Annotated in this window: 49 protein-coding genes and 1 tRNA gene (1 of these 50 running past the window's edge); 28 read left to right on the top strand and 22 right to left on the bottom strand. The window is 60.2% G+C overall.

What is annotated here, in order from left to right:
• From OC605_RS25095 to lpxC, 13 genes are all read left to right on the top strand, one after another.
• Window positions 1-1,264, top strand: a 1,264-nt coding sequence (locus OC605_RS25095) for a peptidoglycan D,D-transpeptidase FtsI family protein (RefSeq protein WP_262140154.1), incomplete at its 5' end; no start/stop codon positions are given.
• Window positions 1,264-2,727, top strand: coding sequence for a UDP-N-acetylmuramoyl-L-alanyl-D-glutamate--2,6-diaminopimelate ligase (locus OC605_RS25090; RefSeq protein ID WP_262140152.1), 1,464 nt, complete (start codon window positions 1,264-1,266; stop codon window positions 2,725-2,727). The genes OC605_RS25095 and OC605_RS25090, both read left to right, overlap by 1 nt.
• Window positions 2,720-4,087, top strand: coding sequence for a UDP-N-acetylmuramoyl-tripeptide--D-alanyl-D-alanine ligase (murF, locus tag OC605_RS25085; protein WP_262140149.1), 1,368 nt, complete (start codon window positions 2,720-2,722; stop codon window positions 4,085-4,087). Before OC605_RS25090 ends, murF begins: the two co-directional genes overlap by 8 nt.
• On the top strand, window positions 4,087-5,169 hold the full coding sequence (gene mraY / locus OC605_RS25080; RefSeq protein ID WP_262140147.1) for a phospho-N-acetylmuramoyl-pentapeptide-transferase: 1,083 nt from the start codon (window positions 4,087-4,089) through the stop codon (window positions 5,167-5,169). Before murF ends, mraY begins: the two co-directional genes overlap by 1 nt.
• A 5-nt stretch (window positions 5,170-5,174) precedes the next feature.
• Complete coding sequence (murD, locus tag OC605_RS25075; RefSeq protein WP_262140145.1) at window positions 5,175-6,521, top strand: UDP-N-acetylmuramoyl-L-alanine--D-glutamate ligase; 1,347 nt, start codon at window positions 5,175-5,177, stop codon at window positions 6,519-6,521.
• Window positions 6,518-7,735 carry a putative lipid II flippase FtsW gene (gene ftsW / locus OC605_RS25070; protein WP_016773276.1) on the top strand — a complete coding sequence of 406 codons (1,218 nt, stop codon included), beginning with the start codon at window positions 6,518-6,520 and terminating at the stop codon, window positions 7,733-7,735. The genes murD and ftsW overlap by 4 nt, the downstream gene beginning before the upstream one ends.
• Complete coding sequence (gene murG / locus OC605_RS25065; protein ID WP_262140142.1) at window positions 7,725-8,795, top strand: undecaprenyldiphospho-muramoylpentapeptide beta-N-acetylglucosaminyltransferase; 1,071 nt, start codon at window positions 7,725-7,727, stop codon at window positions 8,793-8,795. Before ftsW ends, murG begins: the two co-directional genes overlap by 11 nt.
• Window positions 8,788-10,248, top strand: coding sequence for a UDP-N-acetylmuramate--L-alanine ligase (gene murC, locus OC605_RS25060; RefSeq protein WP_024014243.1), 1,461 nt, complete (start codon window positions 8,788-8,790; stop codon window positions 10,246-10,248). The genes murG and murC overlap by 8 nt, the downstream gene beginning before the upstream one ends.
• Window positions 10,245-11,219, top strand: coding sequence for a D-alanine--D-alanine ligase (locus OC605_RS25055; RefSeq protein ID WP_016773280.1), 975 nt, complete (start codon window positions 10,245-10,247; stop codon window positions 11,217-11,219). The genes murC and OC605_RS25055 overlap by 4 nt, the downstream gene beginning before the upstream one ends.
• Window positions 11,220-11,223: 4 nt before the next feature.
• Entirely contained in the window at window positions 11,224-12,090 is an 867-nt protein-coding gene (locus OC605_RS25050) for a cell division protein FtsQ/DivIB (protein WP_262140140.1), read from the top strand.
• Window positions 12,091-12,105: 15 nt separating this feature from the next.
• The gene (gene ftsA, locus OC605_RS25045; protein WP_016773282.1) at window positions 12,106-13,365 is read left to right on the top strand and encodes a cell division protein FtsA; all 1,260 of its coding nucleotides are present in this window, start codon (window positions 12,106-12,108) and stop codon (window positions 13,363-13,365) included.
• Between the two features lie 103 nt (window positions 13,366-13,468).
• A complete protein-coding gene (gene ftsZ, locus OC605_RS25040) occupies window positions 13,469-14,665 on the top strand; it encodes a cell division protein FtsZ (RefSeq protein ID WP_016773283.1) in 1,197 nt (398 codons plus the stop codon).
• Between the two features lie 112 nt (window positions 14,666-14,777).
• Window positions 14,778-15,689 carry a UDP-3-O-acyl-N-acetylglucosamine deacetylase gene (gene lpxC, locus OC605_RS25035; protein WP_007916984.1) on the top strand — a complete coding sequence of 304 codons (912 nt, stop codon included), beginning with the start codon at window positions 14,778-14,780 and terminating at the stop codon, window positions 15,687-15,689.
• A gap of 179 nt (window positions 15,690-15,868) precedes the next feature.
• On the opposite strand, the gene OC605_RS25030 is transcribed toward lpxC, so the two are convergent.
• From OC605_RS25030 to OC605_RS25000, 7 genes are all read right to left on the bottom strand, one after another.
• On the bottom strand, window positions 15,869-17,377 hold the full coding sequence (locus OC605_RS25030; protein ID WP_262140137.1) for a sensor domain-containing diguanylate cyclase: 1,509 nt from the start codon (window positions 17,375-17,377) through the stop codon (window positions 15,869-15,871).
• Between the two features lie 185 nt (window positions 17,378-17,562).
• Window positions 17,563-18,921: an OprD family porin gene (locus tag OC605_RS25025; RefSeq protein WP_410056024.1), complete on the bottom strand. Its 1,359-nt coding sequence runs from the start codon at window positions 18,919-18,921 to the stop codon at window positions 17,563-17,565.
• A gap of 152 nt (window positions 18,922-19,073) precedes the next feature.
• Complete coding sequence (locus OC605_RS25020) at window positions 19,074-19,295, bottom strand: hypothetical protein (protein ID WP_186569188.1); 222 nt, start codon at window positions 19,293-19,295, stop codon at window positions 19,074-19,076.
• A 299-nt stretch (window positions 19,296-19,594) separates the two neighbouring features.
• Window positions 19,595-20,959 carry a heavy metal sensor histidine kinase gene (locus tag OC605_RS25015; protein WP_262140132.1) on the bottom strand — a complete coding sequence of 455 codons (1,365 nt, stop codon included), beginning with the start codon at window positions 20,957-20,959 and terminating at the stop codon, window positions 19,595-19,597.
• The gene (locus OC605_RS25010; RefSeq protein ID WP_133338353.1) at window positions 20,949-21,626 is read right to left on the bottom strand and encodes a heavy metal response regulator transcription factor; all 678 of its coding nucleotides are present in this window, start codon (window positions 21,624-21,626) and stop codon (window positions 20,949-20,951) included. Before OC605_RS25010 ends, OC605_RS25015 begins: the two co-directional genes overlap by 11 nt.
• A 7-nt stretch (window positions 21,627-21,633) precedes the next feature.
• A complete protein-coding gene (locus OC605_RS25005; protein ID WP_262140130.1) occupies window positions 21,634-24,747 on the bottom strand; it encodes a multidrug efflux RND transporter permease subunit in 3,114 nt (1,037 codons plus the stop codon).
• Window positions 24,744-25,904, bottom strand: a complete 1,161-nt coding sequence (locus OC605_RS25000) for an efflux RND transporter periplasmic adaptor subunit (RefSeq protein ID WP_262140128.1) — start codon at window positions 25,902-25,904, stop codon at window positions 24,744-24,746. The genes OC605_RS25005 and OC605_RS25000 overlap by 4 nt, the downstream gene beginning before the upstream one ends.
• Before the next feature lie 190 nt (window positions 25,905-26,094).
• Between OC605_RS25000 and OC605_RS24995 the strand changes: the two genes are divergently transcribed.
• From OC605_RS24995 to OC605_RS24985, 3 genes are all read left to right on the top strand, one after another.
• Window positions 26,095-26,724 carry a nucleotidyltransferase domain-containing protein gene (locus tag OC605_RS24995; RefSeq protein WP_262140126.1) on the top strand — a complete coding sequence of 210 codons (630 nt, stop codon included), beginning with the start codon at window positions 26,095-26,097 and terminating at the stop codon, window positions 26,722-26,724.
• Window positions 26,687-27,106, top strand: a complete 420-nt coding sequence (locus OC605_RS24990) for a hypothetical protein (RefSeq protein WP_262140124.1) — start codon at window positions 26,687-26,689, stop codon at window positions 27,104-27,106. The genes OC605_RS24995 and OC605_RS24990 overlap by 38 nt, the downstream gene beginning before the upstream one ends.
• Before the next feature lie 139 nt (window positions 27,107-27,245).
• Window positions 27,246-27,485, top strand: coding sequence for a hypothetical protein (locus OC605_RS24985; RefSeq protein WP_016773292.1), 240 nt, complete (start codon window positions 27,246-27,248; stop codon window positions 27,483-27,485).
• 134 nt (window positions 27,486-27,619) lie between these two features.
• Here the strand turns inward: OC605_RS24985 and OC605_RS24980 are convergent, their stop codons facing one another.
• The 5 genes from OC605_RS24980 to norR all read right to left on the bottom strand — a co-directional run bounded on the left by OC605_RS24980 (window position 27,620) and on the right by norR (window position 32,196).
• Entirely contained in the window at window positions 27,620-28,369 is a 750-nt protein-coding gene (locus OC605_RS24980; protein ID WP_186569193.1) for a YkgJ family cysteine cluster protein, read from the bottom strand.
• A gap of 83 nt (window positions 28,370-28,452) precedes the next feature.
• Window positions 28,453-28,779 carry a hypothetical protein gene (locus OC605_RS24975; protein ID WP_016773294.1) on the bottom strand — a complete coding sequence of 109 codons (327 nt, stop codon included), beginning with the start codon at window positions 28,777-28,779 and terminating at the stop codon, window positions 28,453-28,455.
• A gap of 149 nt (window positions 28,780-28,928) precedes the next feature.
• Window positions 28,929-29,411: a GNAT family N-acetyltransferase gene (locus OC605_RS24970; protein ID WP_186569195.1), complete on the bottom strand. Its 483-nt coding sequence runs from the start codon at window positions 29,409-29,411 to the stop codon at window positions 28,929-28,931.
• A gap of 3 nt (window positions 29,412-29,414) precedes the next feature.
• Window positions 29,415-30,317, bottom strand: a complete 903-nt coding sequence (locus tag OC605_RS24965) for a chemotaxis protein CheV (RefSeq protein ID WP_262140121.1) — start codon at window positions 30,315-30,317, stop codon at window positions 29,415-29,417.
• 316 nt (window positions 30,318-30,633) lie between these two features.
• A complete protein-coding gene (norR, locus tag OC605_RS24960) occupies window positions 30,634-32,196 on the bottom strand; it encodes a nitric oxide reductase transcriptional regulator NorR (protein ID WP_262140119.1) in 1,563 nt (520 codons plus the stop codon).
• A 163-nt stretch (window positions 32,197-32,359) separates the two neighbouring features.
• On the opposite strand from norR, the gene hmpA reads away from it, so the two are divergent.
• Together hmpA and OC605_RS24950 are read left to right on the top strand one after the other, a co-directional pair.
• Entirely contained in the window at window positions 32,360-33,541 is a 1,182-nt protein-coding gene (gene hmpA / locus OC605_RS24955) for an NO-inducible flavohemoprotein (RefSeq protein ID WP_262140117.1), read from the top strand.
• Window positions 33,542-33,761: 220 nt separating this feature from the next.
• The gene (locus tag OC605_RS24950; RefSeq protein WP_122507825.1) at window positions 33,762-34,271 is read left to right on the top strand and encodes a disulfide bond formation protein B; all 510 of its coding nucleotides are present in this window, start codon (window positions 33,762-33,764) and stop codon (window positions 34,269-34,271) included.
• A 142-nt stretch (window positions 34,272-34,413) separates the two neighbouring features.
• On the opposite strand, the gene OC605_RS24945 is transcribed toward OC605_RS24950, so the two are convergent.
• A complete protein-coding gene (locus tag OC605_RS24945) occupies window positions 34,414-34,749 on the bottom strand; it encodes a hypothetical protein (protein ID WP_186569515.1) in 336 nt (111 codons plus the stop codon).
• A 350-nt stretch (window positions 34,750-35,099) separates the two neighbouring features.
• On the opposite strand from OC605_RS24945, the gene cyoA reads away from it, so the two are divergent.
• The 6 genes from cyoA to OC605_RS24915 all read left to right on the top strand — a co-directional run bounded on the left by cyoA (window position 35,100) and on the right by OC605_RS24915 (window position 40,661).
• Window positions 35,100-36,041, top strand: coding sequence for a ubiquinol oxidase subunit II (gene cyoA, locus OC605_RS24940; protein ID WP_024014231.1), 942 nt, complete (start codon window positions 35,100-35,102; stop codon window positions 36,039-36,041).
• A gap of 3 nt (window positions 36,042-36,044) precedes the next feature.
• Window positions 36,045-38,075 carry a cytochrome o ubiquinol oxidase subunit I gene (gene cyoB, locus OC605_RS24935; protein WP_016773302.1) on the top strand — a complete coding sequence of 677 codons (2,031 nt, stop codon included), beginning with the start codon at window positions 36,045-36,047 and terminating at the stop codon, window positions 38,073-38,075.
• 3 nt (window positions 38,076-38,078) lie between these two features.
• Window positions 38,079-38,702 (top strand): cytochrome o ubiquinol oxidase subunit III, encoded by a 624-nt coding sequence (gene cyoC, locus OC605_RS24930; protein ID WP_024014230.1) that lies wholly within the window; start codon window positions 38,079-38,081, stop codon window positions 38,700-38,702.
• Window positions 38,702-39,037 (top strand): cytochrome o ubiquinol oxidase subunit IV, encoded by a 336-nt coding sequence (gene cyoD, locus OC605_RS24925; protein ID WP_011335842.1) that lies wholly within the window; start codon window positions 38,702-38,704, stop codon window positions 39,035-39,037. Before cyoC ends, cyoD begins: the two co-directional genes overlap by 1 nt.
• Window positions 39,038-39,047: 10 nt before the next feature.
• The gene (cyoE, locus tag OC605_RS24920; protein WP_262140109.1) at window positions 39,048-39,935 is read left to right on the top strand and encodes a heme o synthase; all 888 of its coding nucleotides are present in this window, start codon (window positions 39,048-39,050) and stop codon (window positions 39,933-39,935) included.
• A 234-nt stretch (window positions 39,936-40,169) separates the two neighbouring features.
• Window positions 40,170-40,661: a RidA family protein gene (locus OC605_RS24915; protein WP_016773306.1), complete on the top strand. Its 492-nt coding sequence runs from the start codon at window positions 40,170-40,172 to the stop codon at window positions 40,659-40,661.
• A gap of 273 nt (window positions 40,662-40,934) precedes the next feature.
• Here the strand turns inward: OC605_RS24915 and OC605_RS24910 are convergent, their stop codons facing one another.
• From OC605_RS24910 to OC605_RS24900, 3 genes are all read right to left on the bottom strand, one after another.
• The gene (locus OC605_RS24910) at window positions 40,935-41,636 is read right to left on the bottom strand and encodes a hypothetical protein (protein ID WP_262140105.1); all 702 of its coding nucleotides are present in this window, start codon (window positions 41,634-41,636) and stop codon (window positions 40,935-40,937) included.
• 134 nt (window positions 41,637-41,770) lie between these two features.
• Window positions 41,771-42,175 carry a GNAT family N-acetyltransferase gene (locus tag OC605_RS24905; RefSeq protein WP_262140103.1) on the bottom strand — a complete coding sequence of 135 codons (405 nt, stop codon included), beginning with the start codon at window positions 42,173-42,175 and terminating at the stop codon, window positions 41,771-41,773.
• Window positions 42,176-42,213: 38 nt separating this feature from the next.
• Window positions 42,214-43,134, bottom strand: a complete 921-nt coding sequence (locus OC605_RS24900; protein WP_110646188.1) for a LysR family transcriptional regulator — start codon at window positions 43,132-43,134, stop codon at window positions 42,214-42,216.
• A gap of 102 nt (window positions 43,135-43,236) precedes the next feature.
• On the opposite strand from OC605_RS24900, the gene OC605_RS24895 reads away from it, so the two are divergent.
• Window positions 43,237-44,418, top strand: coding sequence for an aspartate aminotransferase family protein (locus tag OC605_RS24895; RefSeq protein WP_262140101.1), 1,182 nt, complete (start codon window positions 43,237-43,239; stop codon window positions 44,416-44,418).
• Here the strand turns inward: OC605_RS24895 and OC605_RS24890 are convergent, their stop codons facing one another.
• From OC605_RS24890 to OC605_RS24875, 4 genes are all read right to left on the bottom strand, one after another.
• Window positions 44,419-44,610, bottom strand: coding sequence for a type II toxin-antitoxin system Phd/YefM family antitoxin (locus tag OC605_RS24890; RefSeq protein WP_016770565.1), 192 nt, complete (start codon window positions 44,608-44,610; stop codon window positions 44,419-44,421).
• Between the two features lie 169 nt (window positions 44,611-44,779).
• Window positions 44,780-46,699 (bottom strand): alkaline phosphatase D family protein, encoded by a 1,920-nt coding sequence (locus OC605_RS24885; protein ID WP_262140098.1) that lies wholly within the window; start codon window positions 46,697-46,699, stop codon window positions 44,780-44,782.
• 71 nt (window positions 46,700-46,770) lie between these two features.
• Complete coding sequence (locus OC605_RS24880) at window positions 46,771-47,508, bottom strand: hypothetical protein (protein ID WP_262140096.1); 738 nt, start codon at window positions 47,506-47,508, stop codon at window positions 46,771-46,773.
• A 100-nt stretch (window positions 47,509-47,608) separates the two neighbouring features.
• Window positions 47,609-47,974, bottom strand: coding sequence for a hypothetical protein (locus OC605_RS24875; RefSeq protein WP_262140094.1), 366 nt, complete (start codon window positions 47,972-47,974; stop codon window positions 47,609-47,611).
• A 115-nt stretch (window positions 47,975-48,089) separates the two neighbouring features.
• Between OC605_RS24875 and OC605_RS24870 the strand changes: the two genes are divergently transcribed.
• Window positions 48,090-48,839: a hypothetical protein gene (locus OC605_RS24870; protein WP_262140092.1), complete on the top strand. Its 750-nt coding sequence runs from the start codon at window positions 48,090-48,092 to the stop codon at window positions 48,837-48,839.
• 39 nt (window positions 48,840-48,878) lie between these two features.
• On the opposite strand, the gene OC605_RS24865 is transcribed toward OC605_RS24870, so the two are convergent.
• Complete coding sequence (locus OC605_RS24865) at window positions 48,879-49,208, bottom strand: hypothetical protein (protein WP_262140090.1); 330 nt, start codon at window positions 49,206-49,208, stop codon at window positions 48,879-48,881.
• A 221-nt stretch (window positions 49,209-49,429) separates the two neighbouring features.
• Here OC605_RS24865 and OC605_RS24860 point away from each other — a divergent pair, with 221 nt between their 5' ends.
• Window positions 49,430-49,648: a DUF6429 family protein gene (locus OC605_RS24860; protein WP_225927642.1), complete on the top strand. Its 219-nt coding sequence runs from the start codon at window positions 49,430-49,432 to the stop codon at window positions 49,646-49,648.
• A gap of 123 nt (window positions 49,649-49,771) precedes the next feature.
• Here OC605_RS24860 and OC605_RS24855 read toward each other — a convergent pair.
• A tRNA-Leu gene (locus OC605_RS24855) sits at window positions 49,772-49,856 on the bottom strand.
• A 108-nt stretch (window positions 49,857-49,964) separates the two neighbouring features.
• Here OC605_RS24855 and queA point away from each other — a divergent pair.
• On the top strand, window positions 49,965-50,197 hold the start of the coding sequence (gene queA, locus OC605_RS24850) for a tRNA preQ1(34) S-adenosylmethionine ribosyltransferase-isomerase QueA (protein WP_083353529.1). Its footprint extends 832 nt past the window's final position; the window shows 233 of its 1,065 coding nt (coding positions 1-233); its start codon is at window positions 49,965-49,967; the stop codon falls past the right edge of the window.

Raw genomic sequence — 50,197 nt, 5'->3', positions numbered from 1 at the left:
GCACATGGTCGGCTTTACCGACATCGACGATCACGGTCGCGAAGGCGTCGAGCTGGCCTATGACGAATGGCTGGCCGGGGTGCCGGGCAAACGACAAGTCATCAAGGATCGCCGTGGCCGGCTGATCAAGGATGTTCAGGTCACCAAAAACGCCAAGGCCGGCAAGCCCTTGGCGTTGTCGATTGATCTGCGTCTGCAATACCTGGCCAACCGCGAACTGCGCAACGCGATCATCGAGAACGGTGCCAAGGCCGGCAGTCTGGTGATCATGGACGTGAAGACCGGCGAGATCCTGGCCATGGTCAACCAGCCGACCTACAACCCGAACAACCGTCGCAACCTGCAACCGGCGATGATGCGCAACCGCGCGATGATCGACGTGTTCGAGCCGGGTTCGACCATGAAAGCCATCTCGATGAGCGCGGCGATCGAAACCGGCCGCTGGAAACCGAGCGACACCGTCGAGGTGTATCCGGGCTCGTTGCAGATCGGCAAATACACCATCAAAGACGTGTCGAAGACCGAAGGGCCGGTGCTCGATCTGACCGGCATCCTGATCAATTCCAGTAACGTCGGCATGAGTAAAGTTGCCTTCGATATCGGCGGCGAAACGATTTTCCGTCTCGCGCAGAAAGTCGGCCTCGGTCAGGACACCGGCCTGGGCTTCCCCGGCGAACGTGTCGGCAATCTGCCCAACTACCGCGAATGGCGCAAGGCTGAAACTGCAACCTTGTCTTACGGCTACGGTATTTCCGTGACTGCGATCCAGCTGGTGCATGCGTTCTCGGCACTGGCCAACAACGGTCGCCTCGCGCCGCTGACGCTGATCAAAACCGACAAGATGCCGCAGACCACCCAAGTGCTGCCGGAAGCGGTGGCGAAAACCATGCAGGGCATGCTGCAGCAGGTAATCGAAGCGCCCCGCGGCGTGTTCCGTGCGCAGGTGCCGGCTTATCACGTCGGCGGCAAGTCGGGTACCGCGCGCAAGACCTCGGTCGGCACCAAGGGCTACGCGGAAAACTCCTACCGTTCGCTGTTCGCCGGCTTCGGCCCGATGAGCGATCCGCGTTACGCCATCGTTGTGGTGATTGATGAGCCAACCAAGGCCGGGTACTTCGGTGGTCTGGTGTCGGCGCCGGTGTTCAGCCGTGTGATGTCCGGCACCCTGCGCCTGATGAACGTGACCCCGGACAACCTGCCGACCACCCAACAGGCCAATGCCACCCCGGTCGTTCCGCTGAAAGCCAATGGAGGGCGCGGCTGATGTCATTAAGTCTGAACAAGATATTCCCCCACGCCGGCCACGATCTGTTGATCCGTGAACTGGCGCTGGACAGCCGCAACGTGCGCGCCGGCGATCTGTTTCTCGCCGTGCCCGGTGGCCGCTTCGATGGCCGTGCGCACATCGCCGATGCCTTGCAACGCGGCGCGGCTGCCGTGGCTTATGAAGTCGAAGGCGCCACCGTGCTGCCGATCACTGACGTGCCGCTGATTCCGGTCAAGGGTCTGGCGGCGCAGCTGTCGGACATCGCCGGGCGTTTTTACGGTGAGCCGAGTCACCACCTGAACCTGATCGGCGTCACTGGCACCAATGGCAAGACCAGCGTGACCCAATTGGTCGCGCAGGCGCTGGATCTGCTCGGCCAGCATTGCGGCATCGTCGGCACCCTCGGTTCCGGTTTTTACGGCGCGCTGGAAAGCGGCCTGCACACCACGCCGAATCCCATTGCCGTGCAAGCGACGCTGGGTGACCTGAAAAAGGCCGGCGCGAAAGCCGTGGCCATGGAAGTGTCGTCCCACGGTCTGGATCAGGGCCGGGTCACCGCGCTGGGGTTCGACGTGGCGGTGATGACCAACCTGTCCCGCGATCATCTGGATTATCACGGCACCATGCAGGCCTACGCCGAGGCCAAGGCCCGGCTGTTCGCCTGGAATGACCTGAAGTGCCGCGTGGTCAACCTCGACGACGATTTCGGCCGGCAACTGGCGGCGGAAAAGCGCGAGTCGCGTTTGATCACCTACAGCCTGCTCGACAGCAGTGCCTACCTGTTCTGCCGCGAAGCGCAGTTCGACGACCACGGCGTACGCGCCACGCTGGTCACGCCGCAGGGCGAGCATCACCTGCGCAGCACATTGCTCGGGCGTTTCAACCTGAGCAACGTGCTGGCCGCAGTCGGCGCCTTGCTTGGCCTGGATTACGCCCTCGACGAAATTCTCAAAGTGCTGCCGAAGCTCGAAGGCCCGGCCGGGCGCATGCAGCGTCTGGGTGGCGGCACGCAGCCGCTGGTGGTGGTCGATTACGCCCACACGCCCGATGCGCTGGAAAAAGTTCTCACCGCACTGCGCCCGCACGTCAAAGGCCAATTGCTGTGCCTGTTCGGCTGCGGCGGCGATCGCGATCGTGGCAAACGTCCGTTGATGGCCGAAGTGGTCGAGCGTCTCGCCGACCAGGTGCTGGTCACCGACGACAACCCGCGCACCGAAGATCCTGCGGTGATTTTCGACGACATCCGCGCCGGTTTCACCGCTGTGGATAAAGTCACTTTCGTCGCCGGTCGCGGCCAGGCCATTGCGCAATTGATCGCCGGCGCGACCGCTGACGACGTGATTGTGCTCGCCGGCAAAGGTCACGAGGACTATCAGGAAATCAACGGCGTGCGCCATGCGTTTTCCGATCTGGTCGAGGCCGATCATGCCCTGACCGCGTGGGAGGTGGCCCATGCTTAAGGCCCTGACACTCAGCGCACTGACCAACGCACTCGAGGCCCGTTTGATCGGCGCTGACGCGAGTTTCGACGGCGTCAGTATCGACAGCCGTGCGATCCAGCCCGGCCAGTTGTTCATCGCCCTGACCGGCCCGCGTTTCGACGGTCATGATTATCTGAACGACGTTGCCGGCAAAGGCGCCGTGGCGGCACTGGTCGAGCGCGAAGTCGCCGACAGCGCGCTGCCGCAATTACTGGTCAAGGACACCCGTCAGGCGCTGGGCCAACTCGGCGCGTTGAACCGTGCCGCGTTCACCCAGCCCGTGGCAGCGGTGACCGGTTCCAGCGGCAAGACCACGGTCAAGGAAATGCTCGCGAGCATCCTGCGTACCCGCGGTCCGGTGCTGGCGACCCGTGGCAATCTGAACAACGACCTCGGCGTACCGCTGACCCTGATCGAACTGGCGCCGGAGCACACCTCCGCCGTAATCGAACTGGGCGCCTCGCGTCTCGGTGAAATCGCCTACACCGTCGGGCTGACCAAGCCGCACGTAGCGATCCTGAACAACGCCGGCACCGCTCACGTCGGTGAGTTCGGCGGTCCGGAAAAAATCGTCGAAGCCAAAGGTGAAATCATCGAAGGCCTGGCCGCCGATGGCATCGCCGTGCTCAACCTCGATGACAAGGCTTTCGCTATCTGGAAGACCCGCGCTGCCGGTCGTCAGGTGCTGACCTTCGCCCTCAGCAACAGCGAGGCGAATTTCCACGCCAGCGATCTGGCCACTGATGCCCGTGGTTGCCCGGCGTTCAATCTGCACACGCCTGAAGGCAGTGAGCGCGTGCAACTGAACCTGCTCGGTACCCATAACGTCGCCAATGCCCTGGCTGCCGCCGCTGCTGCCCACGCCGTGGGCGTGTCGTTGTTCGGCATCGCCACCGGCCTCGGCGCGGTGCAACCGGTCAAGGGGCGCACCGTCACGCAACTGGCGAAAAACGGCATGCGCGTCATCGATGATACGTACAACGCAAACCCCACCTCGATGTGTGCGGCCGTTGATATACTCGCCGGCTTTTCCGGCCGCACCGTCCTGGTGCTCGGAGATATCGGCGAGTTGGGCGACTGGGCGGAGCAGGGGCACCGCGACGTGGGCGAGTACGCCCGAGGCAAGGTTTCCGCGCTTTACGCGGTCGGGCCGAACATGGTCCACGCGGTAAACGCTTTCGGTGAGCAGGCGCAGCACTTCGGCACCCAGGCCGAGCTGATCCAGGCCCTCGCCGCCGAGCAGGACACAAACACCACCATTTTGATCAAGGGTTCGCGCAGCGCAGCGATGGAAAACATCGTTGCGGCTCTGTGCGGGTCCAGTCTGGAGAAACATTAATGCTGCTGCTGCTAGCGGAGTATCTGCAACAGTTCTACAAAGGCTTCGCGGTCTTCCAGTACCTGACCCTGCGCGGGATTCTCGGTGTGCTGACCGCGCTGGTCTTGTCGCTGTGCTATGGCCCGTGGATGATCCGTACCCTGCAGAACCGTCAGATCGGCCAGTCGGTGCGTAACGACGGCCCGCAATCGCACCTGTCCAAATCCGGCACGCCGACCATGGGTGGCGCGCTGATTCTGTCTTCGATCGGCGTCAGCACCTTGCTCTGGGCTGACCTGAGCAACCGCTACGTCTGGGTGGTGCTGCTGGTGACCCTGCTGTTCGGCGCCATCGGCTGGGTCGACGATTATCGCAAAGTCATCGAGAAAAACTCCCGTGGCCTGCCGAGCCGCTGGAAATACTTCTGGCAGTCGGTGTTCGGCCTCGGCGCAGCGATCTTCCTTTATATGACTGCCGCCACGCCGGTGGAAACCACTTTGATCCTTCCGATGCTCAAGGACTACAGCATTGCGCTGGGCGCCGGTTTCATCGTGCTGACCTACTTCGTGATTGTCGGTTCGAGCAACGCGGTCAACCTGACTGACGGCCTCGACGGCCTGGCGATCATGCCGACGGTGATGGTCGGCGGCGGTCTGGGGATTTTCTGCTACCTGTCGGGTAACGTGAAATTCGCCGAGTATCTGCTGATTCCTTACGTACCGGGTGCGGGCGAGCTGATTGTGTTCTGCGGCGCGCTGATCGGTGCCGGTCTCGGTTTCCTCTGGTTCAACACCTATCCGGCGCAAGTGTTCATGGGCGACGTCGGTGCCCTGGCACTCGGCGCGGCACTGGGCACCATCGCGGTGATCGTCCGTCAGGAAATCGTCCTGTTCATCATGGGCGGCGTGTTTGTGATGGAAACCCTGTCAGTGGTCATTCAGGTTGCCTCCTTTAAGCTGACCGGTCGCCGCGTGTTCCGCATGGCGCCGATTCACCACCACTTTGAACTCAAGGGCTGGCCCGAGCCGCGCGTGATCGTCCGTTTCTGGATCATCACCGTGATTCTCGTACTGGTCGGCCTTGCCACCCTGAAGCTGAGGTAGAACGAGTGTCTCTGATCGCTTCTGACCACTTCCGCATCGTTGTCGGCCTCGGCAAGAGCGGCATGTCCCTGGTTCGCTTCCTGGCGAACCGGGGCACGTCGTTTGCTGTGGCCGACACGCGGGAAAATCCACCGGAACTGGCCACGCTCAAGCGTGACTATCCGCACGTGGAAGTGCGTTGTGGCGAGCTGGACGTCGAATTCCTCTGCCGTGCCGACGAGCTCTACGTGAGCCCAGGCCTGGCGCTGGCGACCCCGGCCCTGCAAGCCGCCGCAGCCCGTGGCGTGAAAATGTCCGGCGCCATCGAGTTGTTCGTGCGTAACGCGCGGGCGCCGATCGTCGCGATCACCGGTTCCAACGCGAAAAGCACCGTCACTACTCTGGTCGGCGAGATGGCGGCTGCTGCCGGCAAGCGCGTCGCCGTTGGCGGCAACCTCGGCACCCCGGCGCTGGATCTGCTCAGCGATGACGTCGAGCTGTACGTTATGGAGTTGTCGAGTTTCCAGCTGGAAACCACCGACCAGCTCAACGCCGAAGTCGCCACCGTACTGAACATCAGCGAAGACCACATGGATCGCTACAGCGGTCTGCCGGCCTATCACCTGGCCAAGCACCGGATCTTCCGCGGCGCGAAGCAATTTGTGGTCAACCGTCAGGATGCCCTGAGCCGTCCATTGATCGGCGAAGGCCAGCCATGCTGGACCTTTGGCCTGAGCAAACCGGATTTCAAGGCGTTCGGCATTCGCGAAGAAGACGGCGAGAAGTACCTCGCCTTCGAATTCCAGAACCTGATGCCGGTGCGTGAACTGAAGATTCGCGGCGCGCACAACCAGTCCAACGCCCTCGCCGCATTGGCACTGGGTCACGCCGTGGGCCTGCCGTTCGACGCCATGCTCTCTGCATTGCGCACGTTTGCCGGCCTCGAGCATCGCTGCCAGTGGGTGCGCGATCTCGACGGCGTGGCCTATTACAACGATTCCAAAGCCACCAACGTTGGCGCCGCTCTGGCCGCCATCGAAGGTTTGGGCGCAGACATCGACGGCAAGGTCATTCTGATCGCCGGCGGTGACGGCAAAGGCGCCGAATTCAATGATTTGCGCGATCCGGTCGCGGCCAACTGCCGCGCCGTGATCCTGATGGGCCGCGACTCCGACAAGATCGGCGCAGCCATCGGTGATGCCGTGCCGCTGATCCGCGCGTTCTCGCTGGTCGACGCCGTCGCGCAATGCCGCGCCGCTGCGCAACCGGGCGATGTGGTGCTGCTGTCTCCGGCCTGCGCCAGTTTCGACATGTTCAAGAATTACGAAGACCGTGGTCACCAGTTCGTCCGCGCTGTGGAGGACCTGGCATGAACCTGAGAAACATCATCAAGCCGTACCCGTCGCCGCTGATCACCGGGCGTGGCATCGACCTCGACTTCCCGATGCTCGCCGGTTGCCTGGCGCTGCTCGGTCTCGGCCTGATCATGATCGCCTCGGCGTCCACCGAAGTGGCGGCGGCGCAGTCGGGCAGTCCGCTGTATTACATGATTCGCCACCTTATCTATGTGGTGCTGGGTCTGGGCGCGTGCATCGTCACCATGATGATCCCGATCGCCACTTGGCAGCGCCTCGGCTGGATGATGCTGATCGGTGCGTTCGGCCTGTTGGTGATGGTGATCATTCCCGGCATCGGTCGCGAAGTGAACGGTTCGATGCGCTGGATCGGTTTCAGCTTCTTTAACGTGCAGCCGTCGGAAATCGCCAAGGTGTTCGTGGTGATCTACCTCGCCGGTTATCTGGTGCGCCGGCAGAAAGAAGTGCGAGAGAGCTGGATGGGCTTCTTCAAGCCGTTCATCGTCCTGCTGCCAATGGCCGGTCTGTTGCTGATGGAACCGGACTTCGGTGCCACCGTAGTCATGATGGGCGCGGCGGCGGCGATGCTGTTCCTAGGCGGGGTCGGGCTGTTCCGTTTCTCGCTGATGGTGGTGCTGGCGGTTGGCGCGGTGGTTCTGCTGATCCAGATGCAGCCCTATCGAATGGCGCGTCTGACCAACTTCGCCGACCCGTGGGCCGACCAGTTCGGCGCCGGTTATCAGTTGTCGCAGGCCTTGATCGCGTTTGGTCGCGGCGAGTGGCTGGGCGTCGGCCTGGGCAACAGCGTGCAGAAACAGTTTTATCTGCCAGAAGCGCACACCGACTTCGTGTTCTCGGTACTCGCCGAAGAACTCGGTGCAGTCGGTTCGCTGTGCACCGTCGCGCTGTTCGTGTTCGTGTGTATTCGCGGCATGTACATCGGCCTGTGGGCGGAGAAGGCCAAGCAGTTCTTTGCCGCTTACGTGGCTTACGGCTTGTCGTTCCTGTGGATTGGTCAGTTCCTGATCAACATCGGTGTGAACGTCGGCCTGCTGCCAACCAAAGGTCTGACCTTGCCGTTCCTCAGTTACGGCGGCAGCTCGCTGGTGATCTGCTGCGCCTGTCTGGGACTGTTGCTGCGCATCGAATGGGAGAGTCGAACCCACCTGGGCAGCGAAGAGATGGAATTCCAGGAGAGCGACTTCGCCGAGGAGCCGACTCATGGGCGCTAACGTATTGATCATGGCCGGCGGTACCGGCGGCCACGTGTTCCCGGCGCTGGCCTGTGCCCGCGAGTTTCAGGCGCGCGGCTACACCGTGCACTGGCTCGGCACGCCACGCGGGATCGAAAACGAACTGGTTCCGGCGGCAGGGCTTGAACTGCACCGGATCAACGCCAGCGGACTGCGCGGCAAGGGCAAGTTGTCGCTGCTCAAGGCGCCGTTGATGCTTTTGAAATCGGTCTGGCAGGCGCGGGCGATCATGCGCCGCCTGAAGCCGGTGTGCGTGGTTGGCTTCGGCGGATATGTGCCCGGCCCCGGCGGTCTCGCCGCGAAACTGGCCGGTGTGCCGGTAATCGTTCACGAACAGAACGCTGTCGCCGGCACCGCCAATCGGTTGCTGGTGCCGTTCGCCGCCCGAGTGTGTGAAGCGTTCCCCGACACCTTTACTCTGTCGGACAGCCGCCGTACCACCGGTAATCCGGTGCGCAGCGAGCTGTTCCTCGACACATCGCGACCGGCGCTGGCCGGACGCAAAGCGCGTTTGCTGATCCTTGGCGGCAGCCTGGGCGCAGAACCGTTGAACAAATTGCTGCCTGAAGCCCTGGCCCAAGTCGCTGCCGATTTGCGCCCGGAAGTGTTTCATCAGGCCGGCAAAAATCACGATGAAGTGACTGCCGAGCGTTACCGCGCCGTGGGTGTGGAAGCGCAGGTGCAGCCGTTCATCAAAGACATGGCCCAGGCCTATGGCTGGGCTGACCTGGTGGTGTGCCGCGCTGGCGCGTTGACCATCAGTGAGCTGGCGGCCGCCGGTCTGCCCTCGATGCTGGTGCCTTTGCCCCACGCGATCGACGATCACCAGACCCGCAACGCCGATTATTTGGCCCGCGAAGGTGCTGCCTTCCTGATGCCGCAAAGAACGACTGGTGCCGCGGATCTTGCCGCGCGCCTGACAGAGGTCTTGATGCAACCGCAACGACTCGAAGCAATGGCCCAAGCGGCCCGCCGACTGGCCAAACCCGATGCCACCCGTAGCGTGGTCGATACCTGTCTGGAGGTGGCCCATGGTTGAGAATCAGAAAGCCATGCCACAACCGGAAATGCGCCGCATCCGTCGCATCCACTTCGTCGGCATCGGCGGCGTGGGCATGTGCGGTATCGCTGAAGTGTTGTTGAACCTGGGCTATCAAGTTTCCGGTTCCGACCTGAAAGCGTCGCCGGTCACCGAGCGCCTGGAAACCTTCGGCGCGCAGATCTTCATCGGTCACCGTGCCGAGAACGCCGCTACCGCCGACGTGCTGGTGGTGTCGAGCGCAGTGAACACGTCCAACCCGGAAGTGGCGACTGCCCTTGAGCGCCGCATTCCCGTAGTGCCGCGTGCAGAAATGCTCGCCGAGCTGATGCGCTATCGCCACGGTATCGCCGTCGCCGGTACCCATGGCAAAACCACCACCACCAGCCTGATCGCTTCGGTGTTCGCGGCCGGTGGTCTGGACCCGACGTTCGTTATCGGTGGTCGCCTGAATGCGGCGGGCACCAATGCCCAGCTCGGCACCAGCCGTTACCTGATTGCCGAAGCCGATGAAAGCGATGCGAGCTTCCTGCATCTGCAGCCGCTGGTGGCCGTGGTCACCAACATCGACGCCGACCACATGGCGACCTACGACGGTGACTTCAACAAACTGAAGAAAACCTTCGTCGAATTCCTGCACAACCTGCCGTTCTACGGTTTGGCGGTGATGTGCCTGGACGATCCGGTGGTGCGCGAAATCCTGCCGCTGGTGAAACGTCCGACCGTGACCTACGGCTTCAGCGAAGACGCCGACGTACGCGCAATCAATGTCCGTCAGCAGGGCATGCAGACGTTCTTTACCGTGCTGCGCCCGGATCGGGAGCCGCTGGACGTGTCGGTGAACATGCCCGGCAACCACAACGTGCTCAACTCGCTGGCGACCATCTGCATCGCCACCGACGAAGGCGTCAGCGATGAAGCCATCGTTCAGGGCCTGTCAGGCTTCCAGGGTGTTGGCCGACGCTTTCAGGTCTACGGCGAACTGCCGGTCGACGGCGGCAACGTGATGCTGGTCGACGACTACGGGCACCACCCGACCGAAGTCGCTGCGGTGATCAAAGCCGTGCGCGGTGGCTGGCCGGAGCGTCGTCTGGTGATGGTCTACCAGCCGCATCGCTACAGCCGCACCCGTGATCTGTACGACGACTTCGTCAATGTACTGGCCGACGCCAACGTGCTGCTGCTGATGGAAGTCTATCCGGCCGGCGAAGAGCCGATCCCGGGCGCTGACAGCCGCAAGCTGTGCAACAGCATCCGCCAGCGCGGTCAGCTCGACCCGATCTACATCGAGCGGGGCGTTGACCTGGCGCCGTTGGTCAAGCCGCTGCTGCGCGCCGGCGACATTCTGCTGTGCCAGGGCGCTGGTGATATCGGCGGTCTCGCGCCGAAGCTGTTGAAAAGTGAATTGTTCGCCGGCGCCGTGGCGGCGCCGGTCGAGGGGAAGTTGAAATGACTGCTGCCTACGCCAAGCTGTTCTCCACCATCGCGCCGAAAGATTTCGGCCGCGTTGCGGTGCTCTTCGGCGGCCTGAGTGCCGAGCGTGAGGTTTCGCTGAAATCCGGCAACGCCGTGCTTGAGGCGCTGCAAAGCGCTGGCGTCGACGCGTTCGGCATCGATGTGGGCGAAGACTTCCTGCAGCGTCTGCTCAGCGAAAAGATCGACCGTGCGTTCATCATTCTCCACGGTCGCGGCGGTGAAGACGGCAGCATGCAGGGCCTACTCGAGTGCGCCGGCATCCCGTACACCGGCAGTGGCATTCTCGCCTCGGCACTGGCGATGGACAAGCTGCGCACCAAGCAGGTCTGGCACAGCCTCGGGATTCCGACGCCACGTCACGCCGTGCTGTGCAGCGAAGCCGATTGTATTTCGGCGGCGACGGAACTGGGCTTGCCTTTGATCGTCAAACCGGCGCATGAAGGTTCAAGTATCGGGATGGCCAAAGTGAATTCTGCGTCCGAGTTGATCGACGCATGGAAAGCGGCCAGTACCTACGATTCGCAAGTGTTGGTCGAGCAATGGATTCAAGGTCCGGAGTTCACCATCGCCACCCTGCGTGACCAGGTGTTGCCTCCTATCGCCCTGGGTACACCGCACACGTTCTACGACTACGACGCCAAGTACATCGCCAACGATACCCAGTACCGCATTCCGTGCGGGCTCGACGCGGCCAAGGAACAGGAACTCATGGAACTCACGGCCAAGGCCTGTGAGGCGCTGGGTATCGCCGGTTGGGGCCGGGCGGACGTGATGCAGGACGCCGACGGGCAGTTCTGGTTCCTCGAAGTCAATACCGCACCGGGCATGACCGATCACAGCCTGGTGCCGATGGCGGCGCGGGCTGCCGGTCTGGATTTCCAGCAACTGGTTCTGGCCATTCTGGCTGCCAGCGTTGAAGACGCAGGCGCAACAGAGGCGCGAGGTTAAGACCATGCAAGGCGCTCATCTCAGACATCAGCCACCCGCACCCGGCCGCAAGCCGGTGCCGCGGGGTGCCAGCCGAATGGTGGCGAAAGAGCCGATGTCCGCGCGCCTGCCGAAAGCCAATTTCGGCTTTCTGAAAAGCCTGTTCTGGCCGGTGCTGCTGGTGGCGCTGGGCTTTGGCACCTACGAAGGCGCGCAGCGTCTGCTGCCGTACGCCGACCGGCCGATCAGCAAGGTCGCGGTGCAGGGCGACCTGAGCTACATCAGCCAGCAGGCGGTGCAGCAGCGGATCGCGCCGTTCGTGGCGTCGAGCTTCTTCACCATCGACCTCGCCGGTATGCGTACCGAGCTCGAGCAGATGCCCTGGATCGCCCACGCCGAAGTGCGTCGGGTGTGGCCGGATCAGGTGGTGATCCGCCTCGAAGAGCAATTGCCGGTGGCGCGTTGGGGCGATGAGTCGTTGCTCAACAACCAGGGCCAGGCGTTCACGCCCAAGGAACTGGCGAATTATGAACACCTGCCGCAGCTGTTCGGCCCACAACGGGCTCAGCAGCAGGTGATGCAGCAGTATCAGGTGCTGAGCCAGATGCTGCGGCCGCTGGGTTTTTCGATCGCACGCCTGGAATTGCGTGAACGCGGCAGCTGGTTCCTGACCACCGGTGCCGGCAGTTCCGGCCCCGGCATCGAGTTGCTGCTGGGACGCGGCAACCTGGTGGAAAAGATGCGCCGCTTCATCGCCATCTATGACAAGACGCTGAAAGAGCAGATTACGAACATTGCGCGCATCGATCTGCGCTACGCCAACGGCCTCGCTGTTGGCTGGCGGGAACCCGTAGCGCCGACGACAGCCCAACCCGCTGTCGCAAAGAATTAAGAAGAGGCAGGACCCATGGCAAACGTGCAAAGCGGCAAAATGATCGTCGGTCTGGATATCGGCACCTCCAAAGTGGTGGCGCTGGTAGGCGAGGTCGCGGACGACGGCCAGCTGGAAATCGTCGGGATCGGCACGCACCCGTCCCGCGGTCTGAAGAAGGGCGTGGTGGTCAACATCGAATCCACCGTGCAGTCGATCCAGCGCGCGATCGAAGAAGCCCAACTGATGGCCGGCTGCCGCATTCACTCGGCGTTCGTCGGCGTGGCCGGCAATCACATCCGCAGCCTGAATTCCCACGGCATCGTTGCGATCCGTGATCGCGAAGTCAGCTCGGCTGACCTTGAGCGTGTGCTCGACGCCGCTCAGGCCGTGGCGATCCCGGCTGACCAGCGCGTGCTGCACACCCTGCCGCAGGATTACGTGATCGATAACCAGGAAGGCGTGCGCGAGCCGCTGGGCATGTCCGGCGTGCGTCTGGAAGCCAAGGTTCACGTGGTCACCTGCGCCGTCAACGCTGCACAGAACATTGAAAAATGCGTGCGTCGCTGCGGTCTGGAAATCGACGACATCATCCTCGAGCAACTGGCCTCGGCCTATTCGGTGCTGACCGACGACGAAAAAGAACTGGGCGTGTGCCTGGTCGACATCGGCGGCGGCACCACCGACATCGCGATCTTCACCGAAGGCGCGATCCGTCACACCGCGGTGATCCCGATTGCCGGTGATCAGGTGACCAACGACATCGCCATGGCGTTGCGCACCCCGACCCAGTACGCCGAAGAGATCAAGATCCGTTACGCCTGCGCCCTGGCCAAACTGGCCGGTGCCGGCGAAACCATCAAGGTGCCGAGCGTTGGCGACCGTCCACCGCGCGAACTGTCGCGTCAGGCCCTGGCCGAAGTGGTCGAGCCGCGTTACGACGAACTGTTCACCCTGATCCAGGCCGAGCTGCGTCGCAGCGGCTACGAAGACCTGATCCCGGCGGGCATCGTGCTCACCGGCGGTACGTCGAAAATGGAAGGCGCCACTGAACTGGCCGAAGAAATCTTCCACATGCCGGTGCGCCTCGGTGTGCCGCATGGCGTGAAAGGTCTGGATGACGTGGTACGCAACCCGATTTATTCCACTGGCGTCGGCTTGTTGATGTACGGCCTGCAGAAGCAGTCCGACGGAGTTTCGTTCTCCGGCATCGGCAGCCGCGACAGCTACAGCAGCGAAGAGCCTCAGGCGCCGCTGCTGGATCGACTGAAAAAGTGGGTTCAGGGCAACTTTTAAAAGCAGCCTGGAGCGACAAGCTTCAAGCGGCAAGCAACTGCAGTAGATACACCGCTACAAACAGCAGTAGGCGAAAAAACTAGAGAATGTAAGGAGAGGGAAAATGTTCGAACTCGTAGACAACATCCCCGCAAGCCCGGTAATCAAAGTTATCGGTGTCGGCGGTGGCGGCGGCAACGCTGTCAATCACATGGTCAAGAGCAACATCGAAGGCGTTGAGTTCATCTGCGCCAACACCGATGCTCAAGCGCTGAAAAACATCGGCGCGCGGACCATCCTGCAACTGGGCACCGGCGTGACCAAAGGCCTGGGCGCCGGCGCCAATCCTGAGGTCGGCCGTCAAGCCGCTCTGGAAGACCGCGAGCGCATCGCTGAAGTGCTGGCTGGCACCAATATGGTGTTCATCACCACCGGCATGGGCGGCGGTACCGGTACCGGTGCAGCGCCGATCATCGCTGAAGTGGCCAAGGAAATGGGCATTCTGACCGTTGCGGTCGTGACCCGTCCGTTCCCGTTCGAAGGCCGCAAGCGTATGCAGATCGCCGACGAAGGCATCCGCATGCTTTCGGAAAGCGTCGACTCGCTGATCACCATTCCGAACGAAAAACTGCTGACCATCCTCGGCAAAGACGCAAGCCTCTTGTCGGCTTTCGCCAAGGCTGACGATGTATTGGCCGGTGCCGTTCGCGGTATCTCCGACATCATCAAGCGTCCGGGCATGATCAACGTCGACTTCGCCGACGTACGCACCGTGATGAGCGAAATGGGCATGGCGATGATGGGCACTGGCTGCGCCAGCGGTCCGAACCGTGCACGTGAAGCCACCGAAGCGGCAATCCGCAATCCGTTGCTGGAAGACGTCAACCTGCAGGGCGCGCGCGGCATTCTGGTGAACATCACCGCCGGTCCTGACCTGTCCCTGGGTGAGTACTCCGACGTGGGTTCGATCATCGAAGCCTTTGCTTCCGAGCACGCGATGGTCAAGGTCGGTACCGTTATCGATCCGGACATGCGCGACGAGCTGCACGTAACCGTGGTTGCCACCGGTCTGGGCGCGAAAATCGAGAAGCCTGTGAAGGTCATCGACAACACCGTTCACACCTCCATGGCTTCCGCCCAGGTGCAACAACCGGCTCCGGCCCGTCAGGAGCAGCCAGCGGTGAACTACCGTGACCTGGACCGTCCGACCGTCATGCGCAACCAGGCTCAGGCCGGTGCTGCGGCTGCCGCGAAGATGAATCCGCAGGATGACCTGGATTACCTGGACATTCCGGCATTCCTGCGTCGTCAGGCCGATTGATGGAATGTATCAGGGCTATGAAGGTGATTGGTGTTCAGCAAAGGCATGGTCTGCTATCATCGCCAGCCTTTGTTGATACCAGTTCGCAATTTGCGCTGAAGCGGCCCAAGCCATGATTAAACAACGCACACTGAAAAATATTATCCGTGCCACAGGTGTAGGCCTGCACTCCGGTGAGAAGGTCTATCTGACTCTCAAGCCTGCGCCTGTCGACACTGGCATTGTGTTTTGTCGCGCTGACCTCGACCCTGTGGTGCAGATTCCTGCCCGCGCGGAAAACGTCGGTGAAACCACTATGTCGACGACGCTGATCAATGGCGACGTCAAAGTGGACACGGTAGAGCACTTGCTCTCGGCCATGGCTGGCCTGGGCATCGATAACGCCTACGTCGAGCTCTCCGCGTCCGAAGTCCCGATCATGGATGGCAGCGCTGGACCCTTCGTATTCCTGATTCAATCGGCAGGCCTGGAAGAACAGGACGCCGCCAAGAAATTCATCCGCATCCTGCGTGAAGTGACAGTGGAAGACGGCGACAAGCGCGCCACTTTCGTCCCTTTCGAAGGTTTCAAGGTGAGCTTCGAGATCGATTTCGATCACCCGGTATTCCGGGACCGCACTCAGAGTGCAAGCGTGGATTTTTCCAGCACTTCGTTCGTTAAAGAAGTCAGCCGCGCCCGTACCTTTGGTTTCATGAGTGACATCGAGTACCTGCGCAAGCACAACCTCGCACTCGGCGGCAGCGTTGAAAACGCGATCGTGGTCGACGCTGATGGCGTGTTGAACGAAGACGGTCTTCGTTATGAAGACGAATTCGTCAAACACAAGATCCTCGATGCGATTGGCGACCTGTACCTGCTGGGCAACAGCCTGATTGGTGAGTTCAAAGGCTTCAAGTCCGGTCATGCACTGAACAACCAGCTGCTGCGCAAATTGATTGAGCAGACAGATGCGTGGGAAGTGGTGACGTTCGAAGACGCCAGCACCGCACCGATCTCTTACATGCGCCCGGTTGCGGCGGTGTAAGTAAAAAACCTCTCTAGTTTTTTGAAGGCCATCCTCGGATGGCCTTTTTTTATGCCTGTGGTTTCTCTAGTGCCTGATCAGGCTTCTTCGCGAGCAGGCTCGCTCCCACCTTTGAAATGCATTCCAACTGTGGGAGCGAGCCTGCTCGCGAAGGCGGCGGCGCCATCACCCTGGAAACATCAGACTGACACTACAATGCGATTGCGCCCGCCTTCCTTGGCTTGATACAGCGCCTTGTCCGCCGCAAACAGTAATTGCTCCAGTGTCATCTCGCTCGCCGATGTCCACGTAGCAATGCCGATACTCACGGTCATCGCCCGCTCAGCGCCTTCGACCCATGGCAAGTTTTCCACAGCCTGGCGAATCTGCTCGGCGATCTGCTGCGCCCCGGCGCTGTCGGTCTCGGCGAGAATCACCGAAAATTCTTCACCGCCATACCGCGCCACGAGATCCGCCGGGCGTCGCACGTTCGCGGTGATTACCTTGGCCAGTTCGCGCAAGACTTGATCCCCAGCCTGGTGTCCGTGTCGATCATTGAAGGCCTTGAAGTGGTCGGCATCGATCATCATCACCGACAGCGGCTGGCCCGAGCGCTGGGCGCGGAACCATTCGTGGCGCAGAGTCTGATCGAGCATGCGCCGGTTGGCCACGCCGGTCAGGTCATCGGTGGCAGCCAGTTGCGCCAGTTCGCGTTCGGCGCGATGGCGCAAACGCAGTTCCCGGGCGAGCAGCCACGTTAGCCACAACAGCCCCAGGCACAACACGCCGGTGGCGCCGCTGATCAGGATCGCCGTGCGCCGCCAGGTGCCGAACACTTCCTCGCTGGACAGCGCGACCATCACGGTCAACGGCAGATTGCCGACCCGCGAGTAGGTATAGAGCCGCCGCTGGTCATCCATGCTCGAAGTGCTGGTGAAACTGCCGCTGCCATCGCGATCGTTGAGAATCCGCACGACATTGGGGCGGTTGCCGAAACTCTTGCCGACCGAATCGCTCTGCAGATACGGCTTCTGCGCAAGCAGCACGCCATCGCTGTTGATGATGTTCAACGTGCTGTCGGTGCCGATGTCGAGGCTTTTGAACAGGTCGTCGAAGTAGTCGAGTTTCAGCGACGCCACCGCCACGCCGAGAAATTCACCGGTCTGCGAGGAGATGCGCCGGCTGAAGCTGATGCGCCACTGATCGGCCTCTTCGCAATCGCAGCGGGTCTTGAACGGACGGCTGATGAACATGCCGATATCGCGGTTGAATGCGTGAGCGAGAAAATAATCGCGGTCGGCGAAATTGCCCGGTTTCGCTTCGATGCGCGAGGAGTCGGCGATCACCTCGCCATGCTTGTCGAGCAGCAGGATGTCGCCCTTGAAGCGCGCGGTGGCAGAGCGATCGAACAGCGCCAGATGACGGATCTGCGGCGAGACCTTCTGTAGGTCGTCACGCTGGGCGGCGGCGATCAGGCCTTGCAGCGTCAGGTCGTACAGCTCGACGGTGCGCAGCACATCGGCGTCGATCAATTGCGCGATGGTCGTGGCGCGGCGCGTGGCGACTTCCTGCGCACTGGCGTACTCGCGGATCAGCAGGAATGTGACGATGCACACCATCGCAATCACGGTCAGCAGACTGCCGAGGATCAGCAGGCGCTCGGGGCGACCGGTAAGGCCTGTGATGGAAGGCGTGCGGCTGGTGATCATGATGGGCTGTCGGTAGGAGTGGTTTCGTAAGCTTAGTAGGGCTGACGCCGGACAACCTTGTGGGAGCGAGCCTGCTCGCGAAAGCGGTGTGCCATTCAACATCAATGTTGATGGATCAACCGCGTTCGCGAGCAGGCTCGCTCCCACAGGGGAAATCACAGGGTCTGAAAAACGCAGCGCCGATCTTAGAAGACGTTGACCGGGTAGTCGATGATCACGCGGTATTCATCTGTATCCGAATCAATCGCGCCGTAGCCATTGCCACCACGGTTGGTGGCCCATTGCAGGCGCACCGCGAGGTCCTTGGCCTGGCCGCTTTGCACGACGTACTGCAAATCGATATCGCGTTCCCAATGTTTGGCGTTGCGGCCATCGGCGCTGTACCAGCTCGAATAGCCTGCGCTGTTAGGGTCGGCTTTGGTCAGGTCCAACGTGCCGCGTGAATAAGACAGCGCCGAAGTCAGGCCGGGGATGCCGACACCGGTGAAGTCGTAAGCGTATTTCAGCTTCCACGAGCGTTCGTTCGGGCCGTTGAAGTCCGAGTATTGCTGAGAGTTGTCCAGATAAACGCTGTCGCCTTGGCTGATGTAGTCGAACGGCGTGTTGCCGTTGACCCGCTGATACGCGGCAGTGACGCTGTGGTTGCCGATGCCGACGGTGAGATGCGTGCTCCAGGTATTGTTGTCGATATCGCCGAGCAGCGCATCGCCGGTGTCTTGCGTGTGATAGAAGTGCAGGCCTGGGTTGAGGCTGACCAGATCGTTCAGTTGCCAGGTGTAGTCGAGGTCGTAGTAGTACTGGTTCCAGATGTCCTTGAGCTCGGACGCGTAAAGGCTGCTGGTCAGGCCCTCAACGCCGCTCCAGGCCACACCGGCCCAGTTCAGGTGCTGGCTTTCGTCGCCGTCGGCGAGGGTGCCGTATGACGTTCCGATTCGGGTATGACCACTCTGGTTATAGGGTTTGGTGAAACTGGCCTGGCCACCTTCGATCAGCCAGCCGTCGAAGCTGTGGTTGCTCAGGCTGATGCCACGAAAGGTCTGCGGCAGCATCCGCGTGTCGCCGCCGGCGATGACCGGGTTGGTGAGGAACAGATCACCGGCCTTCAACTCGGTATCGAAGGCGCGCATCTTCAACGTCCCGCCTGCGGTGGAGAACGAGCCCGGCGCTTTGCCGTTGCCATCGCTGATCGGCAGGATGCTCGAACCGTCGGTACCGCCACCACCGTCGAGTTTCAGGCCGAGCATGGCGTGAGCATCGACGCCGAAGCCGACCGTGCCTTCGGTGTAGCCGGACTGGAACACGCCGAGAAAACCCTGACCCCACTCGATATTGTCGTCGGCCTTCTGCAAGCGGTTGCGATTCATGTAGTAGTTGCGGGCGTTGAGGTTGAGGCTCGAGCCTGCGACGAAGCCCTGTTGGGCAGGCTCATCGGCGTGGACAGCGGGGGCAATCGTTGCGGCAATTGCAATGAACAGCGGGGTGAGGCGGACAGGGTAAAACACGTGCGGTGGGGCTCCTTGGGTCAGCGGGCCGCTCTGTTTCATGAGCGGCTTGATGTTTCTTGTTGTTACAGACGCACCAGGCGGCTTTCAGACCACAACGAAAAAAGGCCGCTGAATGGCAGCGGCCTGGAGTGACGACGGTTGAACGGGAAGAGCCAAACAACCGCGTCGAGGGAAACCTTTCGCGGTGAGACTCAGCTGTCTTTCTCGAACGCTTGAGCCTGGGAAGTAGCGGCCTGCGGGGATTGCGTCGCGTCTTGAGCCCTGGCCATCACTTCGGCCTGATGCTGATCGAATGCCTGCGCACGAGCGACGTTGTGCGCCACGAACGCTTGCGATTCTTCAGCCATCGCCATCGGCGACAGGATCAATGAGGACAAAACGAATGCGCTGGCAATACCCATACTGTTGGACATCTTGAAAACCTTCTCGCTTGGCGAGTGCTGTTTGGTGCGGGCAAAGATAAGGTTGCCGAGGGTTGGGAAACAGCGTGATTTTCATAAATGACTGTTACAGCAAAAGCAAAGAACGGCACGGGGAACAACCCAGTCTGTGCGTGATGGTGGCCTGTGGCGAGGGGATTTATCCCCGTTGGGCTGCGAAGCGGCCCCAAGAATTCCAGCCTCAAAGATTCTTGGACCTTGTGCACAGGATTTGCGACTGCTGCGCAGCCGAGCGGGGATAAATCCCCTCGCCACAGGGCTTGGCTCAGCATTCAGACCGGGAGGTGGATGCCGAAGGTGTTCATGCCTCGATCACTGCGCACAAACACATCCCCGCCATGCATCAGCGCAATCGCCTTGACGATAGCCAGCCCCAAGCCATGGTTGTTGCCACTGTTGCTGCGCGAGGCATCAACCCGATAAAACCGCTCGAACAACCTCGGCAGATGCTCGCTGGCAATCGGCGACCCGGGATTGGCCACGCCAATGCTCACCTGATGTTCTTCAACCTCGATGCGCACCTCGATCACTTGACCCGGTTCGGTGTGCTGCACCGCGTTGCTGAGCAAATTGATCAGCGCCCGACGCAGATGCGCGACCTCGATCTGCACTTGCGCATCGCCGCTGACCTGCACTTCAACCTGCGCGTCTTCAAGGATGAAATCCAGATAGTCCAGCGTCGTCGCCACCTCATCAGCCAATGACGTCGAGGTCAGTTTGGTCGCCTTGTTGCCCTGATCGGCGCTGGCCAGAAAAAGCATGTCGTTGATGATCGAACGCAGCCGCTCCAGCTCTTCGAGGTTCGATTGCAGCACCTCGAAATAGTGTTCGGCGGAGCGCCCGCGAGTCAGTGCGACCTGGGTCTGGCCGATCAGGTTGGTCAGCGGCGAACGCAGTTCATGGGCGACGTCGGCGTTGAATGATTCCAGCCGTGAATAGGCCAGTTCGACCCGTTCCAGGGTCGAGTTGAACGACTCGACAAACTGTTCCAGTTCCGGCGGCAGCGGCGACAGGCGCAAGCGTCCGGCGCGCAGCGGTGGGGCCAGACGCTGGGCTTCCTGCGACAGTTTGATCAGCGGCTTCAGACCGATTCTTGCGACCCAATAGCCCAATGCAGAGGCCAGCAGCACCCCGACAATCGCCAGACTGATCAGGGCGATGAGCAAGTGATGCTGGGTCTGATGCAGCGTCTCGGTGGCGATGCCGATCATGAAGCGCAGCGGTGGGCGCTGGTCCTTGGCGGGGAACTGACTGACCAGCACTTTCAGCGGATAGGGTTGATCGGGCAGTTGCAGATCGTGCATGCCCAACGGGCCATTGATGGCGGCACGGATCTGCGGCGTAAGGTTGCCGTACTCGTAGCGCGGATCACCGCTGCTGATCCAGAAACTGATGCGCTTGTCTTCCTCACCGAGCAGTTTGAGCTTGTTGTTGATCTTCACCCAATGCTCCGGCGTGCCGTAACGCCCGACGGTGGATTCGAGCACGCTGTAACGCGCGTCCAGCTCGGCTTCGGGCAACAATCCCAAACCCTTGTCGACCTGTTGATACAGCGCGCCGCCAATCAACAGAAACACCACCAGCGCCACCAGCGTGAACATTCCACTGAGGCGCAGTGCAATCGAGTTACTGGACACCACGGCTCTCCAGCACATAACCCATGCCGCGGATCGTGTGCAGCAGCTTTTCGTTGAACGGCCCGTCGAGCTTGGCGCGCAGGCGTTTGATCGCGACTTCGACGACGTTGGCGTCACTGTCGAAATTGATGTCCCAGACCATTTCGGCGATTGCGGTCTTTGAAAGGATTTCGCCCTGGCGACGGGCGAGCACGCTGAGCAGGGAGAATTCTTTCGCGGTCAGATCCAGGCGCGTGCCGGCGCGGGTGGCCTTGCGGCTGATCAAATCGATCCACAGGTCGGCGATGCTCACTTGCACCGGTTCATGGCCGCCGCTGCGCCGGGTCAGCGCTTGCAGGCGAGCGACCAGTTCAAGGAAGGAAAACGGTTTGCCGAGGTAATCGTCGGCGCCGTCGCGCAGGCCCTTGATGCGGTCTTCGACGCGCTCGCGGGCGGTGAGCATGATCACCGGGGTCTGCTTGCGCGCACGTAATGCGCGCAGTACGCCGAAGCCATCGAGCCCCGGCAGCATGACGTCGAGGACGATCACGGCGTAGTCGCATTCCAGCGCCAGATGCAGGCCTTCGACACCGTCGCGGGCAAGGTCGACGGTGTAGCCCTGTTCGGTCAGGCCACGGTGCAAATAGTCTGCGGTTTTTTCTTCGTCTTCGATAATCAGAACGCGCATGACCGCCTCAGTCTGTGGTCGCCAGTGCCGTTGCGGGCGTTGGGGCTGGTGGGTGTGAGTGCCGGTGAAACAGCCGCTCGAGCCATAAGTATATGACCGGCGTGGTGAACAGCGTCAGCATCTGGCTGACCAGCAAACCGCCGACCACGGCAATCCCCAACGGCTGGCGCAGTTCGGCGCCAGTGCCGTAGCCGAGCATCAGCGGCAATGCGCCGAGCAGGGCGGCGAGGGTGGTCATGATGATTGGCCGGAACCGGGTGATGCACGCTTCGAAAATCGCCTCCTGCGGCGGCAGACCGCGCTGGCGCTGCGCTTCAAGCGCGAAGTCGATCATCAGGATGCCGTTCTTTTTGACGATGCCGATCAGCAGCACCAGGCCGATCAACGCCATGATCGAAAAGTCCTGGCCGCAGATCCACAGCATGATCACCGCGCCGAGGCCTGCCGCCGGCAGGGTCGAAATGATCGTCAGCGGATGCACGAAGCTTTCATAAAGCACGCCGAGGATGATGTACACCGCCACCAGCGCCGCCAGAATCAGCCACGGCTGGCTGGCCAGCGAACTCTGGAACGCCTGCGCCGCACCCTGGAAATTGCCGCTGATCGCGGTGGGCATGCCAATCTCGGCCTTGGCCTGGTTGAGCTGAATCACCGCATCGCCCAATGCCACGCCGGGGGCGAGGTTGAATGACATGTTGGCGGCGGGGAACATGCCGTCGTGAGCAATCGACAGCGGGCCGATGGTTGGCGCGTCAAACCTTGCCAGCGCCGACAGCGGCACCATCTCGCCGCTCAGTGGCGAGCGCAGGTAGAAATAGTTGAGGCTTTCGGCCTTGCCGCGCTGTTTGGTATCCAGTTCCAGAATCACGTTGTACTGGTTGACCTGGGTCTGGAATTCATTGATCTGCCGTTGGCCGAATGCATCGTACAGCGCCTCGTCGACATCGCTGGCGGTCAGGCCGAAACGCGCGGCGGCGCTGCGGTCGATGCTGATGTGAGTGATGCTGCCGCCCAGTTGCAAGTCATTGGATATGTCGCGGAATGCCGGATTGCTGCGCAGTTTTTCGGTCAGGCGCTGGGTCCAGGTGGCGAGGGTCGCGCCGTCGTTGCTCTTGAGTACGTATTGGTACTGCGCACGGCTGGGGCCGGAGCTTAGGTTGATGTCCTGCCCGGCGCGCAGATACAGGACGATGCCGGGGACTTTCATCAGTTGCGGGCGGATGCGATCAATGAACTGGCTGGCGCTGACATCACGATCGCCACGTTTTTTCAGGGCGATCCAGAAGCGCCCGTTGGCGATGGTCTGGTTGCTGCCGGACACCCCGACCGAGTGCGAGAAGGCCTGCACCGCCGGATCGGCCGCGACGATTTCGGCCATCGCCAAGTGTTTTTTCACCATGTCGCCGTAGGAAATATCCGCAGCGGCTTCGGTGGTGCCGAGGACGAACCCGGTGTCCTGCACCGGGAAGAACCCCTTGGGAATGAAAATGTAGCCGGCGACAGCCAACGCCAGCGAAAGGCCAAATACACCATTCATCAGTTTCTGGTGGTCGAGGGCGCGGCGCAGGCCCTTTTCGTACCAGCCGAGCAGGCGTTCGCTGAAACCGGGTTTGGCGTTGGCGTGATGTACCGGCTTACGCATAAACAGCGCGGCAAGGGTTGGCGCCAGGGTCAGCGACACCACCACGGAAATCATGATCGTCGAAGTCGCGGTCAGGGCGAATTCCTTGAAAAGGCGCCCGACCACACCGCCCATGAACAGCAGCGGAATGAACGCCGCCACCAGTGAGAAACTGATCGAAACGACGGTGAAGCCAATCTCGCCGGCCCCCTTGATCGCCGCCTCGCGCATATCGTCGCCGGCCTCGAGATGGCGATGGATGTTTTCCACCACCACGATCGCATCGTCCACGACGAAGCCGACCGCGACGACAATCGCCACCAGCGTCAGGTTGTTCAGGCTGAAGCCGAGGATGTACATCAGGGCGAAACTGGCGATCAGCGAGACGCCGAGCACCGCCGAGACAATCAGCGTCGCCGACAACTGGCGCAGGAACAGCGCCATCACCGCGACCACCAGCAGGATCGAGATGAGCAAGGTGATTTCGACTTCATGCAGTGAGGCGCGGATGGTCTGCGTGCGGTCGATCAGGGTTTTCACCTGCACCGAGGCCGGCAGCATCGCTTCGAGGCCGGGCAGGGCGGCCTGAATGCGGTCGACGGTTTCAACAATGTTGGCGCCGGGCTGGCGGAAAATCACCAGATTCACACCGGGGCGATCACCGGCCCACGCCTGCACGTAGGCATCTTCCGCACCGTTGACGACTTTGGCGACATCACGCAGGTGAACCGGGGCGCCATCCTTGTAGGAAACGATGAGTTGGCTGTAGTCCTCGGGGTGGAACAGCTGGTCGTTGGTCGACAGCGTCGAGATACTCGATTCGCCGTACAACGCACCTTTGGCCAGATTAAGGCTGGTCTGCTGAATCGCCAGCCGAATGTCGGCCAGCGTCAGGCCGATGGCCGCGAGTTTGTCCGCCGAGGCTTGTACGCGAATCGCCGGGCGTTGCTGGCCGGTGATGTTGATCTGGCCGACGCCGTCGACCTGACTGATCTGACGCGACAGCAGAGTTTCCACCAGGTCGCTGAGTTCGGTGCCGGGCATCTGTGTCGAGCTGACACTGAGGATCAGCACCGGGCTGTCGGCCGGGTTGACCTTCTTCCACGTTGGCAGCGTCGGCATGTCTTTGGGCAACTTGCCGGCGGCGGTGTTGATCGCCGCCTGTACTTCCTGGGCGGCGGTGTCGATGCTTTTCTCGAGGGTGAACTGCAAGGTCAGCAGAGTTGAGCCCAGCGCACTGCTGGAGGTCATCTGGGTCATGCCGGGGATGGCGCTGAATTGCACCTCCAGCGGCGTGGCCACGGAGGAAGCCATGGTGTCGGGGCTGGCGCCGGGCAACTGTGCCGAGACCTGGATCGTAGGAAATTCCGCTTCCGGCAGTGGCGCAATCGGCAAACGCGGGAAGGCAATTACGCCGACCAGTACCAGAGCGAACGTCAGCAAAATCGTCGCCACCGGGTGATCGATGCACCAGGTCGATATGCCTTTGTGCGAGTTCATGGCTTGGGCTCCGCCTGCACCACTTGCGCTGGCTCGCTCATGACTTGCACGCTCGAGCCCGGTTTGAGCCGCGACTGGCCGTCGGTCACCAGCACGTCACCAGCGTTGACACCTTTGATGATGTCCTGGCCGCTGCCCTGAGAAACCATTTGCACCGGCACCGCCTCGACCTTGTCGTCCTTCACGCGGTAAACAAAGTGTTGTTCGAGGCCACGCTGTACGACGGTGGGCGGAACCACCAGCGCATCTTTATCCACAGCCGTCTGAATTTTTACCGTCACCAGCAAACCCGGCCAGAGCTTCTGGCTGGCATTGGCGAATTCGGCCTTGGCGCGGATGGTGCCGGTGTTGGCGTTGATCTGATTGTCGATCAGGGTCAGCTGACCTTCGCCGAGCAGATTGCCGGTTTCGCCATCAGTATCGGCGCCGATGTACGCCTTGACCGGGGCGCGTTGCGGATCGCTGATGAGACTCTGCAGGGTCGGCAGCATCTGCTGCGGCAGGGAGAACTCGACGGCGATCGGGTCGATCTGCGTGACGGTGAACAGGCCCTGGGTGTCGGTCATGCGCAGGAAGTTGCCTTCATCGACCGTACGAATACCGACGCGCCCAGTAACCGGAGAGCGAATCTGCGTGTAGGACAGTTGCACCTGCGCCGCATCGATCGAGGCCTGATTGCCTTGTGCCGTGGCCTTGAGCTGATTGACCAAGGCCTGTTGCTGGTCGAAGGTCTGTTTCGATACGCCGTCGTCGACGCTGAGCAGTTTGTAGCGCTTGAGATTGACCAGCGCGACCTGCAACTGCGCCTGACTCTCGCCCAACTGCGCCCGGGCCTGGTCGAGGCTGGCGCGGATCGAGCGGTCGTCGATGGTGGCGAGCAGATCGCCTGCTTTGACCAGCTGACCTTCCTTGACCAGAATTTTCGTCAGGATCCCGTCGATCTGCGGACGCACCACCACGCTGTGCAGCGACAGCACCGAGCCGATGCCGCTGGTGTAACGCGGCACGTCTTTGGCGCTGACCGTCACCACCCGCACCGGAATGGCAGTCGGTGTAGCCAGTTTGGCCGGCGCCGGTTTCAGCGCGAACCACAGGCCGGCGGCTGCCAGCAGAATCAGGAGAGTGGCCAGCAGGATTTTGTTTTTCTGGATGGACATGCGCGGCGCCGAAGTCTGGAGTTTGGGCAGATTGACCAGTTATAAACCGGTCAGGCGGTCGGCAGGGTGACGGCTGGCTGTCAGGATTGTCAGTTTCCGACGTTAATTGCACTGGCTGCGATTACCGCTGAGTTGATAAGTCCCTAAAAGGGACCTATCGTTCCCTTTTTGAGACTCTTTGGCGGGCCAAGTGGAAAAACTTTCTTTAAGCGAAGCCCTGTTCACCGCCACCCAGCAAAAAGTGTTGGGATTGTTGTTCGGCAAGCCTGACCAGACGTTCTACGCCAACGAAATTGTGCGCTGGGCACAGGTTGGCAAAGGCGGCCTGATGCGTGAACTTGATCGATTGCAACGAGCCGGGATCCTCAGTATGACTCGAGTGGGTAACCAGACCCATTACCAGGCCAACCCCGCATGTCCTATCTACGCGGAGCTTCTGGGCATCACGCGCAAGACATTCGGCTTTGCCGAGCCTCTTCGTCAGGCATTAGAACCGTTTGCCGAACAGATCACGTGGGCGTTCGTGTATGGCTCCATCGCCAAAAACTCTGCGAACACACTCAGTGACATAGATCTCATGCTGATTGGCGAAGGCCTGCACTACAGTGAGTTGATGGAGCGACTCATGCCGTTGGAGGAGCAATTGGGGCGTCCCATCAACCCGACGCTATACACCCCGCAAGACTGGGCCAGGAAGCTGGCGGCACAGAACAGTTTTGTCATGCGAGTGATGCAGCAGGAAAAAATCGATCTGTCAGGGGCAAACCCTTTGGAGTCCAAGGATGGGCAGCAACGAGAGTCTGGAGAATCTTCTACGTAGCGGTGTACTGAAAGCGGAGCCACCTGACCGCAAGGAGTGTGAAGGTCTGATGCGCTCGGCTTTGGACAGGCTCAAGGATGCGCGCACTTGCACACTGTCGTTTTCCAGCCGGTTCGATTTGGCCTACAACGCCGCTCACGCGCTGGCGCTGACAGCTCTTCGCTTGAGTGGCTATCGATCGGACAAGCGCTATCTGGTATTCCAGTGTCTGATCCATACCACGCAAAGCAGTAAGGTTCAGGTGCGATTGTTTGCGCTGTGCCATGAGCGGCGCAATCTCGCCGAATACGAAGGCTATATGGATGAGGATGACACGCTTCTTGAGCAGTTGCTGGAGAGCACCTCGCAATTGTTGGGTGACGTTCAGCATCGCATGAACTGAAATATCATCACGCAGTGTCAGTGCCAAGCAGCCATTCAGCGCATCGTGCAAATCTTCAGATGCCGAGCCACAGCGCACAGGTATACTGCGCGCCTTTGCGGCTCACTGATCGGGCCGACTTTTTGTTCCCGGAGCTTTTATGACTTCCCCGACCCAACCGCCGGTTGACGACGCTGTGAGCGACGTCCCGGCTGAAGTGGCTGACGCCAGCGAAACCAAGGCTGAGATCCCGGCGTTCAAGTTCCCGTTCAAACCGGGCGAGCTGGCTTCGGCGAAAGGCTCGAATCAGCCTTGGTACAAGAATGGCGCGAAGAATGGCCACACCAAAACCCCGGGCATGGCGCCGCCGGGGACGCGTCGGTCGATGGGCAAGCGCTGACATCGGAAAGTGGTGGTGCTTGTGCTGGCCTCTTCGCGAGCAGGCTCGCTCCCACATTGGATTTGTGTAGAACCCAAACCTGTGGGAGCGAGCCTGCTCGCGAAAGCGACATCCGCTACAGCACAAATATCAGATCAAGCCGCGCGCAATGAAATGAACGCATAAGTCTGCGCCGGTTCCGTCACCACCTGCCCACCCGCAGCCAGTACCTGTCCGGCCACGTCATCGCCGGACAAATGAAACAGCCATTCACTGGTTTGCGCCGCCAGCGGTTGCGCGCTCACTTGGTCGATCACTGCTGCAAACGCATCCATGTTCGGCAAGTACGCGGTGAACCCGTCGCCCTTGAGCGCCGTGGTGCGAATTCCCAACGTTGCGCAGATCGCATCCTTGAGTTTGATGTCATCCCGATCCGCCTGACGCGAACGCTGGATCAGCTCAACCAGTTCCCGATCAACCAGCTCGCCTCCCACAATCAACTCCGGCCCCTGCTCCCAGGACTCTGGCGGGCAATCCTTGGCAGCTGGATTGAGCGGGATGTGCGGATTGATTTCCGCCGGGTAAATCCGGCACACCAGCGGGCGGCGCTCGTAGATTCGGCAGCGCTTGTCGTCGTCAAGATTCCGACAGGGGCCGACGTTGTAGGCGGCAAAGGTGATCGCCACATGAGCATCGGCAGTGCCACTGCGGACCACTGCCGAACGGCGCTCGGCATGTTCGCGCTGCTGCGCCGGCAGGCCCAGGCCATTGCCGAGAAATGCCTCGACCAGCACGATCACCTGACCGCCATCGGCCGCCCACATGCGGGCTTCGGCGAGCGTCAGCGGGACATGGTGGTCGGTGCAGCATTTGCCGCAACCTACGCAGGAAAACGTCGTATTCATTGAGCGATCTTTCTTCAATCAGGGTGTGAAACGACGGCGGAAAACCATCGCACAGAACCGGATCGAAGCAAGGACTGCGCCACTCAGTGGGTGTTCGTGGCCGGGCGAATCGAATCCCACTCGGTGACGAACGCGGTTTTCGACTGTTTGTTGTACAGGCACAGCTCGCTGCCTTGCTGGCCTTTCATGTGTTTTTGCGGGTATTGGCCTTGCAGCAGAACGGCGGTGTAACCGACGCGGTCGTCGAATTGCGCAGGTGTGCCGACCGGTTTGACGTTTTTCAGACCGCTGGCCTTGGTGCAACTGGCGAGCACGGTCTTGTCATAGGCAGCCCAGGCGTCGGGGCTGGAGGCGTGGGCCTGGGAGGCGAGGGCGGTGAGGCTGAGCAGCGCCAGGGTGATGGCTTTCATGGTTGGGGCATCCTTGGTTATGGCCAAGGTTTGAGTCTGCCTGAAGAGTTTTGTTGCCTGGGGCACCGCTAAAAGATCGCAGCCTTCGGCAGCTCCTACATGGAAATGCGGTTTCCTGTAGGACGGAGGCTGCGATCTTTTGACTTTGATCAGTTCGGCACCAATTCCCGGCGGACCACACACATCCCGACACTCTCATACAACCGCCGCGCCCGCAGGTTGTCCTCCAGAACCCTCAAATCGACAAACCCCTCGCGGCGCTGTTGAAAGACGCTGAAGGCATGCAGCAACAACGCCCGCCCAAGCCCCCGGCCTTGCATTCGCGGATGCACCACCAGATTCTTGATATAGGCACTGGTCCAGCACTGCGCCACGCCCACCACGCCCTCGGCATCGCAGGCCACGAAACACAATGCTGGATCGTATTCAGGGTCGCTGGCAAAGCGCTGACGCCAGTCGTGCAGTGACGGCACTCGACCGCCACCTTCCAGCTGTCCGAGCTGCATCAACTGATGCACCGCCGGCGCCAGCTCCTCGCGGTAGACGGACAGCTCAATCCCCTCCGGCCACTGCGCATCCGGCAGAACCCCACTCAAGTCGCGGCGCAGCAGAAAGCAAAACGTCTCGGCCAACACTCAGTGCCCGTTGGCCGCGACGTGCTTGGCGGCTTCGATCAGGCGTTGGGTCAGCTCCGGCGAGGAGAACTTGGTCAGCACCGCATTGGCACCGGCCAGCCGGGCCTTTTCACTGTTCATCGCGCTGTCGAGGGAGGTGTGCAGCAAGACGTACAAGTGCGCAAAGTCCGGGGTCTCGCGCAGGGTTCGGGTGAAGGCGTAGCCGTCCATTTCCGACATCTCGATGTCGGAGACGATCAGGTTGATCTGCTGCCCGGTGCCTTGCAGGTCGAGCAGGCAGTCGATGGCTTCCTTGGCACTACGCGCGGTGTGGCATTGCAGGCCGAGGTTGCGCAGGGTGTGCACCGATTGCTGCAGGGCCACCTGGCTGTCATCGACCACCAGAATGCGCGCGTTGCCGAGCACTTCAGCGTCTTCCATGGTCAGGTCGGTCGGCGCCATTTCGATCTGCGCCGGGGCAATGCTGTGGATGACTTTTTCGATGTCCAGCACCTGTACCAGCGTGCCGTCCACCGAGGTCACGCCGGTGATGTAGGCGCGCGAGCCGCCGGAGCCGAACGGTGGCGGCTTGATGTCGGTGGTCAGGCAATGGACGATCTTGCTCACCGCCTGCACATGCAGACCCTGCTTGGAACGGCTGACATCGGTGACGATCAGGCAGCCACCGTTGGGATCTTCCAGCGGCCGCTCGCCGATCGCGCGGCTGAGATCGATCACCGACAGCGATGCACCGCGCAGGGAGGCGATGCCTTTGACGTGCGGATGCGACTCCGGCAGCTTGGTCAGCGGCGGGCAGGGGATGATTTCACTGACTTTCAGCAGGTTGATCGCCATCAGCTTGCCGCTGCGCAAGGTAAACAGCAGAAGCGAAAGTGAATCTGCGCGGGCTTTGGTGGAGGACATAAGAACCTTCTGTGGGGCGAGAGTGGAAATCGCCAGAAACCTTTGATGCCGTGTTATCGGCGTTAAAGGGATGGGCTTTAGGTTAGTTGTCGGGTAGTCGGCTTTAGTTGATCGCTGTTCTCTCTATCACTGCCCCTCACCCCAGCCCTCTCCCAGAGGTAGAGGGGGCCGACGGAGGTGTCTGGCGTTTTACACCGACCTGAACGACCGAGTCGATTATGAATTCGGAAGAAATCTTTCACGTCAGTGGAATTCTTCAATATCCCCCAATCAGTCCCCTCTCCCTCTGGGAGAGGGCTAGGGTGAGGGTGTGCTTTTAGCTCTTCATGCCTAGTCGTTTGGCCATCCGCCCCAGATTCGCCCGATCCACCCCCAACTCCCGGGCCGCACTCGCCCAGTTATCCTGATGACGCTCCAGCGCTGCACTGATCAGGCGCCGCTGAAACTCATCGGTGGCACTGCGCAAATCACCACCGATCATCGGCATCACATTAGCCAAATCTGCATTGGCAGGCGCAACCACGTTATTCACAACCTCACGGGGCAGATCCAGATCCGCCGCGCTCAGACTCAGAATTTTCGGCCGCACCTTGCAGTTGCCCAACGCCTTCAGCGCACTGCGCCCGATCAAATGCTCCAGCTCGCGGACATTGCCCGGCCAGGTATAGGCCAGCAGCGCTTCCTGAGCATCACTGTTCAAACGCAGGCTATTGAGGCCCATGCGTGAGCGGTTCTGCTCGAGAAAGAAGCCACTGAGCAGCAACACGTCGCGCCCGCGATCGCGCAGGGCCGGCACCCGCAGCGGGTACACGCTCAAGCGGTGATAGAAGTCGGCACGATAGCGACCGCTGCGCACTTCTTCGGCCAGATCGCGATTGGTCGCGGCAATCAGACGCACGTCGACCTGATGCTCCTTGTCCGAGCCCAGGCGCTGCAATTGACCGCTCTGCAATACGCGCAGCAACTTGGCCTGGACCGTCAGCGACAGCTCGCCAACTTCGTCAAGAAACAACGTGCCGCCGTTGGCCAGCTCGAACTTGCCGCGGCGGTCGCTGGTGGCGCCGGTGAAGGCGCCGCGCACGTGGCCGAACAGTTCGCTTTCCACCAGCGTGTCGGGCAGGGCTGCGCAGTTGAGACTGATGATCGGTTTGTCGGCGCGCGCGGAGGCGGAGTGGATCGCTTGGGCCACGAGCTCTTTGCCGACCCCTGTTTCGCCGGTGATCAGAACGGTCAGGTCACTGCCGCCGACCAGATTGATTTCTTCCACCAGACGTTTGTGCGCTTTGCTCTGGCCGATCATTTCGCGGTTCTGCTGGCCGCTGGCCTGACGGTAAACCTCGGCGCGCTGATGTTCGTCCTCGGCACGAGTGGCCAGCCGTTCGATGCGTTCGGCCGCATTGACTGTGGCCGAGGCGAGGCTGGCGAAGGCTTGCAGGGCGTCGAGTTCGATCGGCTCGAAACGCTCGGGGTCCAGCGCGTCGAGGGTGATCAGGCCCCAGAGTTTTTCATCGACGAATAAAGGACAGCCGAGGCAGTCGTGAACTTCGAGGTGATCGTCGAGGCCATCGACCAAACCGTCATAAGGATCGGGCAGGTCGCTGTCGGCAGCGAAGCGCGTCGGCCCGGCGCCGGCCAGCAGGATTTCAAAACGCGGATGCTCGCTGACCTTGAAGCGGCGCCCGAGGGTGTCGGTACTCAAGCCGTCTACCGCCAGCGGCACCAATGATTCGCCATCCAGACGCAACAACGCGGCGGCATCGCAGGGCAACAAGGCGCGCATGGCCTCGAGCAAACGCCGGTAGCGCTCACCTTCGGGCAGTTCACGGGACAGGTCGGCGACCAGAGGAAGCAGGGCGGTAAGTAGGGATTTGGCGGTCATGGTTATGTAGTCAAAGAGACAAGGTGTAGTCGCGATGACTATACGTTCATTTGTGTCGAAATGACTACGCAGATTTCAACCTATTGAATTTAAAGGATTAATTGGTTGGCACGAAAACTGATATCTCCAAGGCAATCTTTCAAGAAAGCGCAGGAGTCACCTTATGCTTAGCGTCCAGGATCGTGCCATCGTCAAATCCACCGTGCCTCTGCTGGAAAGCGGCGGCGAGGCGTTGATCACGCATTTCTACCGCATGATGCTCTCCGAATACCCGCAAGTGCGCCCGCTGTTCAACCAGGCGCATCAGGCCAGTGGCGATCAGCCGCGTGCCTTGGCCAACGGCGTGCTGATGTACGCCCGGCACATCGATCAGCTCGACCAGTTGGGCGATCTGGTGGCGAAGATCATCAACAAACACGTCGCTCTACAGATTCTGCCGGAGCATTACCCGATCGTCGGCACCTGCCTGCTGCGCGCCATTTCCGAAGTGCTCGGCGAAGAGATCGCCACGCCTGAGGTGATGAGTGCCTGGGGCGCTGCGTACGGGCAACTGGCCGACATCCTGATCGGCGCGGAAGCCGCGATCTATGACCAGAAGGAACACGCCGTCGGCGGCTGGCGCGGTGCGCGTGAATTCATCGTTGCGGCGAAGGTGCAAGAGAGCGCGGAAATCACCTCGTTCTACTTCGAACCGGCAGACAAAGGGCCGATTCTTGCGGCCGAACCGGGTCAGTACATCGGCATGAAGCTGATCCTCGACGGCGAAGAAATCCGTCGCAACTATTCGCTGTCGGCACTGGCCAGTAACGGTCAGTACCGCATCAGCGTCAAGCGTGAACCGAATGGTCGCGCGTCCAACTACCTGCATGATCAACTGCACGTCGGCGCGAGCATCCAACTGTTCCCGCCGTCGGGCGAATTCACCCTGGCGGCCAGCGACAAGCCGCTGGTGCTGATCAGCGGCGGCGTCGGCATCACCCCGACGCTGGCGATGCTGGAAGCCGCGCTGGCCACCGAACGTCCGGTGCACTTTATCCACTGCGCGCGCAATGGCAGCGTCCATGCGTTCCGCGACTGGGTCGATGGGCTCGCGGCGCGTCATCCGCAACTCAAGCGCTTCTATTGCTACGCCGAAGAGGATGGCGTCAGCCCGGCGGCGGACAAGGTTGGCCTGCTCAGCGAAGAACTGCTCGGCCAGTGGCTGCCGGTACAGCGCGATGTCGATGCGTACTTCCTCGGACCGAAAGGGTTCATGGGCGCGATCAAGCGGCATCTGAAAGCGTTGGGCGTTCCGGAGAAACAGAGCCGTTACGAGTTCTTCGGCCCGGCTGCTGCTTTGGAGTGACCCGAGACCGAGTTGTCTCGTTCGCGAGCAGGCTCGCTCCCACCGGATTTGCGTTCGACGCAGGTCCGGTGGGAGCGAGCCTGCACGCGAATCTTCTGCGCGCCGCAAAGCCATGTTGGTTAATCATTCCTTAACCGCTCTATCGTTTATTGCCCCGGTGTAGACTTGCGACAATTTCAGCCGCCGGCCGGCTGGACCATGGACTTACAAAGGAAAGGCAATGAGCGAGGAAACGATGCGGTTGGGGCGTGAGCGGCGCTATCTGGTGTTGCTGGGGATCATCTGCCTGGCGTTGATCGGCGGCGCACTTTACATGCAGGTCGTGCTCGGCGAAGCACCTTGCCCGCTGTGCATCCTGCAGCGCTATGCACTGTTGCTGATTGCACTGTTCGCCTTCATCGGTGCGGGCATGCGCAGCCGTCGCAGCATCACTGTGTTCGAGACGCTGGTGGTGATCTGTGCGATTGCCGGGGCCGGTGTGGCCGGGCATCACGTCTATACGCAGTTCTATCCGGCGGTGAGCTGTGGCGTCGATGTGCTGCAGCCGATTGTCGATGATCTGCCGCTGGCAAAGATCTTCCCGCTGGGCTTCCAGGTTGACGGTTTCTGCTCGACGCCGTATCCGCCGATCCTCGGTCTGTCGCTGGCGCAATGGGCGCTGGTGGCGTTCGTGCTGGTGGTCATTCTGGTGCCTCTGCTGACTTCGCGTAATCGAAAAGCGCTGCACTGAAGTCAACTTCTCGGCAGAGCTGCCGATAAACAAAATGCCCCGATTTTCGCTGCTGAAAATCGGGGCGTTTTGCATTTCAGAGCGTTTGTGAAAACACCGTGACGAACGGCAATGAAGCGTGCGGCAAATGTGCGACATGTTGTCACACAGGGGCTGTCGCAGGGACTCGGGATGCGGCGGATTGGCCGACTGTTACATAAAAACATTGGCCAGTTTCAGCGTTTTCGGGCTTCAGCACGGACGTACCAGAGCAGGCAGTTTTAACAGGCGCCGGCAGATGGACGAAGCCCTTGGAATATCGGGCTTTGCGCCGCTCCAGCGTTTGTAGATCGGGTGCAGAGCTGTCTGATTTGAGGCGGTTTTGCTGACGGATTTTGCTGCTTTTATTGAGAAACGCTTTCGATAACTTGCGCAACTTTTGCAAAAATGGCGATGGATTGTTGCTCTGAGTGATAAAAATTATTTCGGGATAAGACATGGTGTATAGGGCGCTACCTATCTACAATCGCCCGCACTGAATTCCCGACGCTGTTCAGCCTTTATCAAGGAACTGATCAGGAGGTCGGGTGTCGAGCGAGCCGCGAGGCTTTCGAGACACCCTGGTGTCGGTGCCTTTCCAATTTTCCGCACCAAATGGAATTGGTCTGTAACAAGGCCTTTGACCACGAATTCGAATAAGAACTGAACGCTGTCCCAAGGTTTTGTCGAGCGTCAGACGCGCGACGGGCGGCCCTTATTCAATCCAAAGAAAATGCCAACCCTTGGCAGGGTGAAGTGTTGGCGATCAAAACCCAACTGCATTGCGCAAGCTGCTTTAGAGGTCGTGAGATGAGTAAAAACAGGTACCCCAGATTACTAGGCCTAGTGCCGCTGCTCGGCACGTTGTTGCTGGGAGGCTGCAACATGACCTTGCTCAATCCAACGGGCCAGGTCGGCCTGGAACAGCGCAACCTGATCATCACCGCCACGCTGCTGATGCTGTTGGTCGTCGTGCCGGTCATCGTCATGACCTTCCTGTTTGCCTGGAAGTACCGCGCTTCGAACAAGAACGCCGTGTACACGCCGAAGTGGTCGCACTCGACCAAGATCGAAGTGGCCGTATGGACCATCCCGGTGCTGATCATCATCGCCCTGGGCTACATCACTTACATCTCGACTCACGAGCTGGACCCGTATCGTCCGATCGAGTCTGACGTCAAGCCGGTGACCATCGAAGTCGTCGCGCTGGACTGGAAGTGGCTGTTCATCTACCCGGAACAAGGCATTGCCACGGTCAACAAGATCGTGTTCCCGGCGCATACGCCAATCAACTTCAAGATCACCTCCGATGCCGTGATGAACTCGTTCTTCATCCCGGGCCTGGGCGGCCAGATCTACGCGATGGCGGGCATGCAGACCAAGCTGCACCTGATCGCTGACCGCAACGCTGAAATGGACGGTATCTCCGCCAACTACAGCGGTGCCGGTTTCACCGGTATGAAATTCAAGGCTATCTCCACCACTCAGGAAGATTTCGACGCCTGGGTAAGTGAAGTCAAGAAGTCGCCTAAACAGCTTGATCAGGCTGAATACGCGGCCCTGGCCAAACCGAGCCAGAACAACCCAGTCGAACTCTACTCGTCGGTCACGCCGAACCAGTTCCAGATCATCGTCGACAAGTACGAAGGTATGAAGCCGGGCAAGCCGCTGAAGCACGAGAAGAAAGAGAAAGAAGTGGCGGCCACGGATATTGACGCGGGTTCGCATTCAGCTGCCGGGGCAGAGGAGTAAACGATGTTTGGTAAATTAAGTTGGGAAGCAGTCCCATTCCACGAGCCGATCGTGATGGTGACCATCGCCATGATCGCCCTCGGTGGTCTGGCGCTGTTCGCTGCGATCACTTACTTCAAGAAGTGGACGTACCTGTGGACCGAGTGGCTGACTTCGGTCGACCACAAGAAAATCGGCGTGATGTACATCATCGTCGCCATGGTCATGCTGCTGCGCGGCTTTGCCGATGCGATCATGATGCGTACCCAGCTGGCCATGGCCACCGAGGGTTCGCCTGGCTACCTGCCACCTGAACACTATGACCAGATCTTCACCGCTCACGGTGTGATCATGATCATCTTCATGGCGATGCCATTCTTCACCGGCCTGATGAACCTTGCAGTGCCGCTGCAGATCGGCGCGCGTGACGTTGCGTTCCCGTTCCTGAACTCCCTGAGCTTCTGGCTGCTGGTGTCCGGCGTTGTGCTGATCAACCTGTCGCTGGGTATCGGTGAATTCGCCAAGACCGGTTGGGTTGCGTATCCGCCGCTGTCGGGTCTGCAATACAGCCCTGGCGTGGGTATGGATTACTACATCTGGGCGCTACAGCTATCCGGATTGGGTACGACGTTAACCGGGGTCAACTTCCTCGCGACCGTACTGAAAATGCGTACCCCTGGCATGAAACTGATGGACATGCCGATCTTCACCTGGACCTGCACCTGGGCAAACGTTCTGATCGTGGCTTCGTTCCCGATCCTGACCGCTACCCTGGCACTGCTGACCCTTGACCGTTACATGGATTTCCACATTTTCACCAATGAACTTGGTGGCAATCCGATGATGTACGTCAACCTGTTCTGGGCGTGGGGCCACCCTGAGGTTTACATCCTGATCCTGCCGGCCTTCGGCATCTTCTCGGAAGTGATCTCGGCCTTCACCGGCAAGAAACTGTTCGGCCACCACTCGATGATCTACGCCTCGGGCGCGATCTCGGTACTGGGCTTCATGGTCTGGCTGCACCACTTCTTCACCATGGGTTCGGGTGCAAGCGTCAACGCCTTCTTCGGTCTGGCGACGATGCTGATTTCCATCCCGACGGGTGTGAAGCTGTTCAACTGGCTGTTCACCATCTACCAGGGCCGTCTGCGCTTCACCAGCCAGGTAATGTGGACTCTGGGCTTCATGGTGACCTTCGCGATCGGCGGCATGACCGGCGTACTGCTGGCCATCCCGGGTGCTGACTTCGTGCTGCACAACAGCCTGTTCGTGATCGCGCACTTCCACAACGTGATCATCGGCGGTGCGGTATTCGGTTACATCGCTGGCTTCGCGTTCTACTTCCCGAAAGCGTTCGGCTTCAAGCTGCACGAAGGCTGGGGTAAAGCAGCGTTCTGGTTCTGGATCTCGGGCTTCTTCGTCGCGTTCATGCCGCTCTATGCACTGGGCTTCATGGGCATGACCCGTCGTCTGAACGCCACCACCAACCCTGAGTGGGTACCGTACCTGTACGTTGCCATGTTCGGTGCGGTGATGATCGCTGTCGGTATCGCCTGCCAACTGATCCAGCTGTACGTCAGTGTGCGTGACCGCAACAAGCCAGAGAACGTTTGCGATCACGGTGACCCGTGGAATGCACACACCCTGGAATGGTCGACCTCGTCGCCACCACCGTTCTACAACTTCGCTGTGCTGCCTAAGGCTGACTGCATCGACCCGTTCACCGAAGCCAAGGAAAACGGTACTGCGTACCAGCGTCCGGCCAAGTACGAGCCGATCCACATGCCGAACAACACCGCCACTGGCGTGGTGATGGGCGCGCTGTTGACCGTCTTCGGTTTCGCGATGATCTGGCACATCTGGTGGCTGGCGATCGCGAGCCTGGTGGGCACCGTCGTTTACTTCGTGATCCACGCTGCACGTGACGACCAGGGCTATATGGTTCCGGTTGAAACGATCGAGCGTATCGAAGCCGAGCAGCACAAGCGTCTGGTCGCGGCAGGGAAAATCCCGGCCAATGCCACCCGTGTTGAAACCTCGTTGGAACAGGCTTAAACCATGTCGAACTTAGTGACCAATGTTGGACACGCCCATGGTGACCATGGGCACGATGACCATCACCACGACTCGGGCGAGATGACCGTATACGGTTTCTGGCTCTACCTGATGACCGACTGCATTCTGTTTGCGTCGATCTTCGCGGTGTACGCAGTACTGGTAAACAACGTTGCCGGTGGCCCGTCGGGCCACGAGATCTTCGAACTGCCTTACGTGCTGGGCGAAACCGCTCTGCTGTTGTTCAGTTCGATCACCTACGGCTTTGCCATGCTGGCGCTGTACAAGGGCAAGAAGCAGGCGGTCCTGGGCTGGTTGTTCATGACCTTCCTGCTCGGCGCGGGCTTCATCGCCATGGAGATCAACGAGTTCCACCTGCTGATCTCCGAGGGCTTCGGTCCTAGCCGTTCGGGCTTCCTGTCGGCGTTCTTCACCCTGGTCGGTACCCACGGTCTGCACGTTTCGGCCGGTCTGATCTGGATGGGCATCATGATGTATCAGGTCAACAAGCATGGCCTGACGTCGACCAACAAGACCCGTCTGAGCTGCCTGAGCCTGTTCTGGCACTTCCTGGACGTGGTCTGGATCTGCGTCTTCACCGTTGTTTACCTGATGGGGACTCTGTAATGGCTAACGCACACTCCCATGACAGCCACGATGCTGGCCACGGCAGCGTCAAGTCGTACGCCATCGGCTTCATCCTGTCGGTAATTCTGACCGTCATTCCGTTCGGTCTGGTGATGTACCCGACCCTGCCGAAGTCGACGACGCTGGCAATCGTTCTGCTGTTCGCAGTGATCCAGGTGATCGTTCACCTGTATTACTTCCTGCACCTGGACCGTTCCATTGCACAGCGTAACAACGTGATCGCATTCGTCTTTACGGCGATTGTGATCGTGCTGCTGGTTGGCCTGTCGCTGTGGATCATGTTCAGCATCCACACGTACATGATGGCGAAGTGAGGTAGACCCGATGTCGCTCAAGCACTTTATCCAAATCACCAAACCGGGGATCATTTTCGGTAACGTGCTTTCTGTGGCAGGCGGGTTCTTCCTGGCCTCGAAAGGGCATGTCGATCTGGCGGTGTTTCTGGCCGCCATGATCGGTACTTCCCTGGTCGTGGCCTCCGGTTGCGTGTTCAACAACTGCATCGACCGCGACATCGACCTGAAGATGGAACGCACCAAGAACCGTGTGCTGGTCCAGGGCCTCATCTCCCTGAAACTGGCCCTGGTTTACGCGACCATTCTGGGTGTTCTCGGCGTTGCCTTGTTGTACAAGGTGGCCAACCCGTTGGCTGCCTTGTTCGCAGTAATCGGCTTCATCATCTACGTTGGCTTCTACAGCCTGTACCTCAAGCGCAAGTCGGTTCACGGCACGCTGGTGGGCAGTCTGTCGGGCGCCATGCCGCCAGTGATCGGTTACGTTGCCGTGACCAACAGCTTCGACATGGCCGCACTGACCCTGCTGGTGATGTTCAGCCTGTGGCAGATGCCGCATTCCTACGCCATCGCGATTTTCCGTTTCAACGATTACCTGGCCGCATCGATTCCGGTGCTGCCAGTGAAACGCGGCATTCAAGTGGCGAAGAAGCACATCTTGTTCTACATCCTGGCGTTCCTCGTGGCGACCTTGATGCTGACCTTCAGCGGCTACGCCGGCATGAGCTACCTCGCCGTCGCCGCCGCCATGGGCATGTACTGGCTGTACATGGCCTGGACCGGCTACAAGGCAGTCGATGACACCGTCTGGGCACGCAAGCTGTTCGTGTTCTCGATCTTCACCATCACTGCGTTGAGCGTCATGATGTCCCTGGACTTCAAGGTGCCGACAGAGCTGTTGCTGACGTACGCGCCGTAAGGTTGCAGGCTTCAGGAAAAACCCCGCACGTTGAGAGATGTGCGGGGTTTTTTGTTGGCTGAAATATGCTCGTTCAGGGGCTGCCATTCGCGAGCAGGCTCGCTCCCACAGTTTGCGGTTGCGGCCATTCGGTAAAAGACCTAGATTCGGATCCAACCTCGACAGTAGTAGCTCCAAGCCATCCACCGGTGCTCGACTGTCCTAACCCGTGCATTGATCAAAAGGCTGGGCGCAATGACCGAACGGATGACCTGCGATGAGCGCTTTATCGCCCTGGCCGAAGAACTCAACTACGACATCTATGGCGAGAACACCGCCGGTGGCAATTACGCGCCGCTGATCCGTCATCACGATGAGCTGTACATCAGCGGCATGGTGCCGCGGGTCAATGGCAAGATTCTCTATCCCGGTCGCGTGGGGCTGGAATTGAACCTCAAGGATGCACAAGCAGCGGCGAGCATCAGCGCCATGCGTTGCCTGGCGCTGATCGTCGATGCGGTCGGTTCGCTGGACAAGATTCGCGCGTTGTTGCGGGTCACGGTGTATGTGAAGTCGACTGCTGACTTTGTCGACCTGAGCGAAGTGGCCAACGGCGCTTCGGACGTGTTCAGCCATGTGCTGGGCGATGCCGGACGGCATACGCGCACGACCATCGGCGTGTATCAGTTGCCGAAGAATGCGGCGATTGAAGTGGACATGATTGCGGCGTTGCATCCTTCGGCTTGAGGGGGGGGTTAGCGGTTTGCCCTCACCCTAACCCTCTCCCGGAGGGAGAGGGGACTGACTGAGGGGCTCTCAAGATATACGCCGACCTGAAATACCGAGCCGAACTCAGGTTTGAAAATCACACAAGTCGGCTCCCTCTCCCTCGGGAGAGGGCTGGGCGGGCGGCGTTCCGATGAGGGGCGACGATTTTCGCCTCCTCACGAATCACAAGCCGGACAACGTAAAGCCCCGCCTGAATCTCAGTGCGGGGTTTTTTCACAAGCGCTTGGCAGATTACTGCGCCGCGATGCTGTAACCATCAAACGCCATCTGCTGCTGCAGTGCGGTGATGATGTTCTTGCGGTTCACCGCCTGTTCCGTACCGGCGTTATCGACGAAGGTTTCGCTCTCCAGCTCGGCTTCATCGCCTTCACCGACAAAGGTGAAACCGAGGAATTCCAGTGCCTCACGATCAACATTCAGGCGCGAACGCGGCGTGCGCATTGGCAGGGTCACGCTGGCGCCATCCTTGCTGATGGTGAAGATTTCCACTTCTTTCTTTTTGGCGGCCTTGCTCTTGCCGCCGCTCGGATTGCTGATCGCCTGATGGGTCTGATTCAGCACTTTAAGCGCCAGACCATAAACGATTTCCTGAAACGCCGGATCGTCCTTGAAGCTGGACAGAATGCGCCCGATCGAGAACTTGCTGCTCAGGTCTTCCAGCGCGGCGATGTCCGCTGCCTCGGCGTCTTTCAGGCGCTTGAGTTCGCCCATCAGCTCGTACGCCTTGTCGTCATCAAAGCTGTCATGCGCCTGACGGATCGCCGCACGCAATTCGCGGATCTGGTCGCTTTCGCGGGTCGACTGGAACGCGTCCAGAACCATCTCGCTGATGATTTTGGCTTGAGGCAGGTGTTGTGAAAGATTGATGGAGTTTTCGTATTCCGCTTTGGACGACTGGGTGACTACGGATTCAGCGGTGTTGAAATCGGACATTGAAATTTCACTACTTTTTTAACTTGAGTTGAGGCGAGAAAGCACGAGGTCTTTTTCAGGCCGACTAATTTAGGGGAGCGGGGCGGCGTTGTCACGGAGCAACGGTTTGGTGGTCGGGATTTTTCCACTGCGCGCTATTGGCGGCGCGGACGTTCCATGGCAATGACTGAGATCTGGAAGCCCAGGCTGGCGAAAAAAGCTTCAGCGCCTTCGCGTCCAGCGCGCAGCACCCAGGTGATGTCCGGGTTGTCACCCATGACGTACTCCACCAGTGCCCGCCCGATTCCCTTGCGCCGATGCTGGTCATCGACCACCACCATAGACAGATAGCCGTTGGAGACCTCATCGGTAATTGCTCGAGCGAAACCGACAATTTGCTCGCCTAAGAGCGCAACAACTGTGCGCTGCGAATTGTGAATCAAGCTGGCAAAAGATTCGGCATCGCCAATGCGATGGCCCCAGCCATGCTGGCCAAGAAACAGCCTCGCCGATTCTGTTTCGCCGGAATGCAAGTCGCGCACGGTAAGGCTATCGTTCATGGGATATTCAAATCCTTATCAATTTCCATCGTGATCGATTACGGCCGGCCGACGTCAGGCTTGCCCCACGTACGCATCGCAAACTCGACAAACCGTCTCAGCTTCGGCAGTCGATAGCGATCCTGTGCATACAACAGATGCATCGGCCTGCTCGGCGGTTGGTAGTCCGTCATTACCCTGACCAGTTTGCCGTCGCGCAGATCCTGCTCCACCAGCGCGTCGGGCAGCATCATGATGCCCATGCCGTTGCGCGCCGCCTGGTGCAGACCGGCGGAGCTGTTGATCAGCATCGGCCCGCTGACGTCGACGAGGACTTCACCTTCCGGGCCGCTCAGACGCCAGCGTTTTTCCACCGATTGCCAGTCATCCCCAGCCGGGTAGGCGAAGGACAGGCAATCGTGTTGCTGCAAATCCTGTGGCGTGTGCGGCATGCCGCGCCGCGCGATGTATTCGGGGGAGGCGCAGACCGTCAGAGTGTAGTCGATCAAAGGCCGGGCGATCAGGTTGGATTGGTCGAAATTGCCTAGGCGGAATGCGACATCGAGGCCGTTCTCCAGCAGATCCGGACGGCTGTTGGTCAGCACCACGTCAAGCTTCACTTGCGGATAGAGCAAGGAGTATTCGCTGAGGGCCGGGGTCAGTCGTTCGACGCCGAAGGTCAGCGGCGCGGTGATACGAAGCAAACCGCGCGGCTCGTCCGACGCTTGTTCGGCAAGGCGTTCGGAGTCGGCCACCAGGCCGAGCACTTCCAGGCAGCGCTGATAATAGACGCTGCCGAATTCGGTCAGGCGCTGGCGGCGCGTGGTGCGTTGCAGCAGTTGCACGCCGAGCCGTTGCTCCAGCGCGCGCAGATGATTGCCCACCATCGTCGTCGACATTTCGCACTTCGCAGCGGCGGCCGTCATGCTCCCGGTTTCGACCACTTTGACGTACACGCCCATCGACTGAAACAAATCCATTATCAAGCTCGGCTTTTAAATGATTGAAGTTTTTCCGAGTTTATCCAGCTCAGGTGGCTAACCATACTGCAAATACACCGACCTGCAATGGAGTTTCGCGTCATGACCGCCGCCCTGATGAACACCTACCAACCCCTGGCCCTGAGTTTCACCAAGGGCCTGGGCACGCGCCTGTGGGATCAGGCGGGGCGCGAATATCTGGATGCCGTTGCCGGTGTCGCAGTGACCAATGTCGGCCACTCGCATCCGCGCATCGTCGCGGCGATCAGTGAGCAAGCGGGGCTGCTGCTGCACACCTCAAACCTGTACAGCATCGACTGGCAGCAACAACTGGCCAAACGGCTGACGGCGTTGTCGGGGATGGAGCGCGCGTTCTTCAACAACTCCGGCGCCGAAGCGAACGAGACGGCACTGAAACTGGCGCGTCTGTACGGCTGGCGCAAAGGCATCGAGCAGCCGCTGGTGGTGGTCATGGCCAACGCGTTTCATGGCCGCACCCTCGGCACGCTGTCTGCCAGCGATGGCCCGGCCGTGCGGCTGGGATTCAACGAACTGCCGGGGGATTTCGTCAAAGTGCCTTTCGGCGATCTCCCGGCGCTGGAGCAAATACAGCGCAAACACGGCGCGCGCATCGTGGCGATTCTGGTCGAGCCGATTCAGGGCGAAAGCGGCGTACAAATCGCGCCGCCGGGTTATCTCAAGGCCCTGCGCGACCTGTGCAATCGCCACGCGTGGCTGCTGATGCTCGATGAAATCCAGACCGGCATCGGCCGTACCGGGCAGTGGTTCGCCTTTCAGCACGAAGGCATCGTGCCCGATGTCATGACTTTGGCCAAAGGCCTTGGCAATGGCGTGCCGATCGGCGCCTGCCTGGCCCGTGGCCGCGCGGCGGATTTGTTCACCCCGGGCAGCCACGGCAGCACTTTCGGCGGCAATCCGCTGGCCTGCCGGGTCGGCTGCACGGTCCTGGACATCATCGAAGAACAAGGTTTGCTGGAGAATGCGCGGGTGCAGGGCGCACGGCTGCTGGAACGCTTGCGCGCCGAATTGGCAGACAACCCGAACGTGCTGGCAATCCGGGGGCAGGGCCTGATGATCGGTATCGAACTGAAACAACCGGTGCGCGACCTGACGCTGATCGCCGCGCGCGATCATGGCTTGTTGATCAACGTGACTCGTGGCAAGACCATCAGGTTGCTCCCGCCGCTGACGATTGATGAGCGCGAGGTGGGGATGATTGTCAGAGGGGTTGGGCGGGCGTTGTCGTCAGCCCTATCTGCATAATCACTGCTGCGGAGTGTCTGGTAAGGACAGCGAATTGACTGTCCGCAAAAGTGACTCATAGTCAGTCAGACCTATCATCACAACCGGTTCGGCACCGCGCCTGGTAATCAGCAACGGTTCGCGATCATTGGTTGCTTGGTCCATCGACAAGGCCAGGTGAGCTGTGGTTTTGCTGAAGGTGATGGTTTGCATGATGTGGGCCTGCGAGTGGTTGGTACACAGCGAGGTCGACTGTGATTGCGCCCAGTATCACTTAAGCACTTCGGAGACGTTTCCGAGAGGCTTGTAATCCTTATCTGCTGCAATTGTCAGCAGGTGGAGTGCCCGTTGCCGGGCCCTCCACCTATGCTCAGATCTGGTTTCAGTCTGGCCCATCTCCCAACTCCGGCGCCAGCATCCTCGTCTTCTCCGCCCCATTCGAGTTGTGCTGAACAATCTCGCTCGGTTGCCCCTGTTCATTGAAAAACACCTGTCCAATCCCCGCCGAATTCCACAGCCGCTCCCCGGCCTCGGCATGTTCCGGCGTATACGGGACGATGCGCATCAGGCGGCGTTTGGTGAACCAGTTCAATGGCGAGCGCGGTGAGTAGAGCCAGCGGTTGAGGCGGTCGAACCATTCCAGCAGCGTTGGCGGGAATTCGTTCTTGATGCCGCTGCTGGTGATCTGCCAGATCCGTGGGCCGGCCTTGCGGTGGCGGATCAGGACTTCGTAGACGAAGGAATAATGCACATCGCCGGACAGCACCACGTAGTTCCCCGGTGTGCGCGAGTGTCGGAAAATGTTCAGGATCACCTGTGCCGCGCCGCGATGGGCCATCCAGTTTTCCGCGTCGACCAGCAGCGGATAACCGCACCAGCTGAACACCTTCTGCACGGTTTCAATCAGCTTGACGCCAAAGATCGGCGCCGGCGACACGATGATTGCCGAAGGGTGATCGAGCAGTTCCTGTTGCAGTTCGCTCAAGGCTTCCCAGTCGAGCAGGCCCGATGGTTGCTTGAGCGCCATCTCGCTGCGCCAGCGCCGGGTGCGCGTGTCGATCACCACCAGCGCCGGACTGCTCGGCAACACAAAATGCCACTGTTGAAAACGCAGCAATTGATCAATCAGATCGTCCTGCACCGGCATGTCCAGATAGCCGTCTTCGCCACTGGCGCTCAGTTGCGCGGTCTGCTCCAGCATTCCTTTGAAGGCATCCGGATTGTTGCCCCAGCCCTGACACAACAGATAAGCAATCAGCGCATTGCCAATGATGCGCTTGGAGAACGGATGGCCGTAGGCGGTTTCCTCCCATTGCGCGGAGAGATTCCAGTCATCGGTGATGTCGTGATCATCGAAAATCATCAGGCTCGACAGATGCGCCAGCGCCCGCGCGACGTTGCCCAGGCCCGCCTTGAAGGCATCGATGCGCGTCTGCTCGAGGTTGTAGCGCTTGCGGCGTTCCGGCGTCAGCGTCGGCGCGCTCGGATTGATCAGCGACCACGGCGTCGGCGACCACACCAGCATGTACATGGCCATGACTTCGGCGAATGTCACCAGGTGATTGTCGGCGCTGCTGCTGGTGAAAATCGGCTTACGCGCGCCACCGAAAAATCGCTCGCGCAAGGTCTCGTTGCTCTCCAGCGCCGGTAACAAATCCGCACGGTGGTAGTAGCTGGCCGGGTGCTCATAGAGCTTGGCGCTGTCGCTGACCACGGCACCGTCAAGGCGCTCATCGAACAGACCCAGACGCTCGATCAGGGCATGAATCGCCCGCAGCATCGGCCCGGCGACGTCGTCGGCATAGACCTGATCACCGCTCATCATCAGCAACGCCGGACGTCGTTGCGCATCGGTTTCGTCGGCCAGCAATTGATCGACGCAGAGCAAGCCATCGGTTGCCGGATGATGGGGCTTGCGGCAGGAGCCGTGGAGCAATTGGTCGATCCGCGAACGCACGACGAGGTTCGCGCAGGTAGCGCCGGGGTAAAGCAGGTGAGGCGCCCACTCAGCCATACCGATGGCGTCGTCGATCAGCAGGTCGTAAGCGCTAAACGTGTCGCAGGGCAGGGCGCTTTCAAGTTGAACGTCGATCAGATGCACGAACGCATGACGGCCTACGGCAATGACCGTGCATTTCTCTGAGTCGAGCGGAATATCTCCTACACCTTGCAGGCGCAAGGTCAGCGCCAGTTCACGCGAGCCCACCAGCCACAGCACCAGGCGCGTCGGCTCCAGCCGCCGCAGCAGCGGGCCGGCCAGGACAGGAGGCAGCGAGATCAGGTTATCGGGTGTTGGAAACATTGAGGATAAAGTTCAAGGCGCACAGGCCGGCGATGATAGCGCAGCCGGCGCCTTGATCCCTTAAATCAGCCTTAAGAGTCGGCTTTTTGCAGTTTCAGCGCCAGCAAACGCCACTCCCCAGCCGTCGCATCAACCCGTGGCAATTCCTGCACGGAGCAATCGAAACGGTAGGTGACATCGTCGCCATTCATGTTGCGCGCAGTGACGCTGTTGCTGAAGCTGTAGACCTGATCCTTGTAGCGATGACTGACCAGCGCTTTGCTGTCAGCAAAACGCGCCGAAGCGGGATAACGCAGGGTGCTGGTGACAAACGGGCTGCACATGACATACGCGATCATCGACTTGTCGGCCTGTGCGTCGCCGCGCAACTTCTTGTTCAGCGCGGCCAGAGCCATGCGACCGTCATAGTCGCTTTGATCCAGCACCGTCTGCACCGGCATCGATTTCGGCGCCCGGCTGGCGTAATTCGGTAGCAGTGCGGAGTCGGTGGGAGAAGGCTTGTCGTCCGCCTCAATGGCAGCAAAAACCGGCGCATCTTTCAGCTCGGTGGCGGGCGTGACTGCCTCGGCTTCAGGCAACACAGAGGTCGACTCGACGACTGACGTGTTTTGCGCCTGCGCCGCCTCGTGATCGAACGACGAAGGAAACAGCGAAAACGTGATCGACAACATCACCAGCCCGACTATGAAGCCGCCCGCCGCGCCAACGATGTTGCCGTAGAAAATATTCCAGCTGCCGCGGTTCTTCACAACCCAGCGCCACATGAAACCCCAGACAGCGACGAACGCCAGAAAACGCAGAAACTCCATTTGGTCCTTTCCTTAACTTTCAACAATCCAAACGCGGCGCGAGACGATCAGCAAGCGCCGACGATGCGCGGCAAGATAGCAAAATAGACGCGCCGTCCGGCTACGGTTGCGGAAAATAATTCGCCGCCAGAAAAATCAACGTGACCATGCCTGCGGCAACGCCACAGGCGCCCGCCAGCAGTTGACGTGCAACCGGATGCGCCGGCTGTCGACGCTTGGCGATCCACAACCACACACCCGCCAGAACGCCCGCGCTGGTCATGAACACCACCAGGCTGTTATGCAGTCCCGGCGCTGCCATGGTGGTGCCGAACAGCCCGTCATAAAACAGCGTGAAGACAATGCCGACCACCACAGCGCTGCCCGCTCCGGCAAGGTTTGCCAACAACAGATTCCAATGCCCGCGCTGTCGCACCACCCAGAACCACATTGCAGCCATGACTACCAAACACAACACAGCATCCATCGGATTTCTTTCCTGGCTACGAGACAGAGGCGGCAACTTGCTCGCCTGTAGAGAGTGGACGGCACGATAGCAAAATAGTAGCGTCCCGCCATGCCTTCTCTGTAATGGACTACCCATGTTTTCCACAACCCGTTTGCTGCAACTGCTCGGCGCTCTCACCCTTGCCGTCTCCATTACCCCAGCCTTCTGCTTCGCGAAAGAACACCCGCAAGCCAGCTGGGGTTACTACCTCGCCAATTGCCAGCGGATGCAGGAGACAATCGCCGACGTCCAGAGCGGTCGCGTCTCCGCTGCCTATGCAGCCACGTCGGGCCTGCAAGACAGCCTCGCTTCCATGAACGAGCGCCGCCTTAATCTGCTACCGCAACACCTCGACTCCAGCGAGTACGCCCACTGCGAAAACGTCGCCGCCCACGCTGAGGCAACCCTGGCCCAAGGCAAAGCCGAGTTCGCCGCGCAAATGCAACGCGGTGTGGAGGAGGGCCGAATTGCGCACCAGAACTCCCCCGCCTATCAACGCGCCCGTTCCCTCGGCTACAGCGACGTCGGCGACATCTCCTTCCTGAAACTGCACGAAGACACCGACGGCGAAGCCCGCCTGAAAACCATGCTGATCACCGTCGACGAAGTCTGCGGCCAATACTTCCGCGCCACGCAATACGTGAAGCCGTATGTGATCTACACCGTTCGCCCGTCGGATGGCGGCTGTGGCGAAGTGAAGCGTGTGGCGATAGTTGGCGGAGGGCAACCAGAGAAGGGGGACTACATTGATCCCAATGGCGAATTTCAATACATGGGCTGGAAAAAACTGGCTGGCGCTGACGGCTTCCCAACGGATATTCGAGTACTGAAAGCACGTCGCTGACAGGAGAGGAGAGATAGCGGCATGGCTGTAGCGCGGCACTCAAAGAATGTCGCGCAAATACCCCTTCAGCGCGAGGAGCGGCTTACCCAGTTGCTCCACCGATCGCGCCTGAGCCAACTCCACCGACAACTTGCGCAACTCCCGCCCCAACGGTTTCTCGACCCCGCCAAGCGCATCCAGCGCCAGGTTCAGGCATTCGTTCAATTTGAACTGAATGGACTCGACATCGCCGCGCTTCACCAGCAATTCGAAAACGTCTTTTTGGTAGTCGCCCATGACCATGTCATCGCGCAGGATCGGGCTCAGGCCTTCTTCTTCGTAGGCAAGTTTGAGGGAGAAGAGGGCGACGGTTTCCAGTGAGGTTTCCATGGGGATGTCTGTCAGTGAAGTGAAGGGCTTGAAACCAATGCGCGAAACGCCAGAGGAGGTTTGACGTGCGGGGGCGATTATACGGGCGGGGATCGCATGCGAGGCAACCAGCAATCGGGCATCTAAAACCTACAAGCTCGCGCAGCATTGACATCCACTTTGATACGACGCTTTGATTACAAACACTGAACATCAGCGGAGTGACCATCATGGAATACGACATGAAACTGATCGACGACGCCGTCCTTGCTCTCCTGGCAGCCTATAGCTCCGACGCTGGCAATGCGTGGAAGGGCTATGACTTCGAGATCATGAACCGCTTGCACGAACAGGGTTTGATCAGTAATCCGGTGAACCGGAACAAATCGATATGGTTGACGGAGGAAGGGTTGGAGCGGGGGCGGGAGATTGCTGATCGGATGTTTGCAGTCAAGGAGTAGGGTGGGCACACGTCCGATTTCGGGAACTGATTTGATCTTGGGTAGGAAGGCCAGATAGGCACCAACCACTTTCCACCAGACGAAAAAAAAGGCCTTGCTTTCGCAAGACCTTTTTCTCTGTGTTGGTGCCCCGAGGGAGACTCGAACTCCCACTCCTTTCGAAAACGGATTTTGAATCCGCCGCGTCTACCAATTCCGCCATCAGGGCTCAATGGCGGCGAAGTATAGAGAGGTGATTACCGTTGGTCAATCACGTTTCATGGTCAATTTTTGATATTTCCGCTAGACTTTCCGGCCCTGCTAGACGAACCCCATCATGCGCGTTGCTGACTTTACTTTCGAGCTTCCTGATTCGCTGATCGCCCGCCATCCGTTGGCCGAGCGTCGCGGTAGTCGCCTGCTGACCCTTGATGGGCCGAGCGGCGCCCTGGCACACCGTCAATTCACTGATTTGCTTGAGCATTTGCGACCGGGCGATTTGATGGTGTTCAACAATACCCGGGTGATTCCGGCGCGGCTGTTCGGGCAGAAAGCGTCCGGCGGCAAGCT

Source organism: Pseudomonas sp. Marseille-Q5117 (assembly GCF_946901175.1).
In the GTDB taxonomy this organism is placed as follows: Bacteria; Pseudomonadota; Gammaproteobacteria; order Pseudomonadales; family Pseudomonadaceae; genus Aquipseudomonas; species Aquipseudomonas iranensis.
Note: the sequence above shows the minus strand (reverse complement) of the source record. Positions and strands in the feature narration are given on the sequence as shown.

Bases quoted from the DNA above. Each gene is read 5' to 3' on its own strand.
- ftsA (WP_016773282.1), top strand. From the start codon at position 12,106: ATGGCAAACGTGCAAAGCGGCAAAATGATCGTCGGTCTGGATATCGGC.
- OC605_RS24895 (WP_262140101.1), top strand. From the start codon at position 43,237: ATGACCGCCGCCCTGATGAACACCTACCAACCCCTGGCCCTGAGTTTC.
- OC605_RS25025 (WP_410056024.1), bottom strand. From the start codon at position 18,921: ATGAAACAGAGCGGCCCGCTGACCCAAGGAGCCCCACCGCACGTGTTT.
- OC605_RS24860 (WP_225927642.1), top strand. From the start codon at position 49,430: ATGAAACTGATCGACGACGCCGTCCTTGCTCTCCTGGCAGCCTATAGC.
- OC605_RS24865 (WP_262140090.1), bottom strand. From the start codon at position 49,208: ATGGAAACCTCACTGGAAACCGTCGCCCTCTTCTCCCTCAAACTTGCC.
- OC605_RS25010 (WP_133338353.1), bottom strand. From the start codon at position 21,626: ATGCGCGTTCTGATTATCGAAGACGAAGAAAAAACCGCAGACTATTTG.
- cyoB (WP_016773302.1), top strand. From the start codon at position 36,045: ATGTTTGGTAAATTAAGTTGGGAAGCAGTCCCATTCCACGAGCCGATC.
- OC605_RS24965 (WP_262140121.1), bottom strand. From the start codon at position 30,317: ATGTCCTCCACCAAAGCCCGCGCAGATTCACTTTCGCTTCTGCTGTTT.
- OC605_RS24985 (WP_016773292.1), top strand. From the start codon at position 27,246: ATGACTTCCCCGACCCAACCGCCGGTTGACGACGCTGTGAGCGACGTC.
- cyoD (WP_011335842.1), top strand. From the start codon at position 38,702: ATGGCTAACGCACACTCCCATGACAGCCACGATGCTGGCCACGGCAGC.
- lpxC (WP_007916984.1), top strand. From the start codon at position 14,778: ATGATTAAACAACGCACACTGAAAAATATTATCCGTGCCACAGGTGTA.
- OC605_RS25090 (WP_262140152.1), top strand. From the start codon at position 1,264: ATGTCATTAAGTCTGAACAAGATATTCCCCCACGCCGGCCACGATCTG.
- OC605_RS25000 (WP_262140128.1), bottom strand. From the start codon at position 25,904: ATGTCCATCCAGAAAAACAAAATCCTGCTGGCCACTCTCCTGATTCTG.
- OC605_RS24880 (WP_262140096.1), bottom strand. From the start codon at position 47,508: ATGGAGTTTCTGCGTTTTCTGGCGTTCGTCGCTGTCTGGGGTTTCATG.
- hmpA (WP_262140117.1), top strand. From the start codon at position 32,360: ATGCTTAGCGTCCAGGATCGTGCCATCGTCAAATCCACCGTGCCTCTG.
- OC605_RS24905 (WP_262140103.1), bottom strand. From the start codon at position 42,175: ATGAACGATAGCCTTACCGTGCGCGACTTGCATTCCGGCGAAACAGAA.
- OC605_RS24915 (WP_016773306.1), top strand. From the start codon at position 40,170: ATGACCGAACGGATGACCTGCGATGAGCGCTTTATCGCCCTGGCCGAA.
- norR (WP_262140119.1), bottom strand. From the start codon at position 32,196: ATGACCGCCAAATCCCTACTTACCGCCCTGCTTCCTCTGGTCGCCGAC.
- OC605_RS24875 (WP_262140094.1), bottom strand. From the start codon at position 47,974: ATGGATGCTGTGTTGTGTTTGGTAGTCATGGCTGCAATGTGGTTCTGG.
- cyoE (WP_262140109.1), top strand. From the start codon at position 39,048: ATGTCGCTCAAGCACTTTATCCAAATCACCAAACCGGGGATCATTTTC.
- OC605_RS24885 (WP_262140098.1), bottom strand. From the start codon at position 46,699: ATGTTTCCAACACCCGATAACCTGATCTCGCTGCCTCCTGTCCTGGCC.
- OC605_RS25055 (WP_016773280.1), top strand. From the start codon at position 10,245: ATGACTGCTGCCTACGCCAAGCTGTTCTCCACCATCGCGCCGAAAGAT.
- OC605_RS25030 (WP_262140137.1), bottom strand. From the start codon at position 17,377: ATGATCACCAGCCGCACGCCTTCCATCACAGGCCTTACCGGTCGCCCC.
- OC605_RS24950 (WP_122507825.1), top strand. From the start codon at position 33,762: ATGAGCGAGGAAACGATGCGGTTGGGGCGTGAGCGGCGCTATCTGGTG.
- ftsZ (WP_016773283.1), top strand. From the start codon at position 13,469: ATGTTCGAACTCGTAGACAACATCCCCGCAAGCCCGGTAATCAAAGTT.
- OC605_RS24910 (WP_262140105.1), bottom strand. From the start codon at position 41,636: ATGTCCGATTTCAACACCGCTGAATCCGTAGTCACCCAGTCGTCCAAA.
- OC605_RS24890 (WP_016770565.1), bottom strand. From the start codon at position 44,610: ATGCAAACCATCACCTTCAGCAAAACCACAGCTCACCTGGCCTTGTCG.
- murF (WP_262140149.1), top strand. From the start codon at position 2,720: ATGCTTAAGGCCCTGACACTCAGCGCACTGACCAACGCACTCGAGGCC.
- murG (WP_262140142.1), top strand. From the start codon at position 7,725: ATGGGCGCTAACGTATTGATCATGGCCGGCGGTACCGGCGGCCACGTG.
- OC605_RS24870 (WP_262140092.1), top strand. From the start codon at position 48,090: ATGTTTTCCACAACCCGTTTGCTGCAACTGCTCGGCGCTCTCACCCTT.
- OC605_RS24975 (WP_016773294.1), bottom strand. From the start codon at position 28,779: ATGAAAGCCATCACCCTGGCGCTGCTCAGCCTCACCGCCCTCGCCTCC.
- OC605_RS24945 (WP_186569515.1), bottom strand. From the start codon at position 34,749: ATGTCTTATCCCGAAATAATTTTTATCACTCAGAGCAACAATCCATCG.
- OC605_RS25050 (WP_262140140.1), top strand. From the start codon at position 11,224: ATGCAAGGCGCTCATCTCAGACATCAGCCACCCGCACCCGGCCGCAAG.
- mraY (WP_262140147.1), top strand. From the start codon at position 4,087: ATGCTGCTGCTGCTAGCGGAGTATCTGCAACAGTTCTACAAAGGCTTC.
- cyoC (WP_024014230.1), top strand. From the start codon at position 38,079: ATGTCGAACTTAGTGACCAATGTTGGACACGCCCATGGTGACCATGGG.
- murC (WP_024014243.1), top strand. From the start codon at position 8,788: ATGGTTGAGAATCAGAAAGCCATGCCACAACCGGAAATGCGCCGCATC.
- OC605_RS25005 (WP_262140130.1), bottom strand. From the start codon at position 24,747: ATGAACTCGCACAAAGGCATATCGACCTGGTGCATCGATCACCCGGTG.
- OC605_RS24980 (WP_186569193.1), bottom strand. From the start codon at position 28,369: ATGAATACGACGTTTTCCTGCGTAGGTTGCGGCAAATGCTGCACCGAC.
- OC605_RS25020 (WP_186569188.1), bottom strand. From the start codon at position 19,295: ATGTCCAACAGTATGGGTATTGCCAGCGCATTCGTTTTGTCCTCATTG.
- ftsW (WP_016773276.1), top strand. From the start codon at position 6,518: ATGAACCTGAGAAACATCATCAAGCCGTACCCGTCGCCGCTGATCACC.
- OC605_RS24990 (WP_262140124.1), top strand. From the start codon at position 26,687: ATGGGCAGCAACGAGAGTCTGGAGAATCTTCTACGTAGCGGTGTACTG.
- cyoA (WP_024014231.1), top strand. From the start codon at position 35,100: ATGAGTAAAAACAGGTACCCCAGATTACTAGGCCTAGTGCCGCTGCTC.
- OC605_RS24900 (WP_110646188.1), bottom strand. From the start codon at position 43,134: ATGGATTTGTTTCAGTCGATGGGCGTGTACGTCAAAGTGGTCGAAACC.